Origin of the sequence: Caballeronia sp. BR00000012568055 (genome assembly GCF_029439455.1) — a bacterium.
Taxonomy (GTDB): domain Bacteria; phylum Pseudomonadota; class Gammaproteobacteria; order Burkholderiales; family Burkholderiaceae; genus Caballeronia.
Genome location: NZ_JAQFVG010000358.1, coordinates 1 through 57,671, shown reverse-complemented (window position 1 = coordinate 57,671; position 57,671 = coordinate 1). Strand labels below are relative to the sequence as shown.

The window sequence follows — 57,671 nt, the reverse complement described above, 5'->3', positions numbered from 1 at the left end:
GTTCGCGCGCTCCTCTTTCCTTCGCTCACTGATGACGTTGGTATCGGCAAGGTACATAGCGTTTCGCTCAACGCTCAGACTCTTGCGAAGTCTTCGTCGTCGCCGACATTCGGCATACGCATCAGATCTTCGATGAAGGCCCGATTACGAGTCTGCTCCAATCCGTGTTCGAGGATTTCGAGGTGATACGCCTCCGGGCTCTTCAGGAACAAGCCAGCGACTTCCTCCAGGCGAGCAATCAGTTTTTCGTCAACATTTCGCAAAATCAGATCTGCCATTCCGGCTCCTTGTTCGATATGCAACATTTCGACTCTATCGCAATCCGAACGATTTGCGAGCTAGCCAGAAGGCATAAGCCAAACCTCACTTCCCCGCCAACGACATCGCCACCGCGCGCCTGAATGGCGTGACTTTTTCCCCGATCCGCAGCAACACATCCCGCGCCACCTTGGCCGGCAGGGAGTCGCGCGTATAGACATCCGCGATCACGCGCGTGAGCTGATAAAGCGGCCACGTAGCCATTCGATGTACCCGCTCATAGCGCTGCAAAAGCGCATCGCTGGCGATATCGCGATGGGCGGCGTGCGCATCGAGGATCGCGAGCGACAGCGTTTCGATGCCCCCCAGCCCGAAGTTGAATCCATGCGCGGTGACCGGATGCATGCCGACCGCCGCATCGCCGGCCGTGGCAAAGCGCTTGCCGACCAAACGCCGCGGATAAACGCCAATCAACGGATAAACATGTCTGCTCGATATCAACGACATGCGTCCGAGCCGACATTCGAAACGCCGCTCGATGTCACGCGCGAACGCGTCCGCATCGAGTTGCTGCAATTGCTCAATTTTTTGCGATTGCAGTGTCACAACCACGGACGATCGGCCGTCATGCATGGGTAACAACGCAAGCGTCTGACCGTAGCCAAACCACTCCCAGGCCGAGTGATGGTGCGGTTCGTCGTGAGTCATGCAACACACCAACATGGACTTGCCAAAATCGTGCATATCGGCAGCGATACCCATCATGCGTCGCGTCGCGGAGAAGCGGCTGTCGGCGGCAATCACGAGTTGCGCGTCGAGCGTCTTGCCGCTCGCCAGTGTCACGCGCGCGCCCGAAGCATCGGTTTTCAGATCGGTCACGCGCTCGGAAGTGACGACATCGAGCGAGCCTGCTTTCAACGCTTCGAAGGCCGCGCGGCGAATCAGATGATTCGACACCAGCCAGCCAAGCTCCGAATGGCCGGTCAGCTTGTGCCCGATCTCCATCGCGAACGGCGACGATCCGTTCATCACGCGCGCATCCCGCAGCGGCGATTTCGCGCGCTCGCCAATCCGCTCCCACACGCCCAGCGTCTTCAGCATCGCCACCGACTTTTGCGTCAGCGCAATCTCGCGTCCATCGAATGCCGGGGCGCGCAGCGCGTCCTCGCTCTGCTGCTCGATCAGCGTGATCGACAAGCCCGCACCGCTCAGCGCATTCGCCAGACACAAGCCCGCCGGTCCCGCGCCGACAATCACGATATCGGTATGCATCATCACCCGTTTGTACGAAGAAAAATCGAAGAACGATACTGCAACGCTCGCGAAAGGAAACGCGACAGCGGGTCGCGTTATAGTCGAAGTCAGGCCCACAACGTTTATCGGCGACCAACATGAAAACGGCTCTTATCATCGGTGCGTCACGCGGTATTGGTCACGAGTTCGCGCGCGAATACAGCCGCGACGGCTGGCGCGTGCTCGCCACCGCGCGCGACAAATCATCGCTGCACGCGCTCGACGCAATGGGCGCGCAAACTTTCTCGCTCGACGTCACGCAGCCCGAGCAAATCGCCTCGCTCGCGTGGCAGTTGGACGAAGAAAAACTCGATGTGGCGATCGTCGTTTCCGGCGTCTACGGTCCACGCACCGAAGGCGTCGAAACCGTCGATGCGCAAGACTTCGATCAGGTCATGCACACCAATGTGCGCGGCCCCATGCAGCTGATTCCCGTGCTTCTGCCGCTCACTGACGCCGCGCGCGGCGTGCTCGCGGTGGTATCGAGCAAGATGGGCAGCATTGGCGAGGCGAGCGGGACGACGGGCTGGCTGTATCGGACGAGCAAGGCGGCGCTGAATTGCGCGGTGAAGGTGGCGTCGCTGGAGTCGCGGCATTCGGCGTGTATTGCGCTGCATCCGGGCTGGGTGCGCACGGAAATGGGCGGGCCGTCGGCGGCGATCGATGTGGCGCACAGCGTCTCGGGCATGCGCGCGGTGATCGCGCAGGCGGGCGCCATGCGTGACGAATTCAACGGCACCTTCGTGCAGTACGATGGCACGAAGCTCGAATGGTGAATCTCAGGACTTCGACTATGACTTATGAAGTACACGGCGTTTCGTCGTCGGGCAACTGCTACAAGGTTCGCCTCGTTCTCGAACAACTTGGCCTGCCGTATCGCTGGCATGAAGTGGACATGATGAGCGGCGCGTGCCGAACCGAAGCGTTCCGCAAGCTCAATCCGAATGGCAAGGTGCCGGTGCTGATCATCGACGGGAATACGACGCTGTCGGAATCCGGCGCAATCATCAGCTATCTCGCGGACGCCTCGCCGCTGCTGCCCACCGATCGCCTCGAACGCGCGCAAGTGCTGCAATGGATGTTCTTCGAGCAATACAGCCATGAGCCGTATGTGGCGGTGGCGCGTTTTATCCGCGTGTTTCTGAAGCAGCACGACGATCCGCGTCTGCCCGAGAAAACCGCCGGTTCGTATCGCGCGCTCGATGTGATGGAGCAGCATCTGGCCACGCGCACGTTCTTTGTGGGCGAGCGCTACACCATTGCCGATATCGCGCTGTACGCCTACACGCATGTCGCCGATGAAGCCGGTCTCGATCTCGCGAACTATCCGCATATCCGCGCGTGGCTCGAACGCGTGCGCACGCAGCCGCGTCACATTGAAATGCCGGGCGTCGATCAATGAAGCCAGTGGAATGTCCCTGCGGCGGCGCATCGCCGGTGCGCCGTCCGAATGCGAAAGCGCCACGCTATGACTTATGCTGCGCGCGCTTTATCGAAGGCGGCGAAAAGCCCGCGAACGCAATGGAACTGATGCGCTCGCGCTACACCGCCTACGTGCTCGGCAACACGCCTTACCTGCGCTCGACGTGGGCCGAAGAAACCTGCCCGCCCGACCTCGACGCGTCCGACACCACCACGCGCTGGCTCGGTCTCGATATCAAACGCCATACGGTGGTCGATATCAATAATGAGGAAGTCGAATTCATCGCACGATATAAAGTAGATGGGCGCGCGCATCGGCTTCATGAAGCCAGTCGATTCAGACGTAATAGCATCGGCAATTGGATATATATCGACGGAGAAATCAAAAATAAGTAAACACATCTTTAATATAAAAAGATGCTTGTGCAAGTATTAGTTTCCTGAATTTCTCCTTTCAGATTAAGCAGTTACGGGGATACGCTAATTGTGCAGTGCAATTTTGAACAGTTAATCTGTGGTTCATGCCAGACCACCGTCAGCTTGGTGACATGGCAATGCAGCGAAGCCCCGTTTTGAAGCCATTTGTCATGCTTGTTCAACGCATGACTCCCGGAAACCGCATTCGATACTGCTCATCAGAGCAGCGCGACAGGTTTGACTTCAATTCAGTCATTTGGGGCCAAGCCGAATCAACGTATTAATCGAATGCACCTGCGAATGCGGGCCGGAGTGCGCGGATGGGAATCAAGACTCTGTTGGTCGGATGCAGTATGGCGATTTCGCTTGCGACGTCGTTGTTCACGTCCCAGGCAAGCGCCGAACCGATCGGCGGAGTGCGTCCTTCCGAAGGTCTGCAAGCGCCCGCGTTCGGTCAGACCATTCCGGATTCGCTCGATCAACATTTGCCGGTCGTCGCCAATGGTCTGAATGAATCCGTCATTCAGGTGCCCGAAGGCGATATCGCGCTCGAAACCACCGTGTTCAAACCGGACGGCGCGGGTCCGTTCCCGATGATCGTCTTCAATCACGGCAAGCTCCCCGGTGACGCGCACAATCAGCCGCGCAATCGCCCGGTCGCGCTTGCACGCGAGTTCGTGCGTCATGGCTATGTGGTGGTCGTGCCGAATCGCCGTGGCTTCGCGGGTTCGGGCGGTCAATACGCGGGCCACGGTTGCGATGTCGAAGCGAACGGTTTCGCGCAGGCGCAGGACGTTGCCGCCACCGTTGATTACATGAGCCAGCAGGCTTACGTGGACAAGACGCATATCGTCGTGGCGGGCACGTCGCACGGCGGGTTGACGACTATCGCTTATGGCGCGCGCGATGCCGTCGCCGCTCCCGGCGTGCGCGGTCTCATCAACTTCTCGGGCGGTCTGCGTCAGGACGAATGCGAAGGCTGGCAAAAGAATCTCGTCGATGCTTTCGGCGACTACGGTCAGCACGTACGCCTGCCGTCGCTGTGGATGTACGGCGACAATGACTCGGTCTGGCAAGGCGACCTCTCCGCAAAAATGTACGCGTCGTTCGTTTCGCACGGCGCGCGCGCCGAGATGACCGACTTCGGCAAGTACAAGAACGACGCGCATCGGCTGGTCGGGGATCGTGACGGCGTGCAGGTCTGGTGGCCGCGCGTGAAGACCTTCCTCGCGCAGATCGGCATGCCGACGGCCGTGCAGTATCAGGTCGCCGAACCGAGCCTGCCGAAAGCAACGGACTTCGCCAATCTCGACTCCGTGAACGCCGTTCCGTATGTCGATGAAAACGGCCGCGAGGGTTATCGCAACTTTCTGAATCAGTATTCGAGCCGCGCGTTCGCCGTATCGGATTCCGGCGCGTGGTCGTGGGCCGAAGGCGGCGACGACCCGATGTCCGTCGCGCTGGCCAGTTGCCAGAAGCAGAGCAGCGATCCGTGCAAGCTGTATGCGGTGGATAACCGCATCGTGTGGAAGGATCAGGCGGCGGACACGCAGACCGCGTCGAACTGAAGTCAAACTGAAGCACGTTTAAGCGAAATTTCGAAACGCCGGCCTCGCGCCGGCGTTTTCGCATCTTGAAGCGATAACGCCGCCAGATCAGCGAAGTTAGGCGCGATAGCGCTTTTTCGCATTTCGGACAGGCGTGTACGCCTCAAGCGAAAGGCCGTGGAAACGCGAAGCCCGCGCGTGTTTTAGCGATAATCGACCTAAGCCGTATCTCACGCTTATCCATGCAGGCACCTGCTTGTCCGAAGTATCCGGCTCGCAAGCAACGCGGGCCAGGGAGTCGTTTTTGAACACTGAAGCCAATCAAGACTGGGTCGCGCGTTCGCTCGCCGCCGTGTGGCATCCGTGCACCCAGATGAAGCACCACGAACGCATGCCGCTCGTGCCGATCGCGCGCGGCAAAGGCGCGTGGCTGTTCGATCCCGCTGGCAATCGCTATCTCGATGCGATCAGTTCGTGGTGGGTCAACCTGTTCGGCCACGCGAACGCCGATATTAATCAGGCGCTGAAAGATCAGCTCGATACGCTCGAACACGCGATGCTCGCGGGCTGCACGCACGCGCCCGCCGTCGAACTGGCCGAGCGTTTGTCGGCGCTGACGCAACGCACGCTCGGTCATGCGTTTTTCGCATCCGATGGCGCATCGGCGGTGGAAATCGCGCTGAAGATGAGCTTTCACTTCTGGCGCAACCACGGCCGCACGGAGAAGCGCGAGTTCGTGTGTCTGGCGAATAGCTATCACGGCGAGACCATCGGCGCGCTCGGCGTGACGGACGTCGCCATTTTCAAGGACGCTTACGACCCGCTGATTCGTCACGCGCATGTGGTTGCATCGCCAGCGAGCGTGGGCGAAGACGAAGCGCTCGCCGCCATGCGCACGCTGTTCGAGCAACGCGCGGCGCAACTGTCGGCGGTGATCGTCGAACCGCTGGTGCAATGCGCCGCAGGCATGGCGATGTACGACGCCTCGTATCTCACGCGGCTGCGCGCGCTCTGCGACGAGTTCGACATCCACCTGATCGCCGATGAAATCGCGGTTGGCTGCGGCCGTACCGGGACATTTTTCGCGTGCGAGCAAGCGGGCATCTGGCCGGACTTTCTGTGTCTGTCGAAGGGCATCAGCGGCGGATATCTGCCGCTGTCGATCGTGCTCACGCGCGACGCCATCTACCAAGCGTTCTACGACGACGACTTCACGCGCGGCTTCCTGCATTCGCATTCGTACACCGGCAATCCGCTCGCCTGCCGCGCCGCGCTGGCCACGCTCGATCTTTTCGAACGCGACAACGTGCTGGCAGAAAATCGCCGCAAGTCGGCATTGCTGCGCGAAGCATTCGCGTGGGCAAAGAACCTGCGCCAACGCGGCACCATTTTCGCCTTCGACGTCGATACCCAAGACCCGACTTTCTCGCGCCGCTTCTTCGCCAATGCGCTCAAGCGCGAACTGCTGATGCGTCCCATCGGCAAAACGGTTTATCTGATGCCGCCGTACACCCTCTCTGACGACGAACTCGTCCTGCTCGCGCAACGCACGCGCGACACGCTCGACGCCACGCTTGCGGAGACGGCATGAGCACGACATCGAACGCGCTTTACGAAACGCTGAAACAAGGCTTGAAAGATATCGACGCACGCGGTCTGCGCCGCCGCCGCAAAACCACCGACAGCGCGTGTTCCGCGCATATGACCGTGGATGGCCGCGCGATCATCGGCTTTGCCAGCAACGATTATCTGGGCCTCGCCGCGCACGAAGGCATCCGCGCGGCGATGGCCGAAGGCGCGTCGAAGTACGGCGCGGGCAGCGGCGGATCGCATCTGCTGGGCGGACATTCGCGCGCGCACGCGCAACTCGAAGACGATCTCGCCGCGTTCTCCGGCGGTTTCGTCGATAACCCGCGTGCGCTGTACTTCAGTACCGGCTACATGGCGAATCTCGCCGTGCTGACCGCACTCGCCGGACGCGGCACGCTGGTGTTTTCGGACTCGCTGAATCACGCCTCGCTGATCGACGGCGTGCGTCTGTCGCGCGCGCAAACGCAGATTTATCCGCACGCCGATATGGCCGCGCTCGACGCCATGCTCGACGCATCGCGCGATGAAAACGCGACGAAACTCATCGTCACGGATACGGTCTTCAGCATGGACGGCGATACCGCGCCGCTCGCGCGTCTCGTGGAACTCGCGGAAAAATATGGCGCGTGGCTCGTCGTCGATGATGCGCACGGTTTCGGCGTGCTCGGTCCGCAAGGACGCGGCGCGCTGGCCGACGCCGCGTTGCGCTCGCCGCATCTCGTTTATGTCGGCACGCTCGGCAAGGCGGCGGGGGTATCGGGCGCGTTCGTGTGTGCGGATAAAACCGTCGTCGAATGGCTGATTCAGCGCGCGCGTCCGTATATCTTCACGACGGCGTCGCCGCCGGCGGTCGCGCATGCGGTGTCGGCGAGCGTGCGGATCATTGCCAGCGATGAAGGCGATGCACGCCGCGCGCATCTCGCCTCGCTGATCGAAACCACGCGCGCGATGCTCAGGCGCACGCGCTGGATGCCGGTCGATTCGCACACCGCCGTGCAGCCGCTCGTCATCGGCGCAAACGACGAAACGCTGGCAATTGCCGCCGCGCTCGATGAGCACGGACTCTGGGTGCCCGCGATCCGTCCGCCGACCGTGCCTGCGGGCACATCGCGGCTGCGCATATCGCTGTCGGCTGCGCACTCGGAAGACGACCTCGCCAAACTCGATCACGCTCTGAATACGCTATGACCGCTTTGTCTTTGTTCGTCGCCGGAACCGATACGGAAATCGGCAAGACCTTCGTCTCGTGCGCGCTGCTGCAAGGCTTCGCGCGCGCGGGCCTGCGCGCCGCCGCGATGAAACCGATCGCCTCGGGCGCAACGGAACGCGACGGCGTGCTGCACAACGAAGACGCCGATCAACTCGATGCCAACGCCAACGTCGCGCTGCCGAACGCAATCCGCACGTCGTTCATGATGCGCGAGCCGATTGCACCGCATATCGCGGCGGCGCGTGAAGGGATTGCGTTGGACATCAGGCGGATTGTCGAGGCGCATGCGATTGCGCGCCAGCAAGCGGATATCGTCGTGGTCGAAGGCGTCGGCGGTTTCCGCGTGCCGCTCGACGATCAACACGACACCGCCGATCTCGCCGTCGCGCTGAATCTGCCCGTCGTGCTGGTCGTCGGCATGCGGCTCGGCTGCATCAGCCACGCGCTGCTGACGGCCGAAGCCATCGCGTCGCGCGGGCTGACAATCGCGGGCTGGGTGGCGAACCGCATCGATCCGAACATGCTGTATCCCGACGAAAATATTCACACGCTGAAGCATCGACTCGACGCGCCGCTGCTCGGCGTGATTCCCCACATCGCTCCATCCGATGCAACGCGCGCGGCCAGCCATCTGGATATCGCCGCGTTGCTCGACCGAATTCGCATTCAATAAAGGACTCTCATCATGACCACAACTCAATCTCGCTGGCGCGTCGCCGATGTCGTCGCTCTGTACGATCTGCCGTTCAACGACCTGCTGTTTCGCGCGCAAACCGTGCATCGCGAACATTTCGATCCAAACGCGGTGCAGTTGTCCACGTTGCTGTCGATCAAGACGGGCGGCTGCGAGGAAGATTGCGCGTATTGCCCGCAGTCGGTACATCACGAGACCGGTTTGAAAGCCGAAAAACTCATGGAAGTCGATGCCGTGCTGCAAGCCGCCGAAGTCGCCAAAGCGAACGGCGCGACGCGCTTCTGCATGGGCGCGGCGTGGCGCAATCCGAAGGATCGTCACCTCGAGCCGATCAAGGACATGATTCGCGGCGTCAAGGCGATGGGCCTGGAAACGTGCGTGACGCTCGGCATGCTGGAGCAGCATCAGGCGCAAGGTCTGCGCGACGCGGGCCTCGACTACTACAACCACAATCTCGATACCTCGCCCGAGTTCTACGGCCAGATCATCTCGACGCGCACGTATCAGGACCGTCTCGACACGCTGGAGCACGTGCGCGATGCGGGCATCAATGTGTGTTGCGGCGGGATTGTCGGCATGGGCGAATCGCGGCGCGAGCGCGCGGGGCTGATCTCGCAGCTGGCGAACATGGAGCCGTATCCCGAATCGGTGCCGATCAACAATCTGGTACAGGTTTCCGGCACGCCGCTGACCGGCACCGAAGCGCTCGATCCCTTCGAATTCGTCCGCACGATCGCGGTCGCGCGTATCACCATGCCGAAAGCGATGGTGCGTCTCTCCGCGGGCCGCGAGCAAATGGACGAAGCGCTGCAGGCGCTGTGCTTCGCCGCGGGCGCAAATTCGATTTTCTACGGCGATCAACTTCTGACGACGAGCAATCCGCAAGCGGAAGCGGATCGCAAGCTGATCGAACGATTGGGCATGCGCGCGGAAACGGCGCAGAACGTGAGCGCGCCCCAACGCGATCACGAGCACGCGTGCGGCGGCGTATCCGTGCACGCGCACTGAGTCGCCGCATACGCTCACTGCCCGACAATCGGGCGGTGAGCGACTTGGGTTTATCGATGCGAGTCGGTCAGGCGCAACAAATCGGCCGCAACGTCTTGCATCACGGAGTTCCAGTCCGCGAATTGCGGCTGACGATACAACCGGACGCTCGAATACCACGGAGTATCAGCACGGTCGAGTTGCCAGACCCAATACGGATTCACATCCAGCAGCACCCACGTCGGGCAACCCAGCGCTCCGCCCAGATGCGCAATCGACGTGCAGACAGTAATCACGAGATCGAGTGCGCCGACGAACGCAGCGGTATCGTCGAAACTGTTCAGTTCGTGCGTGAAGTCTTCCATATGCAGGCCGGCCGCGCGCGCTGACCGCACATCGGCTTCAGCGCCTTTTTGCAGCGAGTAAAAAGCCACGCCCGGCATGTTCTTCAGATACTCCGCGTAACGCTCCCAGCCGACTCGTCTGAATGGATTTCGCGAATGTGTCGCGCTGCCGGTCCAGACCAGCCCGACTTTGAATCGCCTTTCATGCGACAGACGCTGTTTCCAGAACGCCGAGTGCGCGGCGTCTGCAAACAGATAGGGCGCGGCGGGGATGGTTTCATCGCGCAGGCCTGTTACCAACGGAATACTGAGCAGAGGAAGGTGATAGTCGTAATGCGGCAAGTCGTCGAGTCCGCCTCCGATCGTGAAACCATCGACATGCTGGCTCAGACTACGCGCGAGCAAAGCGCTCATCTGCGGGAACGCGTTCCATTCAATTCGCCCGCCCGCTTCGTGCACTCGCTGCGCCAGCGCTGGCACCAGACGACAGAACTGGAGCACATCGCCCATGCCTTGCTCGCCCCACAGCAGAAGTGTCTTGCCGTCCAGAGGCTGTCCTTCCCAGCGTGGCTGCGGAAATTCGGGCCACTGTCCGTGCGAGATATGTGCCCCGCGCCATCTTGATTCGAACTCGGGCCAGCCTTGTTCGTAGTCACGCTGCGCCAGGCGAAGGATCGACAGGTGGAATCGATAGGACGCGTCGTGCGGCGCCTGATTGCACGCGGCGACGGCGTATGCCGTGGCCTCGTCAATGCGGCGCGCTTCCGCCAGGACAAGCGCATAGGCATACAAGCTGGCGGCATGGTGAGGCGCCAGTTCGACCGCGCGCTTTCCGGCGATCAACGCGCCATCGAGATCGAAGGTTTTGAAGCGCAGTATGCAAAGGTTGCTCCATGCCAGCGTTTCCTGCGGATCGGCCTTGCAGGCATCCTCGAGCAAGGCGATCGCTTCGCGCAAGTCGCCGCCTGACTGATGGATCGCCGATGCGAGATTGGTTCTGAGATTGGGGTAGTCCGGGCTGCAAGCCAACGCATGCCGATAAGCCGTAAGCGCCTCGCGCTGGCGGCCGGACATATCGAAAAGGCAGCCCAGATAGTATGCGGCGGCGACCGAGCGCGGACGGAGCTGCCGCCAGGATTCGGCGATAGCAAGTGCGTCCGGCACGGCTGACTGCGCGGCCAGCGCCTCCACTAGCATGATCAGCGAGTCGTCGTCCGTTGCATGCAAATGCGCGGCGGCATTCAGCCATGTCTCGCCGGCTTCGACGCGTCCTTCCGTATGCGCCGTCACGGCATTCTTTAAAAAAGCGATGAATGGCTTGATCAGTTCGATCGAGATTTTATGCATGGGACACTTCTTGTTGCTTCAATCTTCAGCGCGGACATTGCGCTTTTTTATTCGTTTATCTAACTATGTTTCCGAACACAGCGACTCAGAACTCGTTCTTTCAAGAAATGCTACGCTCTGACGTACTTTTCCGATGAAATGCCAAACCGAAGGCGCTCGGCCCGACCCATCATACTGTGATGCGCTTCTCATGAATATTATCTTCTACGAGCAAAACACCAACGTCGATGCCTGGCTCGGCGGCCTGAAACGCGAGTTGCCCGACGCCGACCTGCGCCTCTGGCAACCAGGCGATACCGCGCCTGCCGACTACGCCATCGTCTGGAAAGCGCCGCGCGAATTGTTCGCGAATCAGCCCGACCTGAAGGCCGTGTTCAATCTGGGCGCGGGCGTCGATGCCATTCTCGATGTCGAACGCAAAGAGCCTGGAACCTTGCCGCCGAACGCGCTGCTGGTGCGTCTGGAGGACAGCGGCATGGCGCAACAGATGGTCGAATACGCGAAGTATTGCGTGCTGCGCTATCTGCGTCGTTTCGATGAATACGAAGCCGAACAACGCGAAAAGCGCTGGACGAGGCTGCCGCAACATACGCGCAGCGCGTTCACCGTCGGCGTACTCGGACTCGGCGTGCTCGGCGGCGAAGTCGCGAAGGGTTTGCTCGATCTCGGCGTGCCGGTGCGCGGATATAGCCGCAGCGCGAAAAGCATCGAAGGGATCGACGTGTATGCGGGCGCGGATCAATTCGATGCCTTTCTTCATGACGTGAAGGTGCTGATCAACCTTCTGCCGCACACGCCGGACACCGAAGGCATTCTGAACGCGCGCACGTTCGGCAAGCTCGCGCACGGTGCGTATGTGGTGAACGTCGCGCGCGGCCCGCATCTCGTCGATGCCGATCTGCTCGCCTCGTTGGACAGCGGCCAGATCAGCGCCGCGACGCTCGATGTGTTCCATACGGAACCGCTGCCGCAGGATCATCCGTTGTGGACGCATCCGCGTGTCAGCGTCACGCCGCATATCTCGGCGGAAACGCTGCGCGAAGAAAGCATCGTGCAGATTGCGGCGAAGATCAAAGCGCTTGCGCGCGGCGAAAGGATTGGCGGTATCGTGGATTTCGCGCGCGGTTATTGAAGATCGATACGCGGCGGCTTTACGCCGCCGCGCGCCGACGACGCTTATGAAAGCGCCACTGCCATGTCACCCATGTCACCCACGTTACCCATTGCGGCCGGAAAGAAGCCTTCCTCACGCAGATACCGCACATACGTCTCGATCAACGCGCCGTAACTCTCCGCAATACCCACATCGAACTGCGCAAGCCGACTGATCGTGCCGATCTGATCGACCGGCATATCGTGCGATGTGAGATCACCCGTATAGAAGTCACGCAGCAGCGCGAGCCCGTTGGAAGAATCGATCGTCGTCAGACGCTGCTTCCATTGCGCGGGCGCTTCGGGCTGTGCGTGCAATCCGAGCGCCGCGAGCGACTCGAACCATTCGCGCTGCCCGATGCTGACCGGATTCTGCAGATTGGCGACCTGCAAGCCATCGCGCGGATGCAGCGCCAGCGCGCACATCGCGGAGGCGAGCACATCGACCGGCGTCATCTCGATAGCCTGCCCGGTCAAGGGATAAGCCTCCATCTGCAAACATCCCTGATTAAACAGCCAGAAATGGTTGTGCGCATAGTTGCTGTAACCCGTACGGCTGTTTCCGGTGACATTGCCCACGCGCATGACCGTGACCGGCAAGTCGAATGCGCGGCTGTACGCCGCCACGCGCTGCTCGCTGACCCATTTGCCGAGCAAATAACCGTTGTCCGACAGCGGACGCTCATTGCCGATTCGCTCCTCTACACGCGATACACCGTCGAGCATCATCGGCACGGACAAGGTCGATACGAAGCACAGCGGCTTCCGGCGCACCGAGAGCGCGAGCCGCAGCAACGCTTCGGTACTGCCGACATTCGCGTCCTTCAGACTCGCGTACCCGTGCAGATGATGCACATGCGCCCCGCAATGCAGAATCGCGTCGGCCTCTTGCGCGAGGCGCTGCCAGTCGGCATCGGCGAGTCCGAGCGCGGGACGGGCGAGATCGGCGCATATCACCTGCACGCGTGAGAAGTCGATCGTGAGACCGGCGGCCCGTGCTTCGCCCAGCAGACGCGCCCGTCCCGAGGCGGGATCGTCGCAACGCTGAAGGCAGAACACCGTCTCCACGCGGCGGCATAACTCATACAGCAAATGAATGCCGATGAAACCGCTTGCGCCCGTCAACACGATCTTGCGCACCGGGTTCGCGCCGTCTCCGCGCCACGCCGGAACGACGTCCATGCGCGGCAGCGCTGCCGAAGCATCCGCGACCGCGCAAGCGATATCGTCACGCGCGACGCCCGCCATCAGCGCAGCGATGGTCGGCGCACGATAGAACGCGGCCATCGGGAAGTCGAAACCGGTTTCGGCGCGGACCTGCGCGTGCATCCGCATCGCCAGAATGGAGTTGCCGCCGAGGTGGAAGAAGTGATCCTCGCGGCTCACGCAATCGACATGCAGCAGCGCACACCAAACGCGCGCAATCGCTGTTTCCAGCCCTTCGCGCGGCGCTTCCCCCGCCGATGTCACCGGAGGCACAGGCAAGGCGTTGCGGTCGATCTTGCCCGAACCGGACAACGGCAGCGCATCGAGCTCCACGTAACGCGCCGGCGCCATGTAGTCCGGCAACGTGGCGGCGATGTGTTCGCGCATGGCCGCCTCGTTCACCGGCGCGCCGTGTTGCCGTACGTAGTACGCGGCGATATAGCGCTGCTCGCCTTCGCCACGAATCGCGCAGGCCGCGAGCTGCACGCCGGGCATGCCCGCGAGCTGATTTTCGATCTCGCCGAGTTCGATGCGGTATCCGCGCAGCTTGACCTGCGCATCGTTACGGCCGAGATATTCGATCGTTCCGTCCGCCAGATAACGCCCCAGATCGCCGGTCCGATACATCCGCGCATAGGGCTTGCCGGCGAAAGGATCGTCGATGAAGCGGCGCAGCGTCAGCGTCGCCTCGTTGCGATAGCCGCGCGCCAGATTCTCCCCGCCGATACACAACTCGCCCACGGAACCGGGCGGCGTGACGCGGCCGTCCGTATCGAGCAGATAGACGTCGTAGCCGGGCAGCGGCTTGCCGAGCACGCGCACCGGACCGTCCGGCTCGATCTGCCCGCTCGTCGCCATCACCGTGGCTTCGGTGGGTCCGTACAGCGAAAGCAGGCGCGTATGGCGCGACCACCAGCGCGCGGTGGTTTCATCGAGCGCGTCGCCACCGAACGCGAGCACGCGCAAGTCGGGCGACACGACTTTGGGCAGACCTTGCAGCAGCACGGGCGTGAGAATCGCGTGTGTCACGCGCGCGCTTTCCAGCAGCCGATGCAGCGTTTCGGAATCGCGTCGCGCGTCTTCCGGCGCGATCACGAGCGTGCCGCCGTTTAGCAGCGCAAGGAAAATCTCGAGCACGCTCGCATCGAAATTGATCGATGCAAGCAGCAGGTTCACGCAACCCGGCTCATAGTTCAGCGGTCCCGCCGCGCCCGCGATCATGCGCACGACGCTGTGATGTTCGATCAGCACGCCCTTCGGTTTGCCGGTCGATCCCGACGTGTGGATGACATACGCGAGCGCATCCGGCGAGACTTCGTGGAGCGCGCGCGGCGCGGCTTGCGCGAGTTCGTCTGCATCGACGAATTGCAGATGCGTGAGGCCAGCCGCAGTCAGACCAGCACGGCCTCGCGCATCTGCGATACCCGCCGTCAACGCGCAGTTCTCCGCGAAGTGCCGAAGCCGCTCGGCGGGATAGGATGGATCGAGCGGCACATAGGCGCAGCCGGCCTTGAGCACGCCGAGAATCGCCGCGACGAGCATCGGCCCTTTCGACATCGCGAGTCCCACGCACGCGTCCGCCGAAACCCACTGCGTCAAACCGCTCGCAATCCGGCTGCTCAGCGCATCGAGCGTGGCGTAGCTCAGCGTCCGGCCTTCGAAGCGCACCGCATCCGTCGATCCGAATCGCGCCGCAATCTCGGCAAAGCGCGCGGGAATCGAAGCCGGCGCATCGGAGATCGGCGTGCCGCGCGAGAAACGCGTGACGAGCGCCCGCTGCGCATCGTTCAGATACGGCAGTTCGCCGACCAGCGTGTCCGGCATGCGCGAAGCGCTGTCGATCAGCGTCGTCAGCACATCGCGCATGGACCGCGCCGAGTGCTCCGCGATCAGCGATCCGTCATATTCGATGCGTCCATCGATCGCGCCGTTCTGACTCGCGTAGAAGATCGCCGCGATATCGGCCTTCGATGTCTTCGACGGCATGTCTTCGACCGTAAAGCGGCCCGCGCCAATCCGCCCGCTCAGATCGATTCCGCTTTGCAGGCTGAACAGCGTATTGAGCGTCCCGATATCCGCCACGCCCGCTTCGTACGCGGTGGCCAGCATGTGATCCCGGTCTTCGAGCATTTGCCGATGAACGGCCGCCACCAGTTCGCCGAAGCGTTGGCGCGGATCGATGCGCGTGGTTAGCACCGCCATCGACACGAGCATGCCGTAGATCGTTTCGCTGCCAGGCTGATCGCGGCCGGCTTGCGGATAGCCGGTAACCGGCGCGTCGTTTCCGCTGACTCGCCACAACCACAGCAGATGCAGAGCGAATAGCACTGGCGAAAGCGTCGTGCCCTGCGCCTGCGCGATCGCGCGCAATCGCGCGGTCTGATCCAACGTGAGACTGACGCGCAATACGCGATTGGAGTCGGGCTTGCGCGTGGTCGAATCGAACGGCAAGTCGAGGCGCAGCGGCACATTGGCGAGCTTGCGTTTCCAGTAGTCGAGCGCGCGCGCATACTGCGGCGACGGCTCGATTCGCCGCTTCCACGCACAGTAATCGAACCAGTTCAGCGTGCGCGATTCCGCCGCTCGACCTTCGTATTCGGCAGCGATTTCGTCCATCAGCAGCTTGAGCGACCAACCGTCGAACATTGCGTGGTGAATGCAGAACAGCAAGGTGCTGGCGCGGCTTTCCGTGTCGAGCAACATCTCGGCGCGCCAGCACGGTACGTCTTCCGGGGAAATCGGCGTCTGAATCCAGGCTTCGGCCTGCGCGCGGATGGCGTCTTGCGTCGCCGTTTCGATCGGAATACACGCGGGAATGCACGCGGCTTCCGCATTCAAAAGCACGAGATGCATTTCACCATCGACATCGACGAGCCGGGATTTGAAGAGCGGATCGCGTGCGAAAACGCGTGTGAGCGCCGCGTGCAGATCGAGCGGATTGACCTCGCGGCTGAAGTCGGCGCGCACGACAATGTTGTAGGCGTTGTCCTCGCGATTGAAGCGCACACGATGCCCGATCGCCTGCGCAATCGCGCTCGTCACCGCCACGCCCGCCGCGTCGTGTTCGCCACATTCGATCGGCGGCAGCGCGTCGTCCTGCTGCATGCTGTCGCGCAACACGCGGCAAAACGCATCGAACGATGGATGCGCGAGCAGCATGCCGGGTTTCGCGCCACACCCGAGCGCCGCGCCGATGCGCGCACAGGCAAGCGTCGCCAGCAAGGAATGACCGCCTGCATCGAAAAAGTGAGTGTGTTCGTCGATCAACTCTTTCGGCATGCCAAGCGTTTTTGCCCAACATGCCTGAACCGTGCGTTCGAGCGCATCGAAGTCGCGCGCTTCGGCATGGGACGCCGTCGCCAGCGGCTCCGGCAAACGCGCACGGTCGATCTTGCCGTTCAATGTCAGCGGCCAGGTATCGACGGGTACGAGAATGGCCGGAATCATGTACGAGGGCAGGCGCGTTTCCAGCCGCCGGCGCAACGCCGCCGGGCCGAGCGCGCTTGCCGAATACCACGCGACCAGCGCAGTGCTGCCCTGCTGCGCGCGCGTACCGATACACACGGCGCTCACTTCGGGCTGCGCCGCGATCACCTGCTCGACCTCGCCAATTTCGACGCGATACCCCCGCACCTTCACCTGAAAGTCGCTGCGCCCGAGAAATTCGATATCGCCGGTCGGCAGAAAGCGCGCGAGATCGCCCGAACGATACAAGCGGCCTGCGCCCTGCGGATCGTCGAAGAACTTCTGCGCGGTAAGTTCCGGCCGCCGCAAATAGCCACGCGCCACGGAAGCCCCGCCAATACATATTTCGCCGATACCCCCGAGCGGCACGGCGCGGCCGTTGGCATCGAGCAAATGAATGGCGTAACCCGGCAAAGGACGCCCGATCTGATTGGCGAGCTTTTGATCGTGAAAGGTGTTTTCGGCGCACATGATGGTGATTTCGGTCGGGCCGTAGATGTTCGACAGCCGCACGACCGATGACCAGAACCGCACGGTGTCGTCGTCACTCGCTTCGCCGCCGCACAGGATCGTGCGCAGATCGGGCAACGGGCGGCGCGGCAGCAGACGCAGCACGGCAGGCGGAAGAAACGCGTGCGTCACGCGCGATTCGCGCAGGAATTCGAACAATGCGGCCGGATCGGCGCGCACTGTCTCGGGCGCGACGATCAGATGGCCGCCCCTGGTCAGCGGATTGAAGATCTCCAGCACACTCGCATCGAAATTGACCGATGCAAACTGCAGCCAGCGCGTGTCCATGCCGCGCTCATAGCGCCCTTCCAGCGACGCGATCGTATTCGCCAACATGCCGCGTTCGATCACGACGCCCTTCGGCTCGCCGGTCGTGCCCGAGGTGTAAATCACGTAGGCGGCAAGCGCCGGATCGGCGGCACGGCAAAGCGTCGGCAAGTCTGTGGAGGACTGCGCGAGCAGATCTTCGATCAAAACGATCGCGCAAGCGAACGTGGTCTGCACGCGCGCGAGTGTGTCCGCATCAGCGATGACGGCGCTCAGTTGCGCATCGGCGGCCATGAAGCGCAAACGCTCTTCGGGCATCAGCGGGTCGAGCGGCACGTAGCCGGCGCGCGCGCTCAACACGCCGAGCATGGCGGGCACCACGCGCGCGCCACGCGACAGACACACGCCGACAAGCTGACTCTGCGCAACATGGGGCGCAATGCCCTCCGCGATACGCGCCGCCGCGCGCGCCAGCCCGGCGTATGAAAAGTGCTCGTCGTCGCCGCCGACGGCGGGCGCGTCGGGATGGTGCCGCACGCGTTCGTCGAAGCTCGCCAGCACATCGTGTGGTTCGATCACGAGCGGCCCGCCCGTGGACCACGCGCGGCGTCGCGCACTGAGTGCGTCGGTATCGAAATCGAGTTGGCCGATCGGCGTGTCGAGTTGCTCGCCGATTCTGCCAAGCAGCGCTACGTAATGCTCGAGCGCAATGGCCAGCCCGCGCGCGCTTTGCGGATGACGCACGCTCACGTCCAGCACGATCTCGTCCGCCATGCGCAGATAAATCGATGTGTCGCGCCCGTCGGCACGCTCAGAGAAATGCGTGACCAACACGCCGCGCAGATCGCCGAGCACGAGCGCGTCGTGCGGAAGTTCATCGCGCTCGCACAGCACGGTGGTCGCGCGGTCGTAGCCCGGATTCAGACGCTTCAGTTCTTCCAGGACATCGCCGGCCGGAATGTTCGCGTGGAAGTCAGCCATCGCGAATTTGGACGCGGCGTGCAAGAAAAATTGCCGCAGCGTCATCGCATCGTCGAAATTGCTGCGGATAAAGTGCACGCGCTCGTCGAAGCCGATCTGTCCGAGCGTATCGCGCCGTCCGCGCTGATGATGTGCCGTAATCACCACCGGCTGACGCGCGAGTGTTTGCAGCAGCACGTGCAGACACGCCTGCAATAGAAATTCGGTGCTCAGGCCAAGTTCTTCGGCCCGTATGCGCAGCTCGCGACTGAGCGCCGCGCCGAGCGGCACGCTGAATCGCGCGTCGGCGGACTCGCCTTCGAGACGCGGCGGCTGCCACGCGAACGCGCCGTCACCCAATTCGCGCACCCAGAACGCCAGATCGCCGCGCCATTGTTCCGGTTCGAGCGAGGCGCGCTCGGCGTCCAGCACGGCTTGCTGATCGAGACCGAGTTCATCGCACGGAGATTCGCCTGTGCCGGCGTAGGCTTGAGAGAGCGCGGCGAAGAGCGGCGTGAGCGAGAAGCGGTCGAGCAGACCGGCGTGGCAGGCGAAGACGAGGTAACTCGCGCCATCGCTACAAAGCAAGGTGATGGCCCACGGCGCGCCCGCGTCCAGACGCAGCGGACGCTCACACAGCGATGTAATGGCGCACGAGAGCGAGGCTTCATCGGCGTAATGGGCTTCATCGGCGTCGATGATGTCGATGACGTCGAGTTGCGCCAGCGCCGCGTCGTGCAGCAAATAACGCGGTCCGTCTTCACCGTGAATGACATGCCAGCGCAGCGGCTTGCAACGATCGGCGACGCTGGCGACTGCGCGCGCCAGACGCGCCTTATCGGGCACTCCGGGCAGGCGGAAGACGGCACGCAGGTTGGGAGATTGTGACGCGGCTTGGGATGCGCGTGCCTGCGTGCGTGCAAGAGTAAGGACATCGAACTTCATGAGATAGCCTCGCTTGTCGTTCGGGAGTCGAAGCGAGGTTTCGGCCGACTTTCGGGCCAACCCCATTCGGGCCAACCCATCCGTGTCCCGACCCTCGCTTGCGAATTCATCATAGGGTCTCGGGTCACTGAATCCGCTCGAAGTTTTCCGAATTCGCGGCGCGAAAAATGATTCAAACAGGCGGTCTTTTTCACCAGCCAAGACATTCCGCGGTTGGCAGCTTTTGGGAATCGATAGCAAAATGCGATGGTTTGCAATGCAACGGAGGAGACAAACCCATGATCCCCACGAAAGTGAAAATCGTCGAAGTCGGGCCGCGTGACGGCTTGCAGAACGAGAAAGAGTTCGTATCCACCGAGACGAAGATCGAACTGGTGAATCGGCTCGCGCGCGCGGGCGTGCGCAACGTCGAAGCAACCTCGTTCGTGTCGCCGAAATGGGTGCCGCAAATGGCCGATGGCGCGGCGGTGATGAGCGGTATCGAACGGCGTGCGGGCACGATCTACTCCGTGCTGACGCCGAATATGCGCGGCTTCGAAGGCGCGCTCGAAGCCAAAGCCGATGAAATCGTGATCTTCGGCGCGGCGAGCGAGGCGTTCTCGCAGAAGAACATCAATTGCAGCATCGCGGAGAGCATCGCGCGATTCGAGCCGGTGGCGAAGGCCGCGAAAGACGCGGGCCTGCGCGTGCGCGGCAGCATTTCCTGCGCGCTCGGCTGTCCGTATCAGGGCGAAGTGAGCATCGATTCCGTGGTCGATGTGGTCGAACGCATGAAGGCGCTCGGCTGCGATGAAATCGATATCGCGGACACCATCGGCGTCGGCACGCCGAAGCGCACGCGCGAAGTGATGGCGGCGGCATCGAAGGTGTTTCCGCGCGAACGTCTGTCCGGCCATTTCCACGATACCTACGGTCAGGCCGTCGGCAATATTTATGCGGCGCTGCTGGAAGGCATCGAGATTTATCACGCGTCGGTGGCGGGTTTGGGCGGCTGTCCGTACGCGAAAGGCGCGACCGGAAATGTGGCGACAGAAGATGTCGTGTATCTGCTGAACGGCTTAGGCATCGAGACCGGCGTGGATCTCGATCAGCTCGTGGATATCGGCGATTTCATTTCGCGCGCGATCGGCAAGCCGAGCGCGTCACGCGTTGGCCGGGCGCTGTTGGCCAAACGGCAGAGTGGCGCGGCGGCCTGCGTCTGAGGCACGCTGCTTTTTATCGCATATCAACAGGATTTCGATGACTCTCGACTCTTTACCCGATTCCGCGCGCCGCGTCGCGCTGTTGCTGAAGGAACGCGGCCATCCGCACGAAGTCGTGATGCTGCCGGAAACCGGCAAGACCTCGGCGGAAGCGGCGGCGGGACTCGGCTGTTCGATCGCGCAGATCGCCAAATCCATTCTGTTTCGACGCCGCGAAGACGATGCGCCCGTGCTCGTGATCGCCAGCGGCGCGAATCGCGTGGACGAAGCGAAAGTGGCGGCGCGCGTCGGCGCGTTGGGCCGCGCGGACGCGAAGTTCGTGCGCGAAAAAACCGGCTATGCGATCGGCGGCGTGTGTCCGATCGGCCATGCGGTGGAACCCGTCGTTTTGATCGATGAAGACTTGCTTGCGCTCGACAGTCTGTGGGCGGCGGCGGGCCATCCACATGCCGTGTTCAATCTGTCGCCGCAGGAGTTGGTCGAACTGACCGGCGCGCCCGTGGTCGATGTCGCGTTGCGCGAAACGGCGGCTTCATGAGCGATGTGGCGTCGCCGTGCATCGACGTGTGTCGCATGAACGCGGAAACCGGCTTCTGCGATGGCTGTTTTCGCACCATCGACGAAATCGCGTCGTGGTCCGCGTATGACGACGATGCAAAGCGCGACGTGCTTGCGCGCGTGGAAAGCCGTCGGCAAGGCGCGCGCGTGGTGACGCTCGGTGAATCGTTCGAAGCGACGCTGGAATTGCCGCCCGATTCCATCAAACAATTCGCCACGCTCGTCAACGACACCAACCCGCTGCATCACGACGATGCCTACGCGCGCGCCAGCCGCTTCGGTTCGCTGATTGCGTCCGGCACGCAGCCGACCGCGCACTTGATGGCGATGCTCGCCGCGCATTTCTCGCAGTACGCGCAGCCGCTCGGCCTCGAATTCGGCATCAAACTGACGCGCGCGGTGAAAGCGCACGACACGCTGACCATGCGCTGGCGCGTAATCGAAGCGAAGTGGAAAGCGAGCCTCAAAGGAGATCTCGTCAAGCTCGAAGGCGACGCCATCAATCAACTCGGCGAAACGGTGATGAAAGCGACCGCGACGATTGTGGTGATGCCGCTATGAATGCGCTGCCGGAATCGATGACGGTTTTCGAGCGAGGCTGGCTCTCGTCGAATAACGTGCTGTTCGTCGATTCCGAACGCGCGACGCTGATCGATACCGGCTACGCATCGCATGCTCAGCAGACGCTTGCGTTGCTGCGTCAAAAGCTCGGCACGCGTCCGCTGGATACGATCATCAACACGCATCTGCATTCGGATCACTGCGGCGGCAACGCGCTGCTTCAGCAGACTTACGCGTGCGAAACGCTGATTCCATCGAGCGAAGCGCGCGTCGTGCGCGAATGGGATGAAGACGCGCTGACGTTCCGCGCGACCGGCCAGCGCTGCGAGCGTTTTGGCTTCACAGGCACGATCGATAACGGCATGACGTTGACGCTCGGCGGCATCGAATGGAACGTGCTTGGCGCGCCTGGCCACGATCCGCATTCGCTGATGCTGCATAGCCCGGACGCGCGCGTGCTGATCAGCGCGGATGCGTTGTGGGAAAACGGCTTCGGCGTGATTTTTCCCGAACTGGAAGGCGAAAGCGGATTTGCGGAGGAGCGCGCGGTGCTGGAGCTTATCGCTGGATTGGACGTGGATATCGTCATTCCCGGCCACGGCGCGCCGTTTTCGGATGTGGCGCGCGCGTTGGATATCGCGTCGTCGCGGCTGGATTATTTGCAGGCCGATCCGGCGCGCAATGCGAAGAACGCGCTGAAAGTGCTGATCGTTTTCAAGCTGCTCGATGCGCGCTCGATGACCTTCGAAGCGTTGCTCGCCCTCACGCAACAAGCCCGCGCGATGCGCGCCGCTGCGGACATGCTCGGTTCGCCGCAAACGCATCGCGCGTTGCTGGCAAAACTCATCGGAGAACTGGAAAAAGGCGGCGCGCTGAAAGTGAACGGCGATACCATCATTTCAAACTGAGCGCAAAGTAAGCGCCCAAAAAGAAAGCCGCTTGTCAGCTACGGCAAGCGGCGGAATCGTTAAGACGTGATCAACGTCAAGAATATCCTAACTCGACGTTATTGCGCAGACATCGGTGCTTTCCCTACAGATATTTGACGGGCAGCTAAATAGTGCATGAACGTTTTCATGTGTGCCGTCACGAAGGCTCCGTGCCGAAAAACGCGAGCATCTCCGCAATCAACGCTTCCGGTTGTTCTTCGGGAATGTAGTGCCCGCCCGGCAGCGCGCGGCCGCTGACATCGCGCGCGACTTTGCGCCATTCGGCGACCGCATCGAAACGCTGTCCGATCACGCCCTCCTCGCCCCACAACACGCGCAGCGGACACGCCATTTTCACGCCGCGTTCGAGATCGTCGCGCTCGTGCTCCAGATCGATGCTCGCCGCCGCGCGATAGTCCTCGCACGTGGCATCGATTACACCGGGCGCAGCAAAAGCATCGCGATACGCCTGAAGCGCGTGCGGCGCGAATAGCGCGAGACCGGCCGAACCACTGCCGAACAGCCGATCCAGATACGCATCCGGATTGCCGCGAATCAGCGACTCGGGCAACGGCGCGCGTTGAATCAGCATGAACCAGTGGAAATTCGCGGTCGCGGTAAAGCGGTCGGTGGCGTCGTACATGGCGAGCGTCGGCGCGATATCGAGCAGCATCAATCGATCGACGGCATCGGGAAAATCCACCGCCATGCGATGCGCCACGCGCGCGCCGCGATCGTGTCCGCAGACCATGAATCGGTCGAAGCCGAAATGGCGCATCACGTGCACCTGATCGGCGGCCATCGCGCGTTTCGAATACGGCGCGTGAGACGCATCGCTGGCCGGTTTCGCCGATGCACCGTAACCGCGCAAGTCAGGCGCGATCACCGTGAAGTGGCGCGCGAGTTCATCGGCGCAGGCGTGCCAGATTTCGTGCGTCTGCGGATAGCCATGCAAGAGCAACAACGGCGGCCCTTCACCGCCCTTCGTTCCCGCGATCTCGACGCCCGCGGCATCGACGCGAAACGGTTCGTAGTCTCCGAAGGACATGGCATTTTCTTGTTCGTGGCATTGCGAATGATTTTAGGCGCGGGTCGCGCCATGCTGATGTGACCAAAGCCTCTTGGAGGCCGAAACCGAAGAAGTCCTCGGGATTTTGCGAATCGGCATGACGATCGCTATGCCTATAATCGAACGATCGTTCGCGCAAAGATTGAATGATCGTACGTGCCGGTTCCGCGCATTACGACCGTAAAATCAACCACTGCTGCATCGCCCTTTTCTGGAGATTCGCGCCATGGCACTTCCCGCCATCCTGCAGCACCTCGCACTGCCCGTGATCGGATCGCCGATGTTTATCGTCAGTTATCCGGAGCTGGTGCTCGCGCAATGCAAGGCGGGTATCGTCGGTTCGTTTCCGGCGCTCAACGCGCGTCCCGCCGAGTTGCTCGATGAATGGCTCACGCAGATTCAGTCTGAACTCGCGGCGCACAAGGCGGCGAATCCAGACGCGGTGATCGGGCCGATCGCGGTGAATCAGATCGTGCATCAGTCGAACGCGCGGCTCGAACACGATGTGCGCGTGTGCGTCGAGCATCAGGTGCCGATTTTCATCACGAGTCTGCGCGCGCCGGTCAGGGAAATGATCGACGCCGTGCATTCGTATGGCGGGATCGTGCTGCACGATGTGATCAACCTACGCCACGCGCAGAAGGCGCTGGAAGCGGGCGTCGATGGTTTGATTCTCGTCGCGGCGGGCGCGGGCGGTCACGCGGGCACGACATCGCCGTTCGCGCTGGTCGGCGAAGTGCGCAAGATTTTCGATGGTCCGATCGTGCTGTCGGGATCGATCGCCAATGGCGGTTCGATTCTCGCCGCGCAGGCCATGGGCGCGGATATCGCCTACATGGGCACGCGCTTTATCGCGACGAAAGAGGCGCACGCGCTGGAGAGCTACAAGCAGGCTATCGTCGATGCGAGCGCGGCGGACATCATCTACACGAACCTCTTTACGGGCGTGCACGGGAATTACATTCGCGAGAGCATCGTCGCAGCGGGACTCGATCCGGACGCCTTGCCGCAATCCGATAAAACCGCGATGAATTTCGCCGATCCGAAAGCGAAGGCGTGGAAGGATATCTGGGGCGCAGGCCAGGGCGTCGGCCTGATGGAAGACGTGCCGAGCGTGGCCGAATTGGTTTCGCGTTTGCGAACCGAATACGACGAAGCGAAAGCACGACTTTCCATCCGCTGAAAACAAAACACCGCGCCCGAGAGCGCGGTGTTTTGTTTGTGCCAGCAGGCGCGTTTAGAACTTCGCGCGGATGCCGACGCCGAAGGTATCGCCCGTCGAGACGCTCGTGTACTTGTCGTTCAGGTACGCGGCGTAGACATCGGTGCGCTTCGACAGCGGATAGTCGTAGCCGACGGCCCAGCTCTTGTGCGTCTGATCCAGACCGCCGTTGCTGCGCGAATACGCGTAGGAGGCCATCACCGAGCCCGGTCCGAGCGGCACGGTCACGCCGCCTTGTCCGGTGTTGACGTGGAATGTGCCGGGGCCGTCGTAGTCGTTCTTTGTGTACATGTACTGCGCGAAGAACTTCACGTACTTCAGGTCGTACGACGCGCCCAGTTGCGCCACGCTCTGGCTCTTGAAGCCCGGCGTCTGGAAGCCGTCGATGCTCGTGAAGTCGCCCGGCGTGTTGTTGAAGTTCACGTACTGATACACGCCGGTCGCCGCGAACGGGCCGTGGAAGTACAGGAACTGCGCGCTGTACTTCTTCGAGCGGCCGTCGCCTGCCGTGTTGCCGAACGTGTACATCGCGCTGCCCGACAGACCGTTGAAGTCCGGCGTCGTGTACTGCACAGAGTTGTTCCAGCCCGAATCGCCGATCACGCCCTGATCCGTGCGATACGTCGGGAACGTGCCCGCGCCGAGGAACACGTGGTAGACCATCGGCGAGAACGTGTACGAATCGACGAACGGGTTGAACAGAATCGTCGATACGAACAGTTGCGTGGTCAGGCGGCCAGCGGTGAACGTACCGATCGGACCTTGAATGCCGACGTACGAGTTACGCGCGAAGAAGGTATCGCCCTGGAAACGGCCGGCCTGGCCGTTCTGCGCGCGGAAGAATGCTTCGAGGGTGAAGATGGCCTTGTAGCCGTTGCCGAGATCTTCAGCGCCCTTCATGCCCCAGTAGGACGTCGACATACCGCCGCCGCCCACATTCCATGCGCGGTCCTGGCCCGGAAACTTGGTGGCGCCGACCCATTCGTCGACCTGTCCGTAGAGCGATACGCTCGATTGCGCCTGAGCCGCGCCTGCCGCGAGAAAGCCGAACATCGCGGCGACTACGGTGGCCTTGACCGTTGCTTTCACCGCTTTCTTCGGCGCACGGTTGACGGTTGGCTTCATGAACAACTCTCCTGTCGTTTGTCAAAAATTGAAAGCTTGGCGGGCGAGGGGTTTTACAAGGTGCGCTCGCCAAGTGGACCGGCGTAATTGGTTTCTCGGGCGAGCGGCAACGCAAGTGGAGCGGCACCATCTTTACGGACCATTTTTCCGGTTAAAATTCTTTTTCATTATTGCGGGTATAGCGGTTTGAATAGGCCGCTAAGACGCCAAACCGTGACGACCGTCGAAGATGCGCGATTAATGACAACACGCAACCAACGCAACGCCACGGTTGGCGCATCGGACAGCGATTTTGAAACTGCTGATGCCGCGCAAAGGAAAACAAGGCCGCATTGTCCTTGCGCGGAAAAAAGAGGGGAATGAAGATTCGATTTCTCTCGCGCGACTGTGGCGAGATTACGTCAATGTGACAGGCGAACTGGACGCGCCAATAGTTTTTGGATAACTGCGGGGACGACGCAACCGCGTTTTTTAGTTGCGGTAGTTTGCGTTGGCAGGCGAGCGGGCGTCGTCGGATTGACGGCCCGGAGGACGGGGAATGCTGCGCTCTTCGTTGTAGCGCGTAATGTCGGCGCGGATCGAACCGGCGTTACGGAACGATGCACCCTGATCCGCGCGCGGCGACGGCCGCATCTCGGCACTCACGGGCGTGAGACCTTCGGTGGCGGCGACGGGCGTGTAGTGCAGCGAATGACGGCTGCTGGCGGAGTCATCGAACACGGCGGGCGACAGCCATTCGGCGCGCGGGCCGGCGAGCGCAAGCGATCCCGCGACCGCCAGCGCTGCGAGCGCCGTGGTTGCGATGATTCGAGTCGTCTTGCGTATGCCAGTGAGCGTCATGTCGAAAACGGTGAGTCTGCCGGTCTTCGTCGGATGAATTCAGGTGGAGCATCAGAACGATGCGCGCACCCGCCGACCGGTGTATTCGACAATTTATTTCCCGCCGCGACGACAGTCGAGCCAAAAAGTGTTAGGTCTGGTCGATGGTTGTAACACCATGTTACGTCAGAGTTTTTTTACTTAGCCCGACTGAATTGAAGCCGAAAATGTAAGACGAAAAATGTGCTGGCAACGTTTCGATCAACGCATCATGATTTGCTGATCGCGGCCCGCCATTTGCTACAAGTTTCAGGTTTGAGTGCTCACTGGTTCATGCCATTTCCGCATCAATCGATCAATGAAATGAATTTGCCATTTCAATCGGCTACAAGCGAGAATCATGGTTTTCCCTCATTCGATACCGCGTTCGCCCGGTAGTTCGTCCGGTGGCGCGGCGCAGTCCGATCCCAAATCCAATGGCACGGCCCAAACTTCTTCCCGATAACTTCACGCTGGCGCTGGTCGGCACCGTCATTCTGGCGAGCCTGCTGCCGTGCCGGGGAAGCGCTGCGACAGCGTTCAACTGGATCACGAACGTAGCGATCGGGCTGCTGTTTTTCCTGCATGGCGCGAAGCTTTCGCGCGAAGCAATCGTTGCGGGCGCAACGCACTGGCGGCTGCATCTCGTCGTGCTGCTGAGCACGTTCGCGCTGTTCCCGCTGCTCGGCCTCGGACTCAAGCCGGTCTTGACGCCGCTCGTTACGCCCGCGCTCTATAGCGGCATTCTCTTTCTCTGCACGCTGCCGTCCACGGTGCAATCGTCGATTGCATTCACGTCGATGGCGAAAGGCAATGTGCCTGCCGCCGTGTGCAGCGCTTCGGCGTCGAGCCTGCTGGGAATCTTCATTACGCCCGCGTTGGTCGGGCTGCTGCTGAGCAGTAACGCCACCACCGGCTCGCCGTGGCATACGGTCGGCAGTATCGTGCTGCAACTGTTGGTGCCGTTTATCGCCGGCCAGTTGTTGCGCCCGGCAATCGGCAAATGGATCGACAAACGCAAGGCCGTGCTCAAGTTCGTCGATCAGGGTTCCATTTTGCTGGTCGTGTACGTTGCGTTCAGCGCGGCCGTGAACGAAGGAATCTGGCATTCGATTTCGCTCTCGGCGCTCGCCGGTCTGCTCGCGGTGAACATTCTTCTGCTCGCGCTCGCGCTCTTCATCACGGCTTTCGCGGCGAAGCGTTTGGGCTTCAGCCGCGCCGATCAGATCACCATCATTTTTTGCGGCTCGAAAAAAAGTCTCGCAGCCGGCATTCCCATGGCGAAGGTGATTTTCGCCTCGCACGCGGTCGGCGCGGTCGTGCTGCCGCTCATGCTGTTCCACCAGATTCAGTTGATGGTGTGCGCCGTGCTCGCTCAACGCTGGGGCGCGCGAAAGACTGTCGCCGAATCCATGCGCGAATCCAAGAATGTCGGAGCGCCCGCACGCCGCTGACTTCACCTTTTGCTCCTGTTCATGAAGGCCGCCTCTTGCGGACTTTTCGTTATTTAACCCTGCCCGAACAAAGCCGAACAGTCAGCCAGAAGGCATAGGCCAAAACGACGGATTTTCGGCATCGACCAGACAGCAATACACAGCCGACAGTCCGACGCTTTTGCTTATGCCGTTCAGCCGAATAGCGGTCGGGCATGTCCCTTGCCACACTCTTGTTCATGAGCCGCGCCATCCGAACAGGAGAACCGATGTCGATTCAATCCGCACTGCGTGCGTTTCTCGCAGAGACGCCTTTCGAGCGTGGCAACGTCGTGCAGACGGGCGAATTGCTGCACGCGTTGATCGATGCGCGGCTGGATCGCCTACCCTTGCCCGGACAAGGCGCGACGCTTGCCCGATGGCAATCGCTAGGCGCCGTGGCTGCATTCGATCTCGCATTGACGAAGCTCTACGAAGGCCACACGGACGCGCTCGCGATCCTTGCCGAACTCGACGGCGCGCAACCGGACGACGGTTCGGCATGGGCCGTCTGGGCCGCGGAACCACCAGACGCAAAGTTGCGCGCAAACGGCGATTGCCTGCTCAACGGCACGAAGGCGTGGTGCTCGGGCGCGGCATCGGTAACGCACGCGTTGGTGACTGCGTGGAACGAGCGCGATGAATCCGTGCTCGCTGCCGTCGATTTGCGTCAACCCGGCGTGACCGTCACCGATAGCGGCTGGAAGGCGGTCGGCATGCAGGCCAGCGCAAGTATGGACGTGCAGTTCCACAACGTGCCCGCGCGACAAATAGGCGCGCCGCGCGCGTATCTCGAACGGCCGGGTTTCTGGCAAGGTGGCGCGGGTATCGCCGCATGCTGGTTCGGTGCGACGGCGGGTATCGCCGAATTTGTCGCTCGAAGCGCGCGTCGCCGCGCCGATCCGCACACGCTGGCGCATCTCGGCGCTATCGATACCACGCTCAGCGCCACCGCCGCTTTGCTGCGTCAGACCGCCGCGTTTATCGATCGCACGCCCACAGCCGATGCCATGCTGCCGACGCTGCGCGCGCGTCTGGGCGCGGAACATGCGGCATCGCTCGTGATCGCGCATGCCGCTCGGGCGCTCGGCGCAGGACCGCTGTGCCGCAACAGTCATTTCGCGCATCTGATGGCTGATCTGCCAGTATTCATTCGACAAAGCCACGCGGAGCGAGACGAGGCATCGCTTGCTCAACGCGTGTTGGAACAGCCAGAGGAGGAAGGCAATTCATGGCAACTGTGACCACGCAGCCGCAGACAATCGCGGAGGAAGATCGCCGCATCAAAGGTGAAGGCACGCCCGAAGCCACATGGCAAGGTTGGGCGCGGCTGGCCGCGTTGCCCGAGGTCGATCCCGCCGAACTGGTGCCGTTCGGTGCGCGCGCTGTCGTCATTGCGCCACATCCGGACGACGAAGTGCTCGGCACGGGCGGCCTGCTCGCGCTTCTCTCAGAAATCAGCCGAAGCGTATTGATCATCGCGGTAACGGATGGCACCGCGAGTCACCCGAAATCGACTCAATGGCCGCCGGATCGGCTTGCCAGCGTGCGTCCGCTGGAAACGCGCGAGGCGTTGCAACGGCTTCATATGCGGCAAGTTCAGGTCGTGAGACTCGGTTTGCAGGACGGCGGCGCGAAGCAGTTCGAAGCGAACTTATCAGGACTTCTGTCGAAATATCTCCAACCGGACGATATCGTTTTCACTACTTGGCGTTACGATGGCCATCCTGATCATGAGGCAACGGGGCGGGCCGCCTACGAGGCGGCGAGCGCAGCGCGCTTGCCTCTGATCGAAGTGCCGCTATGGACGTGGCACTGGGCCTCACCGGACGACCCGCGCGTGCCGTGGAGCCGTGCGCGTCGCGTCGTGCTGGACGGCGCCACGCACGCTCGAAAAGTACGCGCGGTTCAGGCGTTCCGAAGCCAGATTGAGTCTGATCCGGCGACGGGTAAAGCGCCGGTTCTTCCCGAGCATGTGTTGGCACGCCTGACGCGGCCATATGAAGTCATCCTGATATGAGCACACAGAACGATACTAAGCACTACTTCGACAATCTTTACCAAGACAGCGACGATCCCTGGAAAATCAGCAGCCGCTGGTACGAGCAGCGCAAGCGCGCGCTCACGCTGGCGGCGCTGCCGCGCGAGCGCTTTCAGCGCGCGTTCGAGCCGGCCTGCGGCAACGGCGAACTGACTATCCAACTTGCGGCGCGCTGCGACGAACTCATTGCGGCGGACATCAGCGAGGACGCGGTCGCGCTCACGCGAAAGCGCGTTGCATCGCTTGAACAGGTGAACGTGAAGCAGATGGTTTTGCCGGATGCATGGCCAGACGGCAAGCTCGACCTGATCGTGTTCAGCGAAGTCGGCTATTACCTGGACGATGCACAGCTTGATCGCGTGATGGTACAGATGCGCGCATCGCTTTCCGATGACGGCGCGATCGTCGCGTGCCACTGGCGCAGGCCGATAGAAGGCTGGGCCCTGAATGGCGAAGAAGTGCACGCCATCCTGCGTGGGCGCATTCAACTGCCTTTGCTCAGCCATTACTGGGACGACGACCTCGTGCTCGACGTCTGGACCCGCGACGCCCGATCGGTTCATCAACGAGAAAGCGAGCAGTGAAGCGTTTCGCGTTTTTACTAAACAAACAAAAAGCCTTCAATCGTCAATGAAACCAAGGGTCTAGTGGTTTTCTCCAATCCGTGTTTGCGCTATTTTCGCTGAGTTTTACTATACAATCGCCGCAAACAAGCGAACCCGCTCCGCGCGGTAAACATAGGCACGGGGCGACGCATCACAGGAGAACGAGAACACCACGATGGCTACCACCATTCGCGATGTCGCGCGCGCAGCCAGCGTCTCGATCGGGACGGTCTCGCGTGCGCTGAAAAATCAGCCCGGACTGTCCGAAGCCACGCGCGAGCGCGTCGTCGAAGTCGCGCAACAGCTTGGCTACGACTCCGCACAACTGCGCACACGCATTCGGCGTGTCACATTCCTGCTGCATCGGCAGCACAATAATTTCGCGGTCAGCCCGTTTTTCTCGCATGTGCTGCATGGCTTCGAGGAAGCGTGCCGTGAGCGCAAGCTGGTGCCATCGGTGCTGACGGCGGGACCGACGCACGATCTCGCGCAGCAAATGCGGCTGCACGCGCCGGACGCCATCGCGGTCGCGGGTTTCGTCGAGCCGGAATTGCTGGCGCATCTGCATTCGCTGGCGCGGCCCACGGTGCTGATCGATTTGCGTGCGCCGGGCTTTCGCTCCGTGAATATCGACAACGTGAAGGGCGCGTCGCTTGCCATGCAGCATTTGTTTGCGTCGGGAAGAAAGCGCGTGGCGTTTATCGGCGGATCGCTGGCGCATCACAGCATTGCGCAGCGGGCGCTTGGCTATCGAAAAGCCTTTTTCGATGCCGGCCTGCTGTTCGATCCAACACTCGAAGTCAACACGCAGCCCGGCCTGCCCGCCGATCTCGCCGCCGCCGACGCCATGGAACGCCTGATCGCCGATGCCCGTGCGCAATCGAATCCGTTGCCCGACGCCGTTTTCGCCTATAACGATGCAGCAGCCCTCGCCGCGATGCGCGTCTGTCTCGCGCACGGGCTGCGCGTGCCGGAGGACATCGCCTTCGTCGGTTTCGACGATATCCCCGCCGCCACGCAAAGCACGCCGCCGCTCTCGACCGTCACCGTCGATAAAGAAGCGCTCGGGCGGCGCGGCGTCGAATTGTTGCTGGAAGATCAGGCGGCCGCGCAAGGCCAGGCGGATACGCTCGTCGACGTGAAATTCATTCCTCGCGCGAGTTCGGGCGCGAGAGAGGACATCAACACGCCATGAACATGACCGCATCGCCTGAAATAGCGACTGACACGCTCAAGACCGCCATCGACTTCCGCAGCCGCGACTTTCTGCTGGCGCACGTACGCGACACGCTCGCGTTCTACGCGCCGACCGCGCGCGATCCGTCCGGCGGCTTCTTCCACTACTTCAAGGACGACGGCACCGTCTACGACCGCACCACGCGCCACCTCGTCAGCAGCACGCGCTTCGTTTTCAATTACGCGATGGCGTATCGGCATTTCGGTGACGCGAGCTATCAGGACGACGCGCGCCACGCCTTCAACTTCCTGCGCGATGCCCATTGGGACGCCACGCTCGAAGGCTACGACTGGGAACTCGAATGGCGCGATGGCCAGAAGCGCACGCTCGACGGCACGCGTCATTGCTACGGTCTCGCGTTCGTGCTGCTCGCCTGCGCGCATGCCGCGATGGCAGGCATCGACGAAGCGCGGCCGATGATCGACGAAACCTTCGCGCTGCTCGAAAAGCGCTTCTGGGACGCCGACGCCGGTCTCTACGCCGACGAAGCCACGCCTGACTGGCAGTTGTCGGACTATCGCGGCCAGAACGCCAACATGCACGCGACCGAAGCGCTGCTCGCCGCCTACGAGGCGACCGGCCACGTCATCTATCTGGATCGCGCGGAGAAGATTGCCGGGAACATCACGTTGCGGCAGGCGAAGTTGTCGAACGGCATGATCTGGGAGCATTTCAAGCCGGACTGGTCCGTGGACTGGCACTACAACGAATCGGACAGTTCGAATATTTTCCGGCCGTGGGGTTTTCAGCCGGGACATCAAACGGAGTGGGCCAAGCTGCTGCTGATTCTGGAGCGGCATCGCAAATTGCCGTGGCTGGCGCCGCGCGCCGCCGAATTATTCGATGCCGGTTTCAGCCGCGCGTGGGACACTCATCACGGCGGGCTGTACTACGGCTTCGGCCCGGACGACAGCATCTGCGATCACGATAAATACTTCTGGGTGCAGGCCGAAAGCTTTGCGGCAGCGGCGCTGCTCGGCGCGCGCACAAAAAGCGAGCGCTTTTGGGATTGCTACGACGAGCTGTGGCGCTATAGCTGGGCGCATTTCGTCGATCACGAATACGGCGCGTGGTATCGCATTCTCACGTGCGACAACCGCAAGTACGGCGACGAAAAATCTCCCGCCGGCAAGACCGATTACCACACGATGGGCGCGTGCTACGAAGTGCTGAACGCGCTGTCCTCGTCTCCGAACGCACGGTGAAAAACATGGCAAGCGAGCAAGCAAACTTTCCGCAATTCGTCTCCGCTGGCGACATTCTCACGGACATGATCCGCACGGACGTATCGAGCTGGCTGTCGCGTCCGGGCGGCGCGGGCTGGAACGTCGCGCGTGCGGTGGCGCGGCTCGGGCTGCCGACGGCATCGGCGGGATCGCTCGGCACCGATAATTTCTCCGATGATCTGTGGGACGCGAGCGTTGCGGCTGGCCTCGACATGCGCTTTATGCAGCGCGTCGAGCGCCCGCCTCTGCTTGCCATCGTCCACAAGACGCAGCCGCCGACGTACTACTTCATGGGCGAAAACGGCGCGGACCTCGCGTTCGATCCGTCGAAGCTGCCGCAAGGCTGGATGGAGCGCGTGAAGTGGGCGCACTTCGGCTGCATCAGTCTCGTGCGTCAGCCGCTTGGGAGCACGCTCGCCAAACTCGCGGCCGAATTGCGCGAACACGGCGTGAAGATCAGTTTCGATCCGAACTATCGCAATTTGATGGAACACGGCTACGAGCCGATTCTGCGCAACATGGCGAGCCTCGCCGACCTTATCAAGGTATCGGACGAAGATTTGCATATGTTGTTCAAAGGCATTCCCGAAACCGACGCGCTCGCCAAAGTTCGCGCGATGAATCCGCAGGCGACCGTGCTCGTCACGCGCGGCTCGGCGGAAGCCACGCTCTATGTCGGCGATGAAACCTTCAAGGCGCGGCCACCGAGCGTGGAAGTGGCGGACACGGTCGGCGCAGGCGATGCGTCCATCGGCGGATTGCTCTATAGCCTGATGGCGCGTCACGGCAACTGGGGCGATCACCTGAAGTTCGCGCTGGCATCGGGCGCGGCGGCGTGCCGTCATTCGGGCGCGCATTCGCCTTCGCTGGACGAGGTCGAAGAATTGCTGAAATAAGCGTCACAGGTCGGAAGAAATAGCCGTCGTACGCGCGAAATATCTGCGTGCTAGCATGGATTTCACCCTCAGCGTCTCTTGCTGTTCTTCGCTGGCTTCGGCCGAGAAAGGTGCATCCATCATGGAAGACACGACCTACACGAAGGGCATTTACACCGCGACGATCGGCGTGCGCGCCATCGACTCGGGACAGTATCAAGGGCTCGTTTCGCTGCTGCGCGACGACGGCGAAGGCAACGACGCAACGGTCTACGAAGTGCATGCCTCATCGGAAAACGAAACCGAGGCGCTGGCGGAAGCTCGCGCGCTCGCGCATCGGATTCTCGGGGAAATCGAGCTTTAAGCTCGGCCATACTGCGGAGGGCATCATGCCGGAGCAGATCTTTCTATACGGCGTCTATTCGATCCACGTCCGGCCCGTCGAGCTGCAAGGCGCGCGCTGGGACGCGGAGTACGAAATCCGCCATAACGATAAAGCCGTGCAGGAGTGGGCTACGGTCGGTGGCGACGACGGCCTGGCCGATAAAGCGCAAGCCGTCGATCTGGCGCATCAGCGCGCGGTGGCGGATATCGAAGCGGGCGCGGGCATTCCGAAGCCGCGCGCGTTTCCTTAAATCAAGATGTTTTGATTGCGCCGACATGAGGCCGCAGCGCCAGCCGCTCGGCTTCACGATGATCGATCGCTGCCGCGCGTTCGTATCCTTCGCGTGCCACCGCGCGTTCGACGTAATCGAACAGCACGCCTTCCGGTTCGATCAGCTTCGCCATAAAGGCGATTTGCAGCGTGCTTGCCGTGAGGATATCGGCGGCGCTGAACTGATCGCCCAGCAGCCACGGCCCCTCTTCCAATGCCGATTCGATCGCGTGCTCCACACGTGCGAGATCGCCCCAGCCGAAACTCACCGTATTGCTCTGCGCGCCGGTCATGCGCTCGGCCATCGCCGGTTCCAGGCATGAGCCGGTGAAGAACATCCATTGCAGGAAGCGGCCGCGCGCGGGGTCATCGAATGGAACGCCTAAGCCCGTTTGCGGATAACGGTCCGCGAGATACAACAGCACCGCGCCCGACTCCGCCACGCACACGCCGTTGTCCTCCAGCGCAGGCAATTTCGACATCGGATTAACGCGGCAAAACGCGGCGTCGTTCTGCGCGCCCGCGCGGATATTCACGAACTCGAAGTCGTACGGCACGCGCATTTCTTCGAGCATCCACAGCGCGCGGAAGGCGCGTGTCTTCGGCCAGTAATAGAGCTTCATCGGCGTCGTTTTCCTCGTTTGTGCAGACATTCAGGTTAGTCGCAATGCACGCGTGCGCCCGATCCGGGTATACGCGCAGACATTCAGTATCGAGAAGATTTTCCTCGCGTTTGCTGAAAATCAACGCATCGCTTTGCGATCAAGGAGCAATCGGAGCGAGTCAGCAAAAACATTCTGCAATTGTCGGCAAAGAATGGCGTATCGCCTCACATAAAACAAAACGGAGATTTCATGAACGCGCGCGTCCCCGCCGATGCCTTTATTCCCACCGCCCTGTCCGACTATCAACTGAGCGACAACCTCAGCGCCACCAAGGGCCGCATCTTTCTCACCGGAACGCAGGCGCTCGTGCGCCTTCTGCTGATGCAACACGATATCGACCGCGCCGCCGGAGCGAATACCGCCGGTTTCGTCAGCGGCTATCGCGGTTCGCCGCTCGGCATGGTCGATCAGCAATTGTGGAAGGCAAAGAAACTGCTCGCATCGCACGATGTGCGGTTCTTGCCCGCGATCAACGAAGAACTCGGCGGCACCGCCGTGCTCGGCACGCAGCGGGTGGAATCGGATACGGAACGCACCGTCGATGGCGTGTTCGCGATGTGGTACGGCAAAGGGCCGGGCGTCGATCGCGCCGGCGATGCGCTCAAGCACGGCAACGCCTACGGCTCGTCGCCGCACGGCGGCGTGCTCGTGGTCGCGGGCGACGATCACGGCTGCGTCTCGTCATCGATGCCGCATCAGAGCGACCAGACGATGATCTCGTGGCACATGCCGGTGATCAATCCATCGAACGTGGCGGATATGCTGGAGTTCGGCATCTACGGCTGGGCGCTGTCGCGATTCTCGGGCGCGTGGGTCGGCTACAAGGCGATATCGGAGACGGTGGAGTCCGGTTCGACAGTCGATCTGGATGCGCTGAAACTCGACTGGCACATGCCCGAGGGTTTCACCGCGCCGCCAGGCGGTTTGCATAATCGCTGGCCCGATCTGCCGAGCCTGACCATCGAAGCGCGCCTGCACGCCAAGATCGATGCAGTGCGGCACTTCGCGCGGACGAACAGCATCGACAAATGGATTGCGCCGAGTGCGCGCGCGAACGTGGGCATCGTAACGTGCGGGAAGGCGCATCTGGATTTGATGGAAGCGCTGCGCCGCCTCGATCTCACCACCGACGATCTCGATGCGGCAGGCGTGCGCATCTACAAAGTCGGTTTGTCGTATCCGCTCGAAACCACGCGGCTCGATACCTTCGTCGATGGTCTGTCCGAAGTGCTGGTGATCGAAGAGAAAGGGCCGGTGATCGAGCAGCAAATCAAGGAGCACCTCTACAACCGCGCGCACGGTGCGCGGCCGGTTGTGGTTGGCAAGAACGCGCCCGATGGCACGCCGTTGTTGAGCGCGCTCGGCGAACTACGGCCTTCGCGTGTGCTGCCGGTGTTTGCTCAATGGCTCGCGCATCACAAACCCGCGCTCGATCGATGCGACCGCGTGGTCGATCTCGTCGCGCCGGAAATCCTGTCGAATATCGCTGATAACGTGAAGCGCACGCCCTACTTCTGCTCGGGTTGTCCGCACAATACATCGACGAAAGTGCCGGAGGGATCGGTGGCGCAGGCGGGAATCGGCTGTCACTTCATGGCCTCGTGGATGGAGCGCGACACGACCGGTTTGATTCAGATGGGCGGCGAAGGCGTGGATTGGGCATCGCATTCCATGTTCACGAAAACGCCGCACGTGTTCCAGAATCTCGGCGATGGCACCTACTTCCATTCCGGCATTCTCGCGATCCGTCAGGCCGTCGCGGCGCGCGCGAACATCACGTACAAGATTCTTTATAACGATGCCGTCGCCATGACCGGCGGTCAGCCTGTCGATGGCAGCATTTCCGTGCCGCAGATTGCGCGTCAGGTTGAAGCGGAAGGCATCGCGCTGTTGATCGTGGTCAGCGACGAACCGGACAAGTATCAGGAAGATCAGTTTCCACGCGGCACCACGTTTCATCATCGCGATGAACTCGATGCCGTGCAGCGCCGTCTGCGCGATACGCCCGGCGTGACCGTGCTGATCTACGACCAGACGTGCGCTGCGGAAAAGCGTCGGCGTCGGAAGAAGAAGGAGTATCCCGATCCGGATAAGCGTCTGTTCATCAACGAAGCCGTGTGCGAAGGCTGCGGCGATTGCGGCGTGCAATCGAATTGCCTGTCTGTCGAGCCGATCGAAACAGAGCTCGGGCGCAAGCGCCGTATCGATCAATCGTCGTGCAACAAGGATTACTCGTGCGTGAAGGGCTTTTGCCCGAGCTTCGTCACGCTCGAAGGCGCGAAGCTGAAGAAGGCCGAAGGTCACGCGTTCGATCCCGCCGAACTCGCGCGCCGCGTCGATGCGCTTGCCATGCCGCACACGCATTTGGACAACGCGCCGTACGACATTCTCGTGACCGGCGTCGGTGGCACGGGGGTGGTGACGGTCGGCGCGTTGATCAGCATGGCGGCGCATCTGGAGGGCAAGAGCGCATCGGTGCTGGATTTCATGGGCTTTGCGCAGAAAGGCGGCTCGGTGCTGTCGTTCGTGCGCTTCGCTGCGACAGATGCGTTGCTGAATCAGGTGCGTATCGATACACAGCAAGCCGACTTGCTGCTCGCCTGCGATATGGTCGTCGGCGCGAGTCCGGAAGCGCTGCAAACCGTGCGGCATGATCGGACGAAGATCGTCGTCAATACGCACGCGATTCCGAACGCGAGCTTCGTGCAGAACCCCGAAGCCAATCTTCATGCCGATGCCTTGCTCGACAAGATGCGTCACGCAGCGGGCATCGATGCCGCCAACGCGATGCGTCATTGCGATGCGCAAGCGCTCGCCCAACGCTTTCTCGGCGATACCATCGGCGCGAACATTCTGATGCTCGGTTTCGCGTGGCAGCTCGGGCTGGTGCCGGTTTCGCATGCGGCGCTGATGCGGGCGCTTGAGTTGAATAACGTGGCGGTGGCATCGAATAAATTGGCGTTCGCGATCGGGCGGCTCGCGGCTGAGGATATGAACGCGCTGGAATCGCTGACGGCGCAAGTGGTGGCGAAGCATGTGACGCAAGCGGAGATGTCGCTCGATGAACTGATCCGCGATCGTGAAGCGCGTTTGCTCGCGTATGGCGGTGAGAAATATGTGACGCGATATCGTGCGTTGCTGGCGAAGGCTGCATCGAACGATGACGTGAAGCGCGCCTTGGCGATCACGTTTTATAAGCTGCTTGCCGTGAAGGACGAATACGAAGTCGCGCGCTTGTACACGGATCCGTCGTTCCGCGCCGCGCTTGCCGCGCAATTCGAAGGCGATGACTACACCGTGAAGTTCAACCTCGCGCCGCCCACGCTTTCACGCAACGGCGATGCGCCGAAGAAGAAAACCTTCGGCCAGTGGATGTGGCCCGTGCTCGGCGGACTCGCGAAGTTTCGCGCGCTACGCGGCACGATGATCGATCCGTTCGGGCGCACGCTGGAACGTCGTATGGAGCGGCAACTCGCGGACGACTTCGAAGTGACGATATCGCGTGCGTTGTCTTCGATGAACGTCGATAACGCAGAGCACGTGAAATCGCTCGCTGCGCTGTTCGAACGCGTGCGCGGCTACGGTCACGTCAAGCTCGCGAACGTCGCGATGGTCAAGCGCAGCGAACGCGATATCGCGGCGCGTATCGGCATCGAAGCCGCCACCGGCGATGCAGTCCGCGCGGCCATCGGCACGATGAAAGGCGCGGCGAGTCTGAAGGGGATTCCGGTGGTGGTGGCGAAGTGAGTGAATTGAGTTATGCGATGTCCTCTTCGGGAAACCAATCCACATCGCCACACAGTACACACCGCTTGCCATCCAGCCGTGTCTCCACCGACAAGGTCACGCAAGGCATCGCTTCATTGATCGACAGATAAGGCTTCGTAACATGCACGCGCTCGGGGTCTCCGAGCGCGGCGCGAAAGTAAGGACGACGCAGCCAGTTCGCTCCCTGCGCATCGACCAGCGGCAAAAACCGCGCCTCAGTCGCCGCACGATCCGCACGCAGCACGACATTGCGTCCCGCCTGCTTGCCATTGGCATCGAGCAAAAAGCAGCGGGCGGCGTTATCGAGCGCGAGGAAATTCCAGCACACCTCTTCCAGCGGCTCGCCCGCCGCCAGCCGCTCGGCCGCACGCTCGAACGCGCGAATATAAGGCTGAAGCCGCGTCGCGACACGCCGCTCGCGCGCTTCCGTTTGCAATCGATATCGCTCCGTCAACTCACCGATCACCGTCTGCGCATGCACGCCATCCGCCGGTCCCGGATGCGGCCGCGCGAAGAAAAAGCCCTGCACAAAGTCCGCGCCGCTCGCCAGCGCAAGTTGCGCTTCGTGCTCCGTCTCCACGCCTTCGATCAGCACCAGCTTGCCCGCCTCATGCAGCAACGAGACGATGCCCGACAGCACCGCTTCCATATTCCGCCGCTGCTTGATCGTGCGCGGCGACAGCGGCGCGTGCACGTTCTGCCCCGCGTGCGAAAGCATCACGCGATCGAGCTTGACGATATCCGGATCGAGTTGCCAGATCCGTTCGATATTCGTGTGCCCCGCGCCGAAATCGTCCAGCGCGATCAGAAAGCCGTGTTCGCGGAATTGCTGAACCGCCTGCGCGAGCCGTTCGACATCCTCGGCGCTTTGCTCCATCACTTCGAGCACCACGCGCCGCGGTTCGATATGCAATCGCTTGAGATTCGCCAGCAGCGCCGCCGCGTGATACGGCTCGGTCAGCGCGCCGGGATGCACGTTGAGGAACAGCCATTCATCGCGCGCGCCGAGCATCTTGAAGTTTTCCAGATGCAGCGCCTGCGCCAGCCGGTCGATCACCAGCGCCTCGCCAATGCGCGACGCCTGCCCGAACACATCGAGCGGCGACACCGGCCGGTCGAGCGAATCGTGGGCGCGCAGCAATCCTTCGTAGCCGACCGCGCGCATATGCGACAAGCTGAACACCGGCTGAAACACGCTCGATAACGTGAGGCCGCCATGTTCGACGGAATAGCGGTCGAGACCCGACATCACGCCGAGTTCGAAACTGCGCGTGGTCACCGTCGATTTTTCCGGATTTGCGATCACCATGCCGACGCTCCCGCTCGCCGATGCGCCGACACCTTACGTCCCGTTTCCATAGAACTGCCCTCGTTGGTCTTCCGGGACTCTCTCGCATCCCGGGTACGTCATAAAGCAAGCTCCATGCGCGCATTGCACCCTCGTTTTCCGGCTTTTCGATGTCGCTATGCACCGGCACACGGCGATTTCGCATGACATATGCACCGATTCGGTGCGCTTCCATCGCTTGTAAGGAATCTGCCCGATTTTCATCGACGGGCTAAACTTCGGTTCACTTCGCAAAACAATGCTAGACGCCGGCCGCAGACGACGCCATCGCGCGTCATGCCGGGTCGTGCTTTAGCGCACAAACGCTTCCACGCAAAACAGCGCCCACATGGAAATCGTCTTTACCGTCCTCATTCTGCTGCTGGCGGTCGCGCTGTCGGGACTGGGCCTGAGCCTGCTTCCGGTCAAATTGCCGCTTCCGCTCGTACAAATCGTGATCGGCGCAGTGCTGGCGTGGCCGCGTCTCGGCCTGCACGTCACCTTCGATCCCGAACTGTTCATGCTGCTGTTTATCCCGCCGCTGCTGTTCGCGGATGGCTGGCGCATTCCGAAGCGCGAGTTGTACATGCAGCGCCGCGCCATCCTTATGCTCGCATTGGGGCTGGTGTTCATCACCGTCGGCGTGCTCGGTTACTTCCTGCACGCCATGATTCCGTCGATGCCGCTGCCCGTCGCGTTCGCGCTCGCCGCCGTGCTTTCGCCGACCGATGCCGTGGCGCTCACGGGTATCGCCGGACGCAATCGCATTCCGGCCAACCTGATGCACATTCTCGAAGGCGAAGCGCTGATGAACGACGCCTCGGGTCTGGTGGCGCTCAAGTTCGCCATCGCGGCGGCGCTGACCGGTGTGTTCTCTTTACGCGATGCCACCGTCAGTTTCCTCATCATCGCGGCGGGCGGCCTGGTGATCGGCGCGGCGATCAGTTGGGCCGTCACCGAGATTCCCGCGCGCCTGCTCAAATTCTCCGAAGACGACGATCCCGCCGCGGGCGTCGTGCTGACGATCCTGATTCCGTTCGCCGCGTACGTGGTCGCGGAGCGCGTGGGATGCTCGGGCATTCTGGCGGCGGTATCGGCGGGGATGATGATGAATATTCAGAGTCTGCGCGACAGCATTCCGAGCGCGGTGCGCGTGCGCATGACCAGCACGTGGACGATGATCGAATTCGTCTTCAACGGCATGGTGTTCATTCTGCTCGGGCTGCAGTTTCCGCACATCATCGGGCAGGCGCTGATCGAGGCGCATCACGATGGCAACGCGCAAGTCGGCTTGCTGTTCGGCTATGTCGTGGCGACGGTGCTCGCGCTCTATGCGCTGCGTTTCGTCTGGGTGTATTGCCTGCGATGGGTCGCGAGCCGAGGCGCGGCGAAGCATGGGATCGACAGCGCTGCGCCCGGCATGCGCACGCTCGCGTTGACGACCATCGGTGGCGTGCGCGGCGCGGTGACGCTGGCGGGCGTGTTGTCGCTGCCGGTGACGCTCGAAAACGGCGCGCCGCTCGAAGGACGCGATCTGGCGATTTTCATTGCATCGGCGGTGATTCTGGCTTCGCTGATGATCGCGGTAATCGGCTTGCCCATTTTGATGCGCGGCACCGCGAAGATTCGCAATCCGCACGCCGCCGAAGAACGCATGGCGCGACGCCGCGCCGCGCAGGCCGCGATTCGCGCCATCGACGAGGAACACGACGAATTGATCGAGCAAATGGACGAAGCCGCGTCCGCCCGCTGCGCCGATTCCGCCGCGCGCGTGATGGGCATGTATCGCCAGCGCCTCGAACAACTGGGCGATGACGAAGCGCCTCGCGTGGCGGCGAAGAAAGGCGAAGTGATCGAGACGCGGCTGAAAATGGCTGCGCTGCGCGCCGAACGCGCGGAACTGCTGCGGCTGCGGTCGGCGCAAACCATCAACGATGAAACGCTCAACAAGCTGATGCGCGAGCTGGATCTCTCGGAGACGGCGATTGTGAATCGCAAGCGCGGGATGGCGGCTAGTTGAACGTATGCGATACGCCGACCACCGCGCCCACATCCGGCGATGACAACGTCGGTGTGACCGTGAGGCCGCCGTTGACGCGCCAGCGACCGTCATCCGAAGTACCGCCGACGCCCGCCGCAAGGCCCATCTGGCTGTGGTAGTAGCCCACTGCCGCAGCCGCTGAAACCTTGCCGGGACGATCGTCGTAACGCAATCCGGCAATCGCGATGGCCGCAGCCGTGCCGCCGTACGACTTCTTCAGGTTCGATGAAATCTGATCCTGAAGATTCGCCACGTTCGCGTTCATCTGGTTCTGCAGATTGCCGAGCCCCGTGTTCAACTGATTCACGTTGACGGCGTCCGTGCCGGCCGTGCCCGCGGCGACGTTGGTCACGCGCCGCTCGTTGCCCGCCGACCCGACCGACACCGTATTCGCCTGATCCGCAACGGAATTCGCGCCGAGCGCAACGGAATTGTCGGCGCTTGCGACCGCGCCCGTGCCAATCGCCGTCGATGCCTTGCCCGATGCAACGCTGCTGCTGCCTGCGGCGAGCGCATCGGTTCCGGTGGCGGACGGCGCGGTGACCGTCGCAGGATTGCTCGCGACCCATTGATCACCGGTCGGCCCGATGTTGATGACCGCCGCGTTCACCACTTCGTTGAGTTGCGCGACGTTCACGGCATCGGTGGCGGCGACGCCCGCAGCGACGTTGTGCAGCGCGACCGGCGATGTCGCATCCGGACCGACCAGCGTCACGTCGTTGCTCTGCGGCGCGCCGTTCGGGCCGAGGCCGGTGGTCGGCGCAGCGGCCGTCGAGTACTGCACGGGCGCGCCGCTCTGCAACGCGGCGATCGCGCTGGCGACATCCGCGTTCGCCTGGCCATACACCGTGAAGGCGGGCGCGCCAATCAAACCGGTCGATGGATCGAAGGCCGCGCCGCCGCCGAACGCGTTGGCCACGCTTGAGCCGAGCGCGTTCACCTTCGCGTCCGCGCGCGCCATCGCCTCGTTGAAGGCGTTCAGTTGCGAACCGTTCACGGCGTCCGTGCTGGTTGAATCGATACGACCCGCCGCGACGTTCGTCAGCGTGCGCTCACTGCCCGCGCTGCCGATGCTCACCGTGCTGATCGGCGTCGTTCCGGCGAAGCCGTAAGTCGCGCTATTGATCGTCACCGACGACGTTCCGACTGCCGCCTGCGTGATGCTACCCGCGCCAAGCGCCACGTCGCCGTCGTTACCGGCCTGCGCGCCCTTGCCGAGCGCCAATGCATTCGTCCCCGACGCCAATGCCTGCGCGCCGAAAGCCACCGCGTAATTTCCAGCGGCGACCGCGCCCTTCGACGCGTCGCCGCCGAACGCGAGCGCGCCGGTGCCGCTGGCCACGGACTCCGCGCCCATCGTGATCGCGTAATCGCCGGTCGCGGTGGCGCCGTCGCGATACGTGTGACCGCCGATGGCGATCGAATTCATGCCGGTCGCGGTGGCATGGTCGCCCACGGCGACTTGCGAGCCCGCGCCGCTCGCGTTCGACTTCGAGCCGATCGCAACCGGCGACGAGCCGCCCTTCGACGTCGAATCACCGTTCGCCATAAATCCGATTGCAACGCCCGATCCTGGCTGGCCGCCCACCACGTTATCCGCATGCGAGCCGAAACCGAGCGTCTGAGCGTTCGCTTGCAGACCGCTCGTCATTCCCAGGCAAGCCACAATGCCCGTCATCCATATCTTCAGAGACGCGCGTCTTTTCGATATTTGCCCACCAGCAGCCGATTGCTGCTGCATTCCTGCAACTTCCGTTTTCATCTTGCTTCCTTGCCCACGATCCATAGTTGATATCAGTTGAATTCGAGCTTTAGCTGCCAATGCAAAATTGTTGACTGGCAGCTTTGATTTGCCATCCTAAGCAATTGATTCGAACCAAGGTATGGCACTGCAAGCCCGCGCGCTAAATGTAGCGAGCACGCCATACGCGCGACACACGGAAATTCCTAAAAATGGATCGGGAAATGGGGGGGGGCACGTCAGCGGGAGAACCGCGCGGACCGGAACCGCAGAGAAAAAAGAACGCGCGCCGAACGTAGCGGTTCCGATGCCGCCGAGCGCAAAACCGCCGAGCTTCAGCGTGAAGTCACCGGTGCCAAGCACCAGCGTCACAGCCGCGACAATCAGATTGCGGTTATCCGAGAAGTCCACTTTATTGACGACCCAGATACGCGCGCCCGTCACCGCGATCAACCCGAACACGACGATCGATACACCGCCCAAAACCGGCCCTGGAATGGTCTGGATCAGCGCGCCGAACTTCGGCGAGAAACCGAGCACGATGGCAAACAGCGCGGCGATCACGAACACGAGCGTCGAATAAATCTTGGTGACGGCCATCACGCCGATGTTTTCCGCGTACGTGGTCACGCCCGTGCCGCCCGCAAAGCCCGATACGACGGTGGCGATGCCATCGCCGATAAAGGCGCGGCCGATGTACTTGTCGAGGCTCTTGCCCGTCATTGCGCCGACCGCTTTGATATGGCCGAGGTTTTCCGCGACGAGAATGATCGCGACGGGCGCGAGCAGCGCCATCGCGGGAGCCTGGAAAACCGGCGCGGTGAAATGCGGCATGCCGAACCACGCGGCATTCGCGACGATCGCAAAATCGATCGGCTTGCCCATGCTCATGCCATTGGTCAGCACCGCGTAAATCACGTAGGCGATCGCCAGGCCGATCAGAATCAGCAGCCGCTGCGCCATGCCGCGCGCGAACACCGCCACCGCGCCGACGGAGAGCACCGTGACCAGCGCCATCCACGAATCGAAATTGCTGCCCATCACGCCTTTTACGGCGATAGGCGCAAGATTCAGCCCGATCACGCAGACAATCGCGCCGGTCACGACCGGCGGCATCAGCGTTTCGATCCACTTCGTGCCGGCCGCCGCAACGATCAGCCCGATCAGCAGATACGCCACGCCGCACGCAATGATGCCGCCCAGCGCGACAGGAATGTTCATATTCGGACCGTGTCCGGCGTAACCGGTCACCGCGATCACCAATCCGATAAACGCAAAGCTCGATCCGAGATAACTCGGCACGCGCCCGCCGACCAGCACGAAAAACAGCAACGTGCCGATCCCCGACATAAAGATGCACAGATTGGGATCGAAGCCCATCAGGAGCGGCGCGAGCACGGTGGAGCCGAACATCGCGACGACGTGCTGCACGCCCATCGCGATCATCTGCGGCCACGGCAGGCGCTCGTCAGGCGCGACGACGCGGCCGCCGGAAGCATCCGGCTGGACGGGCCAGCGCGGGAAAAATGAATCGGACATGAGCGCACTCCTCGGCGTGGACGCGCCGCTCATCGAGGTATCGAAAAGCGGCGCGCGTGTTTCTGGAAATTTGCGCGAGTTTACGGAGTGCGATGCGGGGTGGCAAGCGATCAGAAATTACGCCGTCTGCGCCAGTTCGAACACCGCAACGGCGCTTTTCAATTGCTCCGCCTGATCGGCCATCGCGCCGGCCGCCGCTGCCGCCTGCTCGACCAGCGCCGCGTTCTGCTGCGTCACCTGATCCATCTGCGCGACCGCCTGATTTACCTGCTCGATGCCCGTGCTCTGCTCGTGCGATGCCGTCGAAATCTGTCCCATGATGTCCGTGACGCGCTGCACGGCCTGCGTGACTTCGAGCATGGTCGATCCGGCGCGTTCGGCAAGCGCCGCGCCGCTGCCGACGCGCGCCGTAGACGCTTCGATCAGTTCCTTAATCTCTTTCGCCGACGTCGCGCTGCGCTGCGCCAGCGCCCGCACTTCGCCCGCTACGACCGCGAAACCGCGTCCTTCCTCGCCCGCGCGCGCCGCTTCGACCGCCGCGTTGAGCGCGAGAATGTTCGTCTGAAACGCAATTCCTTCGATCACCGCAATGATGTCCGTCATGCGCTTCGAACCCGCCGCCAGCTCGCGCATATTGTCGGCCACTTCGCTCACCAGTTCGCTGCCCCGCGCCGATACATCCGACGCGCCGCGAGCCAGACCGCTGGCTTCATCGGCATGGTGCGCGTTCTGGCGCACCGTTGCCGTCAGTTGCTCCATGCTCGACGCCGTTTCTTCCAGCGACGCCGCCTGCTCCTCCGTGCGCTGCGACAGATCCACGTTGCCCTGCGCGATTTCGCGCGACGCGTTCAGGATCGAATCGCTCGAATGACGGATGCCGCCGACGATATCCGCCAGCTTCGCGCTCATATTGCCGAGGCTCGCGAGCATGCTGGTGTCATCGCCGGGGCGCGTGGCGACGCGCGCCGTCAGATCGCCATGGGCGATGCGGTCGGCAATATGCGCCGCGTACGACGGCTCGCCGCCAAGTTGCGTAGACAAACGTCGGCCGATCAGCCAGGCGAGCAGCGCGCCCGCGACCATCGCGCCGAACACGAGCGAGAGCATGACCACGCGCATCGTCGCGTATTCGGCAGCGGCGTGATTGCGCGCTTCCGTGGCACTCTGACGCGTGAAATTGGCGAACCGTTCGAGCGCAGCGCGCGCGGTTTCGCTCGCGGCAATCGCACGCGAAACCAAACCCATTTGGTCGACGTCGATCGGCATCGGCTTCGTGCCCATCTGCATCTGAACGATATCCTCCCAGCCGCCGACCGCCTTCACCGCGTTGTCGTAGAGCGACTGGCCTTCGGTGGAGATGATCGTCGGACGCAACTGGTCGATCGCCCGGTGCATGCCATCGAGCGACGCGGACATATCGGACAGGAGCTTGGACTTGCCGGCTGCATCGGCGAAAGTCAGATTCGCGGCGGCGAGGTCCGTGTTCAGCTTGTTCTTGTTGACCTCTTCGACCCAGTACACCCCGTCCAGATGGCGATCCCCGATCTCCGCGATCAGCCCGTTCATTTTCGCCAGCGACAGCACACCCATGCCACCCACGCACGCGGTAATCACAATCACGACGGCAAAGGACACCAGCAGCTTGCCGATCACCGGCAGGCGGTCAAACCATTTCATCGATCTCTCCTCACTTGCCCCACGGACGGCGTCCGCGCTCGGCCAGCCGCGAACGCACGTTCACGTACCGTCAGGCTTTACGGCGCTTGGCCGGGCATTCTTGAGCGTAGATATGGGAGATATCGCGCAAGCCATGTCGGATCGCTTATCTCCGACTTACTGACCGTTTTGCTGACAATTAGCAATCAATTAAGAGACTTCCTAATATTAGGAATAGTCGTATATGGGGGTGCGATCAGGCAACGTATGCTGTCCCTGTGCGTATCCCCATGTATATGCACATAGTCGTTGCAACTCTCCGATTACCGCCCTGGTTCCCCGGCTTGGGCGGTTCTTTTTTTGTGCTGGCGCTTTAATGCGTTCTTATTCGAGCCAGCACAATCTTTCCCTGCTTTATTGCCGAACCGGCTTCTTCGCCAGCTTCCGCTGCAACGTCCGCCGGTGCATATTCAGCGCGCGCGCCGTCGCTGAAATATTGCCGTTGTTCTCCGCCAGCGCGCGCTGGATATGCTCCCATTCGAGCCGCGCCACCGACAGCAACGCCGGATTTTCGATCGCCTCTTCCGCCGTCTGTTCGCTTGCCTGCTCGTGCAGCGCGGCGAGAATCGACTCCACGTTCGCCGGTTTCGCCAGATAGTTGTCCGCGCCGTCCTTCACTGCCTGCACCGCCGTGGCGATACTCGCGTAGCCGGTCAGCACCAGCACGCGCGCGTCCGGTTGCAGATCGCGCAGCGGCGCGACCAGACGCAGGCCGGAGTCTTGTCCGAGATGAAGATCGACGGTGATGCAGTCGAATTTGTGCTGATTGGCGAGACGGATGGCCTCGTTTCCGTCATGCGCGACGTGCGGGGTGTAGCCGCGCCGCGTCAGGCCGCGCGCGAGAATGCCCGAAAAGACTTCATCGTCGTCGATGATCAGGAAGTTCATATCGCTCATGCTGCTTTTCTCCGTGTTCCTTGAAAGCGCGCTCACGCGCCGCTTCGTTCAATATTTGCCGGTTGTACCGGCGGTGTGCTTTTCGCGCGATTCGGCAAACGCAGCACGGCACGCGTGCCGCGCGGTTCGCCCGCGACCAGTTCGATCGATCCACCCAGCCGCGCCGCCGATGCAAACGCCAGATAAAGCCCGACGCCGTGGCCGCCCTGCGTGCTGTCCACCGGCGACGCACCCAGCGATGCGCGCAGCGCGGGCGGAATGCCCGCCCCGCGATCGCAGATGTCGAATCGCACGGTGCTGACGCGCTCGAACATTTCCGTCGATACCCGCAGGCTCACCGACTCGCTGCTGGCGCGCGCGGCGTTATCGAGCAAAATGGTCAGAATCTGGCCGACCGCGACCGGATCGTCGATTGCGACGTCGGGCGGCGTGTCCTCGCTCTGCTCGAATTTCACTTGCGGATGCCGCAGCCGCCATTGATCGATAAAACTGGCGAGCCATTCGTCGAGCGCCTGCCGCGTGGACGGGCCGGTCGCGCGGCTGCGCAGACGCGCCAGCGCCGACGTGCACAGCGCCATTTGTTGTTCGAGCAACTCGAAATCCGCCGCGTAGGGCGCGAGGTTGCGGTCGTGCGCGGCGGAATCGCGCAATTCTTCGGACAGCATCGCGATGGTGGACAGCGGCGTGCCCATTTCGTGCGCGACGGTTGCCGCCTGCACGCCGAGCGCGACCGCGCGTTCGTCGCGCAAATGGCGTTGCTGGGCGTCGGCGAGCGCGGCGTCGCGCAGGCGCAGGCCACGCGACATTCGCGCGACGAACCAGCCGATCAGCCCCACGCTGACCATAAAGTTGACCCACAGGCCGGTGCGGAAATAATCGAACAGATTCGCCGGATTTTCGATGTTGAGCGGCACGTAGTTGTAGCTCAGCAGCGCATAGCACGCGACCGCGAAAACCGCGAGGCAGATCATCATCGACCAGGGTAAAACGGCGGCGGCGATGGCAAGCGACGGAATGTAGAGCGTGACGAACGGATTGGTCGCGCCGCCCGACAGAAACAGAAGCGCCGACAGCGCGCCCAGATCGACCCACATCTGGCCGAACAATTCGAGGTTGGTCTCGGGACGGCCGCGCGCCACGCGCAGCCACGTGAGCCCGTTGAACATCATTTCCAGCAAGATCACCAGCAGCATGGCGGGCAGCGGAAGTTTCGCGCCATAAAAAATCTGCACGATCGCAATGGTCGATAACTGACCGATGATCGCGAACGAGCGCAGCCAGAACAAATGGCCGAGGTTGACGCGTGCGGAACTGGTGATGCGGTGCATGGAGTCGAGTGCGTGTCGTGCCGCCCCGTGGGCGTGCCTTGCGACATTATCCCGCTTGCGCGAACGGCGCAGATGCGGGTGGCGCGATATGTCGCACCTTCAGGCTTGTTTCGCCGTTTCGTCGCGCAGACACGCCGGACAGAGGCAGCGCGCGTCCGGTTTTAATCGTTCGATACATTCGATACCCAACGCCGGCAGCGACGCGCACCAGCAAGTCGCATCGCCAGCGATGGCGCCGCAATGAAAAGCCGCGCCGCATCGTTCGCAGTGTTGCATCGATTCAGCCGCCGATGCGCCGGGTTCGGGCTGCACGTTCATCATCCTGTCATGATTGCGCGCATCATCATCGCATGCAGGGAACCTTCGCGCTGACGCGCGTCAAAACGACCTGTTGCGCCGCGTCAGTTGTGTACAATTCGGCGTGTTTAAACGCTCTTGCCTCGATGCCGCCATGTCCGAGCTACCTGACCTCACACAGATTGCGCCTACGCTGAAAGCTGAAATTCTGGCCGAGGCGCTGCCTTATATTCGTCAGTATCACGGCAAGACGGTCGTGATCAAATACGGCGGCAACGCCATGACCGAAGAGCGTCTGAAGCAGGGCTTCGCGCGCGACGTCATTCTGCTCAAGCTGGTCGGTATCAATCCGGTAGTCGTCCACGGCGGCGGTCCGCAGATCGATCAGGCGCTGAAGAAGATCGGCAAGCAAGGCACCTTTATTCAAGGCATGCGCGTCACCGACGAAGAGACCATGGAAGTGGTCGAGTGGGTGCTCGGCGGCGAAGTGCAGCAGGACATCGTCACGCTGATCAATCACTTCGGCGGCCACGCGGTCGGTCTCACCGGCAAGGACGGCGGTCTGATCCACGCCCGCAAGCTGATGATGCCGGATCGCGACAATCCCGGTCAGTTCATCGATATCGGCCAGGTGGGCGAAGTCGAAGCCATCAATCCGGCGGTCGTGAAGGCGCTCCAGGACGACGCGTTCATTCCGGTCATTTCGCCGATCGGCTTCGGTGAAGACGGTCTGTCGTACAACATCAACGCGGATCTGGTCGCGGGCAAACTGGCGGTGGTGCTGAACGCCGAAAAGCTCGTGATGATGACTAATATTCCCGGCGTGATGGACAAGGAAGGCAATCTGCTCACGGATTTGTCCGCGCGCGAAATCGATGCCTTCTTCGAAGACGGCACCATTTCCGGCGGCATGCTGCCGAAGATTTCCTCCGCGCTGGATGCCGCGAAGAGCGGCGTGCGCTCGGTGCACATCATCGACGGGCGGATCGAGCATTCGGTATTGCTCGAAATTCTGACCGAGCAGCCGTTCGGCACGATGATCCGCTCGCATTAAGCCTTCACCTTCGATTCAAACGCCCGCCCCGCGCGGGCGTTTTCACATCCGCCAATGACTCTTTCCCGCCGTCGCCCAGTAAAGACTCCCGGTCCCGTCTGGCTATTCGATCTCGACAACACGCTGCATCACGCGTCGTATCGCATTTTCCCGGCGATCAATCACGGCATGACGCAGTACATCATGTCGCGGCTGAACGTGGATATCGACGAGGCGAATCGGCTGCGCACGGGTTATACGCAGCGTTACGGCGCGGCGCTGGTGGGCCTGATGAAGCATCATCAGATCGATGGCGATGACTTCCTGCGCGTGGTCCACACCTTCGCCGATCTGCCGTCGATGGTGCGCGCCGAACGCGGCCTCAAACGCATGTTGCACGCGCTGCCGGGACGCAAGATCGTGATTACGAACGGGCCGTCGATCTACGCGCGCGAGGTAATGGCGGAGTTGGGTATCGAGCGGATGTTCGAGCGGGTGATCGCCATCGAAGATATGCGTCAGGGCAAGCGCTGGCGCTCCAAACCCGATCCGGCGATGCTGCGCCGCGCGATGCGTCAGGCGCACGTCCGCCTGCGCGACGCGATCCTCGTCGAGGATACGCGCGGGCATTTGAAGAGTTATCGGCGGCTGGGGATTCGGACCGTGTGGATCGTCGGGCACTTGCCGGTAATGCGCACCGGGCGGCCGCATTATGTGGATCGCACGGTGCAGTCGTTGCGTGCGCTGACGCTCGGGCTGCGCGGACGCGCGCTCTGAGCGTCACATCCGAAACAAGCGCCGCGCCAGAATATCCTGCAAGTCCGAGCGCAGATCGACGACGAGATGCACGTAGATGGTTTCATCGTCCACTTTGTAGATGATGCGGTTGGTGCCGCTCACCACTTCGTAATAACCCGTCATGCGGAAATCGACCAGCTCGGGCGGCGTCGCGCCGCGCCGCGGATGCGTTTCGATTTCCGCGATGGCGTCCGCGATCTTGTCGCGCGTCGCGGCCCACGCCGCGCCGCCAAAATGGTTGATGACATAGCGGCGAAAGTCCTGCAAATCCTGCCGCACAGGTTCGAGAAACACGGTTTTCACCTGACGCCTTCTTCGCGGTCGAGTTGCTGGATTTCGGTGAATACCTCGTCGGCGCTGACGCAATCGCCGGCTTCGATATTGCGCTGTCCCATCGCCAGAATCTTCAGCAATGCGAGCGTCTGTTGCAGATCTTCGTACGACTGCACATCCTGCACGACGACTTTCGCCTCGCCGTTCTGCGTTATCAGCATCGGCTCGCGGCTTTCGACGATATTGCGGATCATCTCGGCCGCGCGGCTTTTCAGATGGCTCAGCGGTCTGACACGGCTCGGCTTCATATACGTTTTGTCGTAAGACGAGTCTCATCAATATAGACAGGAAACCGCATCGCATCCAAGGTGTCGATTGCAGGCGTTATTACGATTTCCGCTATACTTCGAAGTCACATGTTTCAACACGCGCCGATTTGCTGACTCGATTGCGGGCGCGCGAACTTCAGAGCACACATGCCGAAGTTCACTACAAATGCGGCTAAAGAGGTCGTCAGCCGCGCACGTTTTTCCTCGCGCCCGCCGACACCGTTTAGCCGCTTATACAAGGCGGAATGAATGGAATCGATCGGCATCGTCACTCCCCAGATTTTGCGCTTTACCGAACCGCTCGCCATGCAGAACGGTTCGATGCTCGGCGACTACGAACTCGTCGTGGAAACGTACGGCGAACTGAACGCCGCGCGCTCGAACGCCGTGCTCGTCTGCCATGCGCTGAACGCGTCGCATCACGTCGCGGGCGTGCATGCGGACGATCCGAAGAACGTCGGCTGGTGGGACAACATGGTCGGACCGGGCAAGCCGCTCGACACCAATCGCTTCTTCGTGATCGGCGTGAACAATCTCGGCTCGTGCTTCGGTTCGACCGGACCGATGAGTATCGATCAAACCTCCGGCAAGCCTTACGGCGCGCGTTTTCCCGTGGTGACGGTGGAAGACTGGGTGCATGCGCAGGCGCGCGTGGCGGACCGCTTCGGTATCGAACGATTCGCGGCGGTGATGGGCGGCTCGCTCGGCGGCATGCAGGCGCTGGCGTGGAGCATGATGTATCCGGAGCGGCTGGGGCATTGCATCGTGGTGGCATCGACACCGAAGCTCTCGGCGCAGAATATTGCGTTCAACGAAACGGCGCGCTCCGCCATCCTTTCCGATCCCGACTTTCACGGCGGCGATTACTACGCGCACGGCGTGAAGCCGCGTCGCGGATTGCGCGTGGCGCGCATGATCGGCCACATCACCTATCTGTCCGATGACGACATGGCCGTGAAGTTCGGCCGCGCGCTGCGTCGTGCCGAAGGCGCGCTCGACGCGTACAACTTCAATTTCGATGTCGAATTCGAAGTGGAGTCGTATCTGCGCTATCAGGCCGACAAGTTCGCCGAATACTTCGATGCAAACACGTACTTGCTCATCACGCGCGCGCTCGATTACTTCGATCCCGCCAAAGCCTTCGACGGCGACCTGACACGCGCGCTCGCCAACACCACCGCGAAATATCTGATCGCGAGCTTCTCGACCGACTGGCGATTCGCGCCCGCGCGCTCGCGTGAAATCGTCAAGGCGCTGCTCGACAACAAGCGCACCGTGAGCTACGCCGAAATCGATGCGCCACACGGCCACGACGCCTTCCTGCTCGACGACGCGCGTTATCACAACCTGATGCGCGCTTACTACGAACGCATTGCCACGGAGATCGGCGCATGAACCAGCTCACACTCGATTCGCTCGCGCTGCGCTCGGACTTTCGCGCGATTGCGCGCTGGGTGGAACCGCGCTCATCCGTGCTCGATCTCGGCTGCGGCGATGGCTCGCTGTTGTCGCTGCTTGGCGAAGAACTGGAAGTGAACGGCTACGGCATCGAAATCAACGATGCGGGCGTGCTCGCGTGCGCGCAGAAGGGCGTCAACGTGATCCAGCAAAATCTCGAAGACGGCTTGCGTCTGTTCGAAGACGACAGCTTCGATCTCGCGATTCTCTCGCAGACCTTGCAGACCATTCATCAGACCGCCGCGATTCTGCGCGAGACGGTGCGCGTGGGGCGCGAGTGCATCGTGTCGTTTCCGAACTTCGGGTATTGGCGGCATCGGCTGTCGGTGCTCAACGGGCATATGCCGGTGTCGAAGTCGCTGCCTTATCAATGGCACAACACGCCGAACGTGCGCGTGCTGACTATCAAGGATTTCGAAGCACTTGCGCCGGAAGTGGGCATCGAAATTCTGGATCGCGCGGTGCTGCATGAAGGGCAGACCATCCGTTGGGGCGAGAACTGGCGTGGTAGTCTTGCGGTCTATCGCGTGAAGCGCCGGTAAAATCGCCGGCTTTCCGCATCGACTATTCCCGCTACACGTTATGCCCGATACGCCACACGAGGCGCCCGCTTTATCCGCACACGAAGAGCATCCCGGCTGGCGCGCGTTTCTCAACGCGCGCATCCTCATTTGCGTCTTTCTCGGCTTCACGTCCGGCTTGCCGCTCTTCACGCTCTACAGCCTGTTGCAGGCATGGCTGACGACCGCGCACGTCAATGTGCGTGAGATCGGCCTGTTCGCGCTGATCGGCATTCCCTATACGTGGAAATTTGTGTGGTCGCCGCTGATGGATCGATACATCCCGCGCTTTCCCGGCTGGCGTCCGGGACGGCGTCGCGGATGGATGTTCGTCACGCAGATTCTCGTCGCGGTGGCGATCGGCTCGTTCGGGTTCTTCTCACCTGCGGAGAATCTGTGGGCCGTGGCCGCGATTGCCGCGCTCGTCGCGTTCTTCAGCGCGAGCCAGGATATCGTCATCGACGCGTATCGGCGTGAGTTGCTGGCGGATACCGAGCAAGGTCTCGGCAATGCGGTGCACGTCAACGCGTACAAAGTCGCGGGTCTCGTGCCCGGATCGCTTTCGCTGATTCTTGCTACGTTTCTGCCGTGGAAGACGGTGTTTCTGATTACCGCCGCGTTCATGCTGCCGGGCATCGTCATGACGCTGGTGGTGAAAGAGCCGGAGATTCACGGCAAGCCGCCGAAGAATCTGCGTGAAGCGATCATCGAGCCGTTTCACGAGTTCATCACGCGTGATGGATGGCGCGCGGCGCTGTTCATTCTCGGCTTCATCTTCCTCTACAAACTCGGCGATACGATGGCGACCGCGCTCGCCACCAAGTTCTTTCTCGACCTCGGCTTCACGACGCTGCAAATCGGCGTGATCGCGAAGACGGTCGCGTTCTGGACGAGCATCGCGGGCGGGATTATCGGCGGGATTTTTCTGGTGAAGATCGGCATTGCGCGCGGGCTGTGGATTTTCGGCGCGCTTCAGATCATTGCGACGATCGGCTTTGCGTGGCTTGCGAAGATCGGGTCGTCGCCGGTGGCGCTCGGCGTGCTCTATGGCTTCGAAACCTTCGCGACCGGACTCACGCTTGCGACCTTCACCGCGTATATCGCCAGCACCACCGACCCGCGCTACACCGCGACGCAGTTCGCGCTGTTCACGAGCCTTGCGGCCGTGCCGCGCACGTTCGCGGCGGCGTCGAGCGGGTTTATCGTCGCGCAGACGGGCTGGTTCGAGTACTTCCTCGTGTGCGTCGCGTTGTCGATTCCCGGCATGTTACTGTTGCCGAAGATCGCTCCCTGGAGAACCCGACGATGACGGTAACCGGCCTGTTCCGCGCCTTGATATGCGCAATGGCATCGGCGTCGCTCGCGCCTGTGTCCGCGTATGCTCAGGACGAACAGAAGGTGCCGCCACCGTACACCGCGCCGAACAATCAGGTGCGTTTCGGCAATACCGCGCTGTTCCGCAATCTGATTCCGCCCGCCACGTTGGAAGCGCAGTCCGCAGAGGAATATGCGCAGATCATTCACGACGCCGAACGCAAGAAAACCCTGCTTCCCGATGACAACGCGCTCGTCAAACGCGTCCGCGATATCGTCAATCACGAGATTCCGTTCGCGCTCAAGTGGAACGATCGCGCGAAGAACTGGAAGTGGGGAATCAATGTCATCAAGTCGCCGGAAGTGCGGATGTATTGTCTGCCGGGCGGCAAGATCGTCGTGTACAGCGGGCTGATCGACAAGCTGCATCTGAACGATAACGAAATCGGCATGATGATCGGCCATGGGATCGCGCACGCGCTGCGCGAACATGCGCGCGAACGATTGGGCAGGCAGCAGGCGGAGCAGTTGACGGGCGGAACGATGCCGCAATTGTTCGGCTTCGCGAACCTGCAATCGGAGCCGCTTGGGATCGGCGATCAGCTGATGGCGATGAAATACGCTCCCGCCGATGAAACTGAAGCCGATGTGATCGGCAGCGAAATCGCGTCACGCGCGGGCTACGATCCGCGCGCGGCGGTGACCTTGTGGAACAAGATCGATACCGCCACGCGCCGCGCGGATAACGGCTTTATCTGGATGCATCCGTATGGGCCTGAGCGTCGGCAGGATTTGCTCAAGCGCATGCCGGATATGATGCCGCTTTATGCGAAAGCGGTTGGGAAGACGATCGATCAGTTGCCGAATTATGGTGGGTTGGGGCGGTTTAAAAAGAGTGGGCGGTGACCTCGCCCGCTTCTCTTCTTGCGCCATTCAACCGCTATAGGTACGGCGGAATTTTCGACTTGCAGTCCTCGAGCGCCAGATCGCTGTCGGCATCCAATCCAAACCGATATTTGCAGTAAGCCGCAAACTCTGCGCGGTCGGATGTTGACATTTGACTCATTGGTACATCATCTCCCTCGTTTGCGAATGGATCAAAAAACTCCATCTGAAACGTTGGAAATCGCTTAATGAAAAACGTTGTCTGCACCTCGTGGTCCAGGTAAGACTTCACGAATCCTGTGTAGAGCACAGCGACAGTCATGATGCATGTTGTGCCGAAAAGCACCCAAAGCGTCTGCCTCGCATTCATGGCGCTTTCATCCCTGTCGATCTCCGCAAGTCCCTCACGAGTTCCAAACCAACGTTACCTGGACAGATTTTCCCTTCGTTGAG

At 61.8% G+C, this 57,671-nt stretch carries 48 protein-coding genes and 1 pseudogene (1 of these 49 running past the window's edge); 31 read left to right on the top strand and 18 right to left on the bottom strand.

The window, feature by feature from the left end:
• The 3 genes from P7F28_RS32040 to ubiM form a co-directional block, all read right to left on the bottom strand.
• Positions 1-57, bottom strand: partial view of a type II toxin-antitoxin system VapC family toxin gene (locus P7F28_RS32040; RefSeq protein WP_277189305.1) — the start only. It extends 360 nt beyond the left edge of the window; the window shows 57 of its 417 coding nt (coding positions 1-57); the start codon lies at positions 55-57; its stop codon lies off the left edge, out of view.
• Between the two features lie 17 nt (positions 58-74).
• On the bottom strand, positions 75-278 hold the full coding sequence (locus P7F28_RS32035) for a DNA-binding protein (protein WP_277189304.1): 204 nt from the start codon (positions 276-278) through the stop codon (positions 75-77).
• Positions 279-363: 85 nt separating this feature from the next.
• On the bottom strand, positions 364-1,533 hold the full coding sequence (ubiM, locus tag P7F28_RS32030; protein WP_277189303.1) for a 5-demethoxyubiquinol-8 5-hydroxylase UbiM: 1,170 nt from the start codon (positions 1,531-1,533) through the stop codon (positions 364-366).
• Between the two features lie 116 nt (positions 1,534-1,649).
• On the opposite strand from ubiM, the gene P7F28_RS32025 reads away from it, so the two are divergent.
• The 8 genes from P7F28_RS32025 (at position 1,650) to bioB (ending at position 9,439) form a co-directional block, all read left to right on the top strand.
• Positions 1,650-2,327, top strand: coding sequence for an SDR family oxidoreductase (locus P7F28_RS32025; protein WP_277189302.1), 678 nt, complete (start codon positions 1,650-1,652; stop codon positions 2,325-2,327).
• A gap of 17 nt (positions 2,328-2,344) precedes the next feature.
• Positions 2,345-2,953, top strand: a complete 609-nt coding sequence (locus P7F28_RS32020; protein ID WP_277189301.1) for a glutathione S-transferase family protein — start codon at positions 2,345-2,347, stop codon at positions 2,951-2,953.
• Complete coding sequence (locus P7F28_RS32015; RefSeq protein ID WP_277189300.1) at positions 2,950-3,369, top strand: YchJ family protein; 420 nt, start codon at positions 2,950-2,952, stop codon at positions 3,367-3,369. Before P7F28_RS32020 ends, P7F28_RS32015 begins: the two co-directional genes overlap by 4 nt.
• A gap of 341 nt (positions 3,370-3,710) precedes the next feature.
• Positions 3,711-4,958 (top strand): dienelactone hydrolase family protein, encoded by a 1,248-nt coding sequence (locus tag P7F28_RS32010; protein WP_277189299.1) that lies wholly within the window; start codon positions 3,711-3,713, stop codon positions 4,956-4,958.
• Positions 4,959-5,241: 283 nt separating this feature from the next.
• Positions 5,242-6,528 (top strand): adenosylmethionine--8-amino-7-oxononanoate transaminase, encoded by a 1,287-nt coding sequence (locus P7F28_RS32005; RefSeq protein ID WP_277189298.1) that lies wholly within the window; start codon positions 5,242-5,244, stop codon positions 6,526-6,528.
• A complete protein-coding gene (bioF, locus tag P7F28_RS32000) occupies positions 6,525-7,715 on the top strand; it encodes an 8-amino-7-oxononanoate synthase (RefSeq protein ID WP_277189297.1) in 1,191 nt (396 codons plus the stop codon). The genes P7F28_RS32005 and bioF overlap by 4 nt, the downstream gene beginning before the upstream one ends.
• Complete coding sequence (bioD, locus tag P7F28_RS31995) at positions 7,712-8,410, top strand: dethiobiotin synthase (protein WP_277189296.1); 699 nt, start codon at positions 7,712-7,714, stop codon at positions 8,408-8,410. Before bioF ends, bioD begins: the two co-directional genes overlap by 4 nt.
• A 12-nt stretch (positions 8,411-8,422) precedes the next feature.
• Positions 8,423-9,439 carry a biotin synthase BioB gene (bioB, locus tag P7F28_RS31990; RefSeq protein WP_277189295.1) on the top strand — a complete coding sequence of 339 codons (1,017 nt, stop codon included), beginning with the start codon at positions 8,423-8,425 and terminating at the stop codon, positions 9,437-9,439.
• A 50-nt stretch (positions 9,440-9,489) separates the two neighbouring features.
• Here the strand turns inward: bioB and P7F28_RS31985 are convergent, their stop codons facing one another.
• The gene (locus P7F28_RS31985; RefSeq protein ID WP_277189294.1) at positions 9,490-11,109 is read right to left on the bottom strand and encodes a hypothetical protein; all 1,620 of its coding nucleotides are present in this window, start codon (positions 11,107-11,109) and stop codon (positions 9,490-9,492) included.
• A 190-nt stretch (positions 11,110-11,299) separates the two neighbouring features.
• Between P7F28_RS31985 and P7F28_RS31980 the strand changes: the two genes are divergently transcribed.
• A complete protein-coding gene (locus P7F28_RS31980) occupies positions 11,300-12,241 on the top strand; it encodes a glyoxylate/hydroxypyruvate reductase A (RefSeq protein WP_277189293.1) in 942 nt (313 codons plus the stop codon).
• A gap of 44 nt (positions 12,242-12,285) precedes the next feature.
• On the opposite strand, the gene P7F28_RS31975 is transcribed toward P7F28_RS31980, so the two are convergent.
• Positions 12,286-19,614 (bottom strand): non-ribosomal peptide synthetase, encoded by a 7,329-nt coding sequence (locus tag P7F28_RS31975; protein ID WP_277189292.1) that lies wholly within the window; start codon positions 19,612-19,614, stop codon positions 12,286-12,288.
• A 278-nt stretch (positions 19,615-19,892) separates the two neighbouring features.
• Between P7F28_RS31975 and P7F28_RS31970 the strand changes: the two genes are divergently transcribed.
• The 4 genes from P7F28_RS31970 to P7F28_RS31955 are packed head-to-tail and all read left to right on the top strand — an operon-like array spanning position 19,893 to position 22,843.
• The gene (locus tag P7F28_RS31970; RefSeq protein ID WP_277189291.1) at positions 19,893-20,816 is read left to right on the top strand and encodes a hydroxymethylglutaryl-CoA lyase; all 924 of its coding nucleotides are present in this window, start codon (positions 19,893-19,895) and stop codon (positions 20,814-20,816) included.
• A gap of 37 nt (positions 20,817-20,853) precedes the next feature.
• On the top strand, positions 20,854-21,354 hold the full coding sequence (locus P7F28_RS31965; RefSeq protein ID WP_277189290.1) for a YbaK/EbsC family protein: 501 nt from the start codon (positions 20,854-20,856) through the stop codon (positions 21,352-21,354).
• 35 nt (positions 21,355-21,389) lie between these two features.
• On the top strand, positions 21,390-21,935 hold the full coding sequence (locus P7F28_RS31960; RefSeq protein ID WP_277189507.1) for a DUF1289 domain-containing protein: 546 nt from the start codon (positions 21,390-21,392) through the stop codon (positions 21,933-21,935).
• On the top strand, positions 21,932-22,843 hold the full coding sequence (locus P7F28_RS31955) for an MBL fold metallo-hydrolase (RefSeq protein ID WP_277189289.1): 912 nt from the start codon (positions 21,932-21,934) through the stop codon (positions 22,841-22,843). Before P7F28_RS31960 ends, P7F28_RS31955 begins: the two co-directional genes overlap by 4 nt.
• A gap of 178 nt (positions 22,844-23,021) precedes the next feature.
• Here the strand turns inward: P7F28_RS31955 and P7F28_RS31950 are convergent, their stop codons facing one another.
• Positions 23,022-23,912 (bottom strand): alpha/beta fold hydrolase, encoded by an 891-nt coding sequence (locus tag P7F28_RS31950; protein ID WP_277189288.1) that lies wholly within the window; start codon positions 23,910-23,912, stop codon positions 23,022-23,024.
• 247 nt (positions 23,913-24,159) lie between these two features.
• Between P7F28_RS31950 and P7F28_RS31945 the strand changes: the two genes are divergently transcribed.
• On the top strand, positions 24,160-25,116 hold the full coding sequence (locus P7F28_RS31945) for a nitronate monooxygenase family protein (protein ID WP_277189287.1): 957 nt from the start codon (positions 24,160-24,162) through the stop codon (positions 25,114-25,116).
• A 54-nt stretch (positions 25,117-25,170) separates the two neighbouring features.
• Here P7F28_RS31945 and P7F28_RS31940 read toward each other — a convergent pair whose 3' ends face one another.
• Both P7F28_RS31940 and P7F28_RS31935 read right to left on the bottom strand, forming a co-directional pair.
• A complete protein-coding gene (locus P7F28_RS31940; protein WP_277189285.1) occupies positions 25,171-26,280 on the bottom strand; it encodes a porin in 1,110 nt (369 codons plus the stop codon).
• 471 nt (positions 26,281-26,751) lie between these two features.
• Positions 26,752-27,120, bottom strand: a complete 369-nt coding sequence (locus P7F28_RS31935) for a hypothetical protein (protein ID WP_277189284.1) — start codon at positions 27,118-27,120, stop codon at positions 26,752-26,754.
• 455 nt (positions 27,121-27,575) lie between these two features.
• On the opposite strand from P7F28_RS31935, the gene P7F28_RS31930 reads away from it, so the two are divergent.
• The 9 genes from P7F28_RS31930 to P7F28_RS31890 all read left to right on the top strand — a co-directional run bounded on the left by P7F28_RS31930 (position 27,576) and on the right by P7F28_RS31890 (position 35,229).
• Positions 27,576-28,592 carry a bile acid:sodium symporter family protein gene (locus P7F28_RS31930; RefSeq protein ID WP_277189283.1) on the top strand — a complete coding sequence of 339 codons (1,017 nt, stop codon included), beginning with the start codon at positions 27,576-27,578 and terminating at the stop codon, positions 28,590-28,592.
• Positions 28,593-28,840: 248 nt separating this feature from the next.
• Positions 28,841-29,854, top strand: coding sequence for an acyl-CoA dehydrogenase family protein (locus P7F28_RS31925; RefSeq protein ID WP_277189282.1), 1,014 nt, complete (start codon positions 28,841-28,843; stop codon positions 29,852-29,854).
• Positions 29,842-30,630: a PIG-L deacetylase family protein gene (locus P7F28_RS31920; protein WP_277189281.1), complete on the top strand. Its 789-nt coding sequence runs from the start codon at positions 29,842-29,844 to the stop codon at positions 30,628-30,630. The genes P7F28_RS31925 and P7F28_RS31920 overlap by 13 nt, the downstream gene beginning before the upstream one ends.
• Positions 30,627-31,235, top strand: coding sequence for a class I SAM-dependent methyltransferase (locus tag P7F28_RS31915; RefSeq protein ID WP_277189280.1), 609 nt, complete (start codon positions 30,627-30,629; stop codon positions 31,233-31,235). Before P7F28_RS31920 ends, P7F28_RS31915 begins: the two co-directional genes overlap by 4 nt.
• 196 nt (positions 31,236-31,431) lie before the next feature.
• On the top strand, positions 31,432-32,451 hold the full coding sequence (locus P7F28_RS31910; RefSeq protein ID WP_277189279.1) for a LacI family DNA-binding transcriptional regulator: 1,020 nt from the start codon (positions 31,432-31,434) through the stop codon (positions 32,449-32,451).
• The gene (locus P7F28_RS31905) at positions 32,448-33,698 is read left to right on the top strand and encodes an AGE family epimerase/isomerase (RefSeq protein ID WP_277189278.1); all 1,251 of its coding nucleotides are present in this window, start codon (positions 32,448-32,450) and stop codon (positions 33,696-33,698) included. Before P7F28_RS31910 ends, P7F28_RS31905 begins: the two co-directional genes overlap by 4 nt.
• Before the next feature lie 5 nt (positions 33,699-33,703).
• Positions 33,704-34,615 (top strand): carbohydrate kinase, encoded by a 912-nt coding sequence (locus P7F28_RS31900; protein ID WP_277189277.1) that lies wholly within the window; start codon positions 33,704-33,706, stop codon positions 34,613-34,615.
• 121 nt (positions 34,616-34,736) lie between these two features.
• A complete protein-coding gene (locus P7F28_RS31895) occupies positions 34,737-34,958 on the top strand; it encodes a hypothetical protein (protein ID WP_277189276.1) in 222 nt (73 codons plus the stop codon).
• A gap of 25 nt (positions 34,959-34,983) precedes the next feature.
• Positions 34,984-35,229 (top strand): hypothetical protein, encoded by a 246-nt coding sequence (locus P7F28_RS31890; RefSeq protein ID WP_277189275.1) that lies wholly within the window; start codon positions 34,984-34,986, stop codon positions 35,227-35,229.
• Position 35,230: 1 nt separating this feature from the next.
• On the opposite strand, the gene P7F28_RS31885 is transcribed toward P7F28_RS31890, so the two are convergent.
• On the bottom strand, positions 35,231-35,872 hold the full coding sequence (locus P7F28_RS31885; protein ID WP_277189274.1) for a glutathione S-transferase family protein: 642 nt from the start codon (positions 35,870-35,872) through the stop codon (positions 35,231-35,233).
• A gap of 231 nt (positions 35,873-36,103) precedes the next feature.
• Here P7F28_RS31885 and P7F28_RS31880 point away from each other — a divergent pair, with 231 nt between their 5' ends.
• Positions 36,104-39,661 (top strand): indolepyruvate ferredoxin oxidoreductase family protein, encoded by a 3,558-nt coding sequence (locus tag P7F28_RS31880; RefSeq protein ID WP_277189273.1) that lies wholly within the window; start codon positions 36,104-36,106, stop codon positions 39,659-39,661.
• Positions 39,662-39,671: 10 nt separating this feature from the next.
• Here the strand turns inward: P7F28_RS31880 and P7F28_RS31875 are convergent, their stop codons facing one another.
• Positions 39,672-40,991: an EAL domain-containing protein gene (locus tag P7F28_RS31875; RefSeq protein WP_277189272.1), complete on the bottom strand. Its 1,320-nt coding sequence runs from the start codon at positions 40,989-40,991 to the stop codon at positions 39,672-39,674.
• Between the two features lie 367 nt (positions 40,992-41,358).
• Between P7F28_RS31875 and P7F28_RS31870 the strand changes: the two genes are divergently transcribed.
• The gene (locus P7F28_RS31870) at positions 41,359-43,029 is read left to right on the top strand and encodes a Na+/H+ antiporter (protein WP_277189271.1); all 1,671 of its coding nucleotides are present in this window, start codon (positions 41,359-41,361) and stop codon (positions 43,027-43,029) included.
• Here P7F28_RS31870 and P7F28_RS31865 read toward each other — a convergent pair.
• The 6 genes and pseudogenes from P7F28_RS31865 to P7F28_RS31840 form a co-directional block, all read right to left on the bottom strand.
• Positions 43,022-44,728, bottom strand: a complete 1,707-nt coding sequence (locus P7F28_RS31865) for a YadA-like family protein (protein WP_277189270.1) — start codon at positions 44,726-44,728, stop codon at positions 43,022-43,024. The genes P7F28_RS31870 and P7F28_RS31865 overlap by 8 nt on opposite strands.
• Before the next feature lie 348 nt (positions 44,729-45,076).
• Positions 45,077-46,330, bottom strand: a pseudogene (locus P7F28_RS31860) (solute carrier family 23 protein); the annotation flags it as partial.
• A gap of 117 nt (positions 46,331-46,447) precedes the next feature.
• Positions 46,448-48,007 (bottom strand): methyl-accepting chemotaxis protein, encoded by a 1,560-nt coding sequence (locus P7F28_RS31855; RefSeq protein ID WP_277189269.1) that lies wholly within the window; start codon positions 48,005-48,007, stop codon positions 46,448-46,450.
• A gap of 393 nt (positions 48,008-48,400) precedes the next feature.
• Positions 48,401-48,943 (bottom strand): response regulator transcription factor, encoded by a 543-nt coding sequence (locus tag P7F28_RS31850; RefSeq protein WP_277189268.1) that lies wholly within the window; start codon positions 48,941-48,943, stop codon positions 48,401-48,403.
• A gap of 32 nt (positions 48,944-48,975) precedes the next feature.
• Positions 48,976-50,271 (bottom strand): ATP-binding protein, encoded by a 1,296-nt coding sequence (locus P7F28_RS31845; protein WP_277189267.1) that lies wholly within the window; start codon positions 50,269-50,271, stop codon positions 48,976-48,978.
• Between the two features lie 99 nt (positions 50,272-50,370).
• The gene (locus P7F28_RS31840; protein WP_277189506.1) at positions 50,371-50,589 is read right to left on the bottom strand and encodes a cysteine-rich CWC family protein; all 219 of its coding nucleotides are present in this window, start codon (positions 50,587-50,589) and stop codon (positions 50,371-50,373) included.
• A 133-nt stretch (positions 50,590-50,722) separates the two neighbouring features.
• Here P7F28_RS31840 and argB point away from each other — a divergent pair, with 133 nt between their 5' ends.
• Complete coding sequence (argB, locus tag P7F28_RS31835; RefSeq protein ID WP_277189266.1) at positions 50,723-51,622, top strand: acetylglutamate kinase; 900 nt, start codon at positions 50,723-50,725, stop codon at positions 51,620-51,622.
• A 54-nt stretch (positions 51,623-51,676) separates the two neighbouring features.
• A complete protein-coding gene (locus P7F28_RS31830; RefSeq protein ID WP_277189265.1) occupies positions 51,677-52,378 on the top strand; it encodes a pyrimidine 5'-nucleotidase in 702 nt (233 codons plus the stop codon).
• Positions 52,379-52,381: 3 nt separating this feature from the next.
• Here P7F28_RS31830 and P7F28_RS31825 read toward each other — a convergent pair whose 3' ends face one another.
• Together P7F28_RS31825 and P7F28_RS31820 are read right to left on the bottom strand one after the other, a co-directional pair.
• On the bottom strand, positions 52,382-52,702 hold the full coding sequence (locus tag P7F28_RS31825) for a type II toxin-antitoxin system RelE/ParE family toxin (RefSeq protein ID WP_277189264.1): 321 nt from the start codon (positions 52,700-52,702) through the stop codon (positions 52,382-52,384).
• Positions 52,699-52,980: a type II toxin-antitoxin system Phd/YefM family antitoxin gene (locus P7F28_RS31820; protein WP_277189263.1), complete on the bottom strand. Its 282-nt coding sequence runs from the start codon at positions 52,978-52,980 to the stop codon at positions 52,699-52,701. The genes P7F28_RS31825 and P7F28_RS31820 overlap by 4 nt, the downstream gene beginning before the upstream one ends.
• A gap of 270 nt (positions 52,981-53,250) precedes the next feature.
• Between P7F28_RS31820 and P7F28_RS31815 the strand changes: the two genes are divergently transcribed.
• Genes P7F28_RS31815 through P7F28_RS31800 form a run of 4 tightly spaced genes read left to right on the top strand, consistent with a single transcriptional unit; the run spans position 53,251 to position 57,239 of the window.
• Entirely contained in the window at positions 53,251-54,396 is a 1,146-nt protein-coding gene (locus P7F28_RS31815) for a homoserine O-acetyltransferase (RefSeq protein WP_277189262.1), read from the top strand.
• On the top strand, positions 54,393-55,001 hold the full coding sequence (gene metW / locus P7F28_RS31810; RefSeq protein ID WP_277189261.1) for a methionine biosynthesis protein MetW: 609 nt from the start codon (positions 54,393-54,395) through the stop codon (positions 54,999-55,001). The genes P7F28_RS31815 and metW overlap by 4 nt, the downstream gene beginning before the upstream one ends.
• Positions 55,002-55,041: 40 nt before the next feature.
• Entirely contained in the window at positions 55,042-56,328 is a 1,287-nt protein-coding gene (locus P7F28_RS31805) for an AmpG family muropeptide MFS transporter (RefSeq protein WP_277189260.1), read from the top strand.
• On the top strand, positions 56,325-57,239 hold the full coding sequence (locus P7F28_RS31800) for a M48 family metallopeptidase (RefSeq protein ID WP_277189259.1): 915 nt from the start codon (positions 56,325-56,327) through the stop codon (positions 57,237-57,239). Before P7F28_RS31805 ends, P7F28_RS31800 begins: the two co-directional genes overlap by 4 nt.
• The last annotated feature ends 432 nt before the right edge of the window (positions 57,240-57,671 follow it).

What these genes read in the sequence shown, in the direction of transcription:
- P7F28_RS31920 (WP_277189281.1), top strand. Translation starts at nt 29,842, where the DNA reads ATGGCAACTGTGACCACGCAGCCGCAGACAATCGCGGAGGAAGATCGC.
- bioD (WP_277189296.1), top strand. Translation starts at nt 7,712, where the DNA reads ATGACCGCTTTGTCTTTGTTCGTCGCCGGAACCGATACGGAAATCGGC.
- P7F28_RS31940 (WP_277189285.1), bottom strand. Translation starts at nt 26,280, where the DNA reads ATGAAGCCAACCGTCAACCGTGCGCCGAAGAAAGCGGTGAAAGCAACG.
- P7F28_RS32010 (WP_277189299.1), top strand. Translation starts at nt 3,711, where the DNA reads ATGGGAATCAAGACTCTGTTGGTCGGATGCAGTATGGCGATTTCGCTT.
- P7F28_RS31880 (WP_277189273.1), top strand. Translation starts at nt 36,104, where the DNA reads ATGAACGCGCGCGTCCCCGCCGATGCCTTTATTCCCACCGCCCTGTCC.
- P7F28_RS31895 (WP_277189276.1), top strand. Translation starts at nt 34,737, where the DNA reads ATGGAAGACACGACCTACACGAAGGGCATTTACACCGCGACGATCGGC.
- P7F28_RS31800 (WP_277189259.1), top strand. Translation starts at nt 56,325, where the DNA reads ATGACGGTAACCGGCCTGTTCCGCGCCTTGATATGCGCAATGGCATCG.
- metW (WP_277189261.1), top strand. Translation starts at nt 54,393, where the DNA reads ATGAACCAGCTCACACTCGATTCGCTCGCGCTGCGCTCGGACTTTCGC.
- P7F28_RS31925 (WP_277189282.1), top strand. Translation starts at nt 28,841, where the DNA reads ATGTCGATTCAATCCGCACTGCGTGCGTTTCTCGCAGAGACGCCTTTC.
- P7F28_RS31805 (WP_277189260.1), top strand. Translation starts at nt 55,042, where the DNA reads ATGCCCGATACGCCACACGAGGCGCCCGCTTTATCCGCACACGAAGAG.
- P7F28_RS31965 (WP_277189290.1), top strand. Translation starts at nt 20,854, where the DNA reads ATGACTCTCGACTCTTTACCCGATTCCGCGCGCCGCGTCGCGCTGTTG.
- P7F28_RS31885 (WP_277189274.1), bottom strand. Translation starts at nt 35,872, where the DNA reads ATGAAGCTCTATTACTGGCCGAAGACACGCGCCTTCCGCGCGCTGTGG.
- P7F28_RS31815 (WP_277189262.1), top strand. Translation starts at nt 53,251, where the DNA reads ATGGAATCGATCGGCATCGTCACTCCCCAGATTTTGCGCTTTACCGAA.
- P7F28_RS31905 (WP_277189278.1), top strand. Translation starts at nt 32,448, where the DNA reads ATGAACATGACCGCATCGCCTGAAATAGCGACTGACACGCTCAAGACC.
- P7F28_RS31865 (WP_277189270.1), bottom strand. Translation starts at nt 44,728, where the DNA reads ATGACGGGCATTGTGGCTTGCCTGGGAATGACGAGCGGTCTGCAAGCG.
- bioB (WP_277189295.1), top strand. Translation starts at nt 8,423, where the DNA reads ATGACCACAACTCAATCTCGCTGGCGCGTCGCCGATGTCGTCGCTCTG.
- P7F28_RS31875 (WP_277189272.1), bottom strand. Translation starts at nt 40,991, where the DNA reads ATGGTGATCGCAAATCCGGAAAAATCGACGGTGACCACGCGCAGTTTC.
- P7F28_RS31840 (WP_277189506.1), bottom strand. Translation starts at nt 50,589, where the DNA reads ATGAACGTGCAGCCCGAACCCGGCGCATCGGCGGCTGAATCGATGCAA.
- ubiM (WP_277189303.1), bottom strand. Translation starts at nt 1,533, where the DNA reads ATGATGCATACCGATATCGTGATTGTCGGCGCGGGACCGGCGGGCTTG.
- P7F28_RS32035 (WP_277189304.1), bottom strand. Translation starts at nt 278, where the DNA reads ATGGCAGATCTGATTTTGCGAAATGTTGACGAAAAACTGATTGCTCGC.
- P7F28_RS31915 (WP_277189280.1), top strand. Translation starts at nt 30,627, where the DNA reads ATGAGCACACAGAACGATACTAAGCACTACTTCGACAATCTTTACCAA.
- P7F28_RS31935 (WP_277189284.1), bottom strand. Translation starts at nt 27,120, where the DNA reads ATGACGCTCACTGGCATACGCAAGACGACTCGAATCATCGCAACCACG.
- bioF (WP_277189297.1), top strand. Translation starts at nt 6,525, where the DNA reads ATGAGCACGACATCGAACGCGCTTTACGAAACGCTGAAACAAGGCTTG.
- P7F28_RS31890 (WP_277189275.1), top strand. Translation starts at nt 34,984, where the DNA reads ATGCCGGAGCAGATCTTTCTATACGGCGTCTATTCGATCCACGTCCGG.
- P7F28_RS31970 (WP_277189291.1), top strand. Translation starts at nt 19,893, where the DNA reads ATGATCCCCACGAAAGTGAAAATCGTCGAAGTCGGGCCGCGTGACGGC.
- P7F28_RS31910 (WP_277189279.1), top strand. Translation starts at nt 31,432, where the DNA reads ATGGCTACCACCATTCGCGATGTCGCGCGCGCAGCCAGCGTCTCGATC.
- P7F28_RS32025 (WP_277189302.1), top strand. Translation starts at nt 1,650, where the DNA reads ATGAAAACGGCTCTTATCATCGGTGCGTCACGCGGTATTGGTCACGAG.
- P7F28_RS31950 (WP_277189288.1), bottom strand. Translation starts at nt 23,912, where the DNA reads ATGTCCTTCGGAGACTACGAACCGTTTCGCGTCGATGCCGCGGGCGTC.
- P7F28_RS31870 (WP_277189271.1), top strand. Translation starts at nt 41,359, where the DNA reads ATGGAAATCGTCTTTACCGTCCTCATTCTGCTGCTGGCGGTCGCGCTG.
- P7F28_RS31930 (WP_277189283.1), top strand. Translation starts at nt 27,576, where the DNA reads ATGGCACGGCCCAAACTTCTTCCCGATAACTTCACGCTGGCGCTGGTC.
- P7F28_RS31900 (WP_277189277.1), top strand. Translation starts at nt 33,704, where the DNA reads ATGGCAAGCGAGCAAGCAAACTTTCCGCAATTCGTCTCCGCTGGCGAC.
- P7F28_RS31960 (WP_277189507.1), top strand. Translation starts at nt 21,390, where the DNA reads ATGAACGCGGAAACCGGCTTCTGCGATGGCTGTTTTCGCACCATCGAC.
- P7F28_RS31845 (WP_277189267.1), bottom strand. Translation starts at nt 50,271, where the DNA reads ATGCACCGCATCACCAGTTCCGCACGCGTCAACCTCGGCCATTTGTTC.
- P7F28_RS31855 (WP_277189269.1), bottom strand. Translation starts at nt 48,007, where the DNA reads ATGAAATGGTTTGACCGCCTGCCGGTGATCGGCAAGCTGCTGGTGTCC.
- P7F28_RS31945 (WP_277189287.1), top strand. Translation starts at nt 24,160, where the DNA reads ATGGCACTTCCCGCCATCCTGCAGCACCTCGCACTGCCCGTGATCGGA.
- P7F28_RS31830 (WP_277189265.1), top strand. Translation starts at nt 51,677, where the DNA reads ATGACTCTTTCCCGCCGTCGCCCAGTAAAGACTCCCGGTCCCGTCTGG.
- P7F28_RS31955 (WP_277189289.1), top strand. Translation starts at nt 21,932, where the DNA reads ATGAATGCGCTGCCGGAATCGATGACGGTTTTCGAGCGAGGCTGGCTC.
- P7F28_RS31850 (WP_277189268.1), bottom strand. Translation starts at nt 48,943, where the DNA reads ATGAGCGATATGAACTTCCTGATCATCGACGACGATGAAGTCTTTTCG.
- P7F28_RS31975 (WP_277189292.1), bottom strand. Translation starts at nt 19,614, where the DNA reads ATGAAGTTCGATGTCCTTACTCTTGCACGCACGCAGGCACGCGCATCC.
- P7F28_RS31980 (WP_277189293.1), top strand. Translation starts at nt 11,300, where the DNA reads ATGAATATTATCTTCTACGAGCAAAACACCAACGTCGATGCCTGGCTC.
- P7F28_RS32020 (WP_277189301.1), top strand. Translation starts at nt 2,345, where the DNA reads ATGACTTATGAAGTACACGGCGTTTCGTCGTCGGGCAACTGCTACAAG.
- P7F28_RS31985 (WP_277189294.1), bottom strand. Translation starts at nt 11,109, where the DNA reads ATGCATAAAATCTCGATCGAACTGATCAAGCCATTCATCGCTTTTTTA.
- P7F28_RS31820 (WP_277189263.1), bottom strand. Translation starts at nt 52,980, where the DNA reads ATGAAGCCGAGCCGTGTCAGACCGCTGAGCCATCTGAAAAGCCGCGCG.
- P7F28_RS32015 (WP_277189300.1), top strand. Translation starts at nt 2,950, where the DNA reads ATGAAGCCAGTGGAATGTCCCTGCGGCGGCGCATCGCCGGTGCGCCGT.
- argB (WP_277189266.1), top strand. Translation starts at nt 50,723, where the DNA reads ATGTCCGAGCTACCTGACCTCACACAGATTGCGCCTACGCTGAAAGCT.